Origin of the sequence: Serratia oryzae (assembly GCF_001976145.1) — a bacterium.
Classification (GTDB): domain Bacteria; phylum Pseudomonadota; class Gammaproteobacteria; order Enterobacterales; family Enterobacteriaceae; genus Chania; species Chania oryzae.
In genome coordinates this window covers 173,496-231,166 of record NZ_MOXD01000004.1, presented here as the reverse complement: position 1 = coordinate 231,166, position 57,671 = coordinate 173,496, and the positions used below count along the sequence as shown (strand labels likewise).

Genomic DNA, 57,671 nt, shown 5'->3' with positions numbered 1-57,671 from the left:
TGATGCAAAAAACCATTCATAAAACAGATGATAAGAACCATGCTCGAAGACTCACTGCTATGCTGATGCTTCACCGTGGTGACTCGCTCAGTGATGTTGCCAAAACGCTTTGCTGCGCGCGCTCATCGTTGGGACGCTGGGTTAATTGGTTCACGCTTTACGGTCTGGAAGGACTGCAATCTTTATCTCCAGGGCGTGGACGACGCTGGCCATTTGAGCATATCTGTGTGCTGTTACGTCAACTGACTAAGCATTCACCCAGCGATTTCGGTTATCAGCGTTCTCGTTGAAGCACTGAGCTGCTAACAATAAAAACCAATGAGATAACAGGCTGCAGCTTGCATGCTTCGACAGTACGTCGCTGGCTTCCCTCTGCGGGATTGGTCTGGCGAAGAGCGGCACCAACACTGCGTATTCGCGATCCACATAAAGAAGAAAAAATGGCCGTTATCGCCAAGGCTCTTGCCCAGTGTAGCGCTGAACATCCCGTATTTTACGAGGATGAAGTGGATATCAGCATGAGAAAAGCGTTAAGAACCAAAATTATCCAGGTCTGCGATGAAAAAATCAGCGTGAAGGGAGATAACGTCGGGCTCTCTTTCTACGCTTTTTTTGCCAACAAAAATGACGACCCTGAACTGCTGATGGAGGCCGCCAGTTGGTGGATCAAAGAAATGAAGCTGGATCATTTTGAAAAGGCGGTGAAAATAAAGGTACTGGTCGAATCGATGGGGGAATAACGTCAGGAAAGATAAGCCGCCCTACTCTGCGGCTTATCGCTTATTGAGCTATTACATCAGCCCCAGATCGCGCGCGGTGCGATCCACTGCACGTTTGGTTTTCTCCAGTAATTCATCGATCTCACTGTGCTTCGCCACCAGCGCTGGCGCCATAATCATCCGCCCCACGGTGGAGCGGATAATGACGCCCTCTTCAAAACCATAAGTTCGGCAACGCCAGGTAATATCGCTTTCGTTGCTAAAACGCTGGCGGCGGGCTTTATCTTCGGCAAACTGTAACGCGGCCACCATGCCGGTGCCTTGGATCTCGCCGATCAGCGGGTGATGGGTAAAGATCTCACGCAGCCCTTTTTGCAGGTATGGCCCGCTATCCTTTTTCACCTGGCTGACGATCCCTTCATCGCGCAACGCCTTAAGGTTCGCCAGCGCGACCGCGGCCGCAACCGGGTGGCCGGAGTAGGTCAACCCATGCGCAAACACCCCGCCTTTTTCCACCAAGGCTTCGGCAATGGTGCGGGAAAGCACCAGCCCACCCATCGGGATATATCCCGAGGTCAGCCCTTTGGCGATCGACAGCGTGTCGGGTTCGAAGCCGAAATGCTGATGGGCAAACCATTCTCCGGTGCGGCCAAAACCGCCAATCACTTCATCGGCACAAAGAAGCACATGATATTGACGGCAGATACGCTGAATCTCTGGCCAGTAGCTCTCTGGCGGGAAGATCATCCCGCCCGCGCCCTGGAAAGGCTCGGCGATAAACCCGGCGACATTTTCAGCCCCCAGTTCGAGAATTTTCTCCTCCAACTGTAAGGCACAGCGGCGGCCAAACTCCTCGGGGGTCATAGTGCCGCCATGGGCATACCAATAAGGCTCGTCAATATGAGCGATCTCCGGCAGCATGCCGCCCATTTCATGCATAAACTTCATCCCGCCCATCGCAGAGCTGGCCAGCGTAGAGCCGTGATAACCGTTCCAGCGGCCAATCATGACGCGCTTTTTCGGCTGCCCGACCACCTGCCAGTAACGGCGTACCGTGCGGATCAGCACTTCGTTGGCTTCAGAACCTGAATTGGTATAAATAGCGTGGCTGTAATGGCGCGGCAGCAGGCTGAACAGCATTTCTGACAACTCCACCACCGCTGGATGCGTAGTGTGGAAGAACATGTTGTAGTACGGCAGTTGCTGCATCTGCTGAGTCGCGGCAGCCACCAAATCCTCACGCCCATAACCGAGATTGGTGCACCACAGGCCCGACATGCCATCCAGGTAGCGATTGCCATCGTTGTCCCACAGGTAGAGCCCCTCACCTTTCACGATCACCCGCGGGCCTTCCGCATTCAGTACTTTTTGATCCAGAAACGCGTGGATATGATGGCTCGCATCCAGTTCCTGGTAGTCACGGGTTTCACGCTTGTGATGATTTTGCATATTCATTGGCGATTATCCTTTCACATAGTATGAGTATCGACGTTAGGCTGCGGCGTATGTGCCAGCGGCTCTGGCTTGAACAAGGGTTTACGCATCACAAATTTGATCCACACCAGCGCAATCAGTGAAACCAATCCCAGTACCACCCCCGCCACCTTATAAATCTGTATCGCTTGCTCGGTTGAAGGTGAAATATTCGCGATGGCATACAGCATGCCGACGATGCCGATCGCCTGCGGCAGCGGGTAAAAAGGGGTACGGAAAGGCCGGTGCTGATTGGGATAACGCCTGCGCAGCACCAGCACATTGATATGAGTGATGATGTAAGCCAGCAGCCAGGCCAGTGCGGCGGCGCTCAACAGCAGGTTGATCGAATCGTTTTCCATCAACAGCAGCGGCAGCCCGGTGATGCTGGCAACAAACAGTACCGAAACCCATGGGGAGCCCGTTTTGGCGCTATGGCGTTTAAAGCAGGGGAACGCCTGGCCGTTTTGCGCCATCCCGCTCAGCATGCGGGGAATGGTGGCCAGCGAGGAGTTAAGCGTGCTGCAGGTGGCGGTAACCACTGCGGTCACCAGGAATATCTGGCCCGTTTCACCAAATACCGCCGTGGCAAACAGGTAGTGTGGTAAACCGTTGGTGGCCAGTTCCTCGGGTGGGATCATCAACAGGGCGCCGAGGCAATAAATCATAATGGTGCCAAAAATCACGCTCAGGCCGACGATCATCGAACGCGGGATATCGCGTTCCGGGCGCTGAGCCTCTTCCACCAGCGGGCAGACAAACTCCGCCCCAACGAAACCCCAGATCGCCATAGCGACCAGCGTCAGCACACCCCAGCCGAGCGGATTCCCCGAGCTATTGGCAAACAGGCTGGTCAAGGGCTGCGCCTGTTCATGGCTGATGGCGCTCAGGCCTAACAGCAGCAATACCACCAGCATCACTACGGCCAACAGGGACTGCAGGCGGGCGAAAATATCGATGTTCATCAGGTTGAGTACGGTGAACAGGCCCAAGATGCCGAAGGCAACCGTCAGCGGTGGCAATGACGACGAAGGGAAAACTTTGCCGATGATCAGATCGAGCAACAGCAGTTCGGCAGAAAGCGCAAACATCGCCACCACGATATAGCCGGAGAACGTCGCCAGGATCGCCGGGAACTGGCCGATAGCCACCTCGGTATAGCTGCTCAGGCTGCCCGCGCGCGGGATCATCAGCGACAGCTCAGAAAACGAAAACGCATAGCTGAGCGCCAGCAGATAAGCCAGCCCCAGCGGGATGATAAAACCAAATCCTGCAATGCCGACGGCCTGCAGCATCAACACCATCACGCCTTGCGATACCACTAACCCGATCGCAACCGACAGTAATGCCCCCAGGCCCAGCGTTTTATGCCGGGCCCCTACGATATCACTGGCTTTGGGGAACGCATCCAATAATAGATTGGCTTTTTGAGTCATTGTCTCACCCTCGTAATGGTCAGGGAACCCATTGACACGCTAGCGCAGCTGAATCCAGGTCGTTTTCAATTGGGTGTATTTGTCGAAAGAGTGCAAAGAGAGGTCACGCCCAAAGCCAGACTGCTTGCCGCCGCCAAAGGGCACCGTCACATCCAGCGCATCGACCGTATTGATCGATACCGTTCCGGCGTTCAGGCGTTGTGCAACCCGGTGGGCACGATTGAGATCGTCACTCCACACCGAGGCGGCCAGGCCATAGATACTGCCGTTCGCCATCGCGATCGCCTCGTCTTCCGTATCAAACGGGGAAATCGCCAGCACCGGGCCAAAAACCTCTTCCTGGACCAGGCGCATATCAGCACTAACCTGAGTGAACAGCGTCGGTTGCACGAAGTTGCTGGAGCCGTTGCAGCTCAGGCGCTGGCCGCCATAAACCAGACGCGCGCCGTCCTGGCGGGCTTGTTCAATAAAGCCCATCACCCGTTGGGTATGGCGGGCATCCACCAATGCCCCGGCACGGCTGAGCGGATCGAGAGGATCGCCGGGCTGCCAGCAAGCCGCCTGAGCGATCAGGCGTTCGACAAACTCATCATGAATGGCGCGCTGCACCAGCAAGCGGGAGTTGGCCGAGCAGACTTCGCCCTGGTTATAGAAGATGGCAAAAGCGGCTTTTTGCGCCGCCAGGTCCAGATCCTGGCAATCAGCAAAGATCAGATTCGGGCTTTTACCACCGCATTCCAGCCACACCTGCTTGAGGTTGGATTGCGCCGAATACTGCATGAAAGCCTTACCCACCTGGGTTGAGCCGGTAAACACCAGGCAGTCGACATCCCTGTGCAGCCCCAGCACTTTACCGGCCCGCTCGCCCAATCCAGGCACCACATTCAGCACCCCGGCGGGCAGCCCCGCCTCCAGCGCCAGCTCCGCCAGGCGCAAGGCGGAAAACGGCGACTGTTCGGCAGGCTTCAGCACCACGCTGTTGCCTGCTGCCAGCGCCGGGGCCAGTTTCCAGGCCGCCATATCCAGCGGGAAATTCCACGGCACCACGGCGGCGATCACCCCCAATGGCACCCGGGTCACGCTCGCCAATACGTTCTGCGCCGTCGGCGCAACCTGGCCGTACAGTTTATCCAGGCTTTCGGCATACCAAGAGAACACCTGGGCAGCGCCGGGAACATCCACATTCCAGGCGTCCATCACCGGTTTGCCCATACTCAGTGAATCAAGCAAGGCAAGTTCTTCACGATGTGCCAGCATCAGTTCAGCCAAGTGCAGCAGGACCTTTTTACGCTCGGCGGGGGGCCGATGCGCCCATACGCCTTGCTCGAAACTGCGGCGCGCAGCACCTACCGCCAGATCGACATCCGATTCATCGCAAGCGGCAACTTTCGCCAGGATCTGGTTGTTGGCCGGGTTGATCACATCAAGCGTCATGCCCGATCGCGCTGCAATCTGTTGACCATCGATGATGGCGTTATTGATGAAGCGTTGATGCGCCGCTCGCTCTTGCCAGCCGCTGAGAGTAAACATACCTACGCCCTCATTATGTAATTAATGTGTTTATTAAATGTTAAATATAGAGTTTGATGCTATCGAGCTTCTGCTCTGGGGAAAAGCAGTAAAAATATGGTGAGTGGTGATAAAAAAACTTAGCAACAGGAATGGCGTTAGAAATAGCTGGGAAAGGTATGGCAGATAAATATATCGCGCAATCAGGCCGCCAGGATCGCTCCGCATTCTTTGAGCTACCTCACTGTTAAGTGACAGCGGTTACTCTATGCTGCAAAGCTTATTTTTACATTTAATTAACATTTAATTAAATTATCAGGCTTGATTTTTGAACATTGATCGCTAAATTCACCTGGGAGATGGTTAACCGTCAGTTACGTTTATCCCGATACGAAATCAAGGAGTCAACGATGGCTAACTACACTTTACGCCAGCTTAAATACTTCGTTACCGCCGCCAAATGCCGGAGCGTGGCAGAAGCGTCACGTAAGCTGTATATCGCGCAACCCTCGATCTCCACCGCGATAAAAGGCCTGGAAGACAGCTTTGGCGTGCAACTTTTTATTCGTCACCATGCGCAAGGCGTTTCACTGACCCCTTCAGGCGAGCGCTTTTACAACAAAGCACAGAAACTATTAAGAATGGCTCATTTGTTTGAGCAAAACGCGTTAGCCGATAATGATATGGTTTCCGGGCAAATCACTATTGGCTGCTTTGAAACGGTCGCCCCATTAATTTTACCGAAACTGATTAGAGGTTTTAAAACGCTTTATCCCGGCGTAGAAACCATTATTCGCGATGGCGAACAGCATGAATTAGTGCAAAGCCTGACGGCGGGGAATCTTGATGTCGCGCTGTTATATCATCATGAACTGAACCATCATATCTCAACGGACATTCTGGCCAAGCCAAGAAAGCCTTATGTATTATTGCCAGCCGACCACCGCTTCGCGCAGCACGCCCAGGTGTCTTTAGCTGAGCTAGCCACTGAACCGATGATCCTGCTGGACGTTCTGCCAAGCCGTCACTACTTCGTCAATTTATTCACCCAGGCGGGGATAACCCCCAATATCGTCTTTAGCTCACCGTCTATAGAGATGGTGCGCGGCATGGTTGGCCAAGGGCTGGGTTTTGCCATTCTGGTCACGCGGCCTTATGGCCAATACAGTTATGACGGCCAGCCGCTGGTGACCATCGAACTCCAGGACGAGGTCGAAGGCTCTGGGCTGGTCGTGGCTTGGCTCACCCGCAACCAGCTCACCAAGCCAGCCCAGCTCTTCGTCGAGTTTTGCAAGACAGAACTGGCAGACATGCTGTGAACCTGTGGCTAAGCCAGCATCCAGGTGCGCAAATTCGCCAGCATTTTCATGCAGCGCTCGAGTTGCTCAACGCTCACGTATTCATCAGGTTTGTGGCCCTGATCCATGCTCCCCGGCCCGCAAATCAGCGTGGCCACGCCGGCTTCATCAAACAGGCCGCCTTCGGTGCCAAAGGCCACCGTGGTGAATTCATCACTGCTGCACCACTGCGCCAGCCAGCGGGCAAAATCGGATTGCGGATCGGTGAATAGCCCTGGGTACTGGCTGAGCGGCTGAAAGCGGATATCGCTGCTGGCCGCAACCCGCCGCATTGCGGGTAACAGCTCCTCTTCAGCATACTGCTCCAGTTCGCTGATGACGGCATCAACCGCGACGCCGGGCAAATGGCGAATCTCAAAATCGAACTGGCAATCCTGCGGCACAATGTTAAGCACCGTGCCGCCGTTAATGGTGCCCACCTGCAGCGTGCTGTAGGGCGGATCAAAACACCGGTTTTGCGTGGCCGTCAGTTGGGTGCCGAGCGAGGTTAATTTATTAATCAGTTTGGCTGCATACTCAATGGCATTCACCCCCTGCGGCGTATAGGCCGAGTGGCAAGCGTGACCATAAACCTGGCAGCGCATCGCCAGTTTGCCTTTATGGCCATAAACCGGCTTCATTGCCGTAGGTTCCCCCACGATGCACATTGCCGGTTTATCCTGCGAGGCCTTTAGATGGGCTACCAGGCTGCGAACCCCCAGGCAGCCGACCTCCTCATCATAAGAAAACGCCAGGTGCAGCGGCATACGCAGCGGCTGAGCAACAAACTCAGGCACAGAGACCAACACGCACGCCAGAAAGCCCTTCATGTCGGCGCTGCCACGGCCATAGTAACGGCCATGCTGATGCGTCAGCGCAAACGGCGGCACGCTCCATTGCTGCCCATCGGCCGGTACAACGTCGGTATGGCCAGACAGCATCACCCCACCATGGCCCACCGGGCCGGTACGGGCATAAAGATTGGCCTTTCTGGCGCTGGCGTCGAGGAATAGCTGCGTTTCTACCCCTAACCCCGTCAGATAATTTTGAATAAAATGAATCAGTTCAAGATTAGATTCGCGGCTGGTGGTATCAAAAGCCAGCAGCCGCGCCAGCATGTCGCGCACGGCATCACTCATCGCCCGGCACCCCGTAGCTTGGTGCCTCACGCGGATCTATCGCCCGCGTGAGATAGGCTTGCATCTGTGGTTTATACGCCTGCCACAGCGTCTCCAGTTCGCCAATCGGGTCGTTCTCTGCCCAATCGACCCGCAGATCAACGATTGGCCAGGAGTAGTTCCCCACCACCTTAAGCGCAGCAGAATGCACCGGCCCGGCCTCACCGCCCCCTTCTATTGCCGCCTGCAGCGCCGCCATCAGGCGATCGCTCAGTTGCCCCGCAGCGCACTCAAATGCGTGCACCATGGCATTAATCACCTCAATATCTGCCAGCATATTGCCCGCGGCAACGCAGTCTGCGCCCTGCGCCGTATGGTAGAGGCCTAGCGACTTTGCTCCACTGAACACCGCCGTTGCCCCAGAGCCGTCAATCGCGATGACCTGGCGATATTCGCTAAACACGTGATCGGCCAGCACGCCTTGTAACGCATGTTCGGGTTTTGCCCCCTGGGCCAGCTGTTCCAGCACCTGCGGGCCGAGCATCGGCAGCGTAATGTTCTGGCTGGAAACCGCGCCAACCCCCGCCAGCAGCCAAGGGCAGCGTGCCCCAACCGCAATACTGGAAGAGCTCAGCGCAATACCAAGCTGCCCGGTCTCGGCACAACGTGCAGCAATAGAAAAGGTCATAACGCCTCCTCCGCGACCCAACCTTCGGGGATCACGGCGATAATATCGATTTCCATCAACCACTGCGGCTGGGCCAATGCCGCCACCACAATCCCGGTCGAGATCGGAAATACGCCTTTCAGCCATTTACCTACTTCCTGATAGACAGGCTCACGATACCTTGGGTCAATAATATAGGTGGTGGTTTTGACAATATGTGACAGATCGCTGCCCGCTTCCGCCAGCAGTTGTTTCACGTTTTTCATCGCCTGCTCGGCTTGGGCGCGTGGATCGCCTAATCCCACCAGATTACCGGCAAAATCAGTTCCCACCTGGCCACGAACATAAACAGTATTTCCCGCCCGCACCGCCTGGCAGAGATCGTTATCCAAGGATTGATTCGGATAGGTTTCTTTCGTATTAAACATGCGAATGCGTGTATGGGTGATATGACTCATGTCTAGCTCCTATTAACCAAAAATATATCCTAAATAATTCGCGTGGCTGACAGAGGGTGCTGGGCGTTATCACGCTTTGCCAGCCAGTAATACAGCGGTGAGGTCACTACTAACCCCACCAGCCAGGAAAGATCGGCACCGTTAATATGAGCTGAAATAGGCCCTACGTATAATGGCGTATTCATAAACGGGATCTGTACCAGAATACCAATGGCATAAGCCCATAATGCCTGGGGATTGAAATAACCGTAGATGCCGCCATTCGCCTGGAAGATCGAGCTAATATCGTATTGACCTTTATGAATGGCATAAAAATCGATTAAATTGATGGCGGTCCAGGGGACCAATACCACCAATAGCGCCAACACCAAATCCACAAAATGGCCGATAAAATCTGCCGATGAGTAAATGGCGGCAACGCAGCAGCACACCAAAACCATAATGGATAACACCGCGCGGCTGTTAGCGGTAGGGATCCAACGCCAGGAAAAGGTCTGAACTAAGGTAATCAACGATATCACCGCGCCATACAGGTTCAGTGCATTGTGGCTAATCACGCTCAGCAGGAATAACACTAACATTAAAGAGCCAAGCGCACCGGTCGCCAGCTTCACCGCATCCATGGTGTCCATACCGATAGGCGTAGCCAGTACCGCGACCGCCCCAAAGATAAACGACAGGCTCGAACCCAATACCGAACCGAGATAGGTGGCCCAGAAGGTGGCCGACACGGAAACCTCTGCCGGTAGATAACGTGAATAATCAGAAACGTAAGGCGCAAAAGCAATTTGCCACAGCGCCGCCAGCGACACCGTGGCCAGCCAGCCGGAAATAGTAAAGCCGCCGCGCGTCAGAAAATCGGTGGTATGTATATGGGTAAAGATATAGCCAAACCCCAGCACAATGCCGATCCCCAGTACCCAGGTTCCAATCCGGTTAAGCACATGAATAAAGCGATAACCGATAATGCCAATCACGCAGGAACCTGCCGCACCCACGATAATCCCTACCGGCACCGATATGCTGTTCACCACGCCATGCAGGGACTTGCCCGCCAGAACAATATTGGAGGTAAAGAAACCGACATACATCACCCCGGCGATCGCCACCACCAGCAAAGAGCCTAACGAACCGAATTGAGCACGGCTCTGGATCATCTGGGGAATGCCCATTTGTGGCCCCTGGGCCGAGTGCAGGGCCATAAAGATCCCGCCGATAAAGTGCCCTACCAGAATGGCGATCGCTCCCCACAGCAGATTCAAATGAAATAACTGTATGCCCAGTGCCCCAGTCACAATAGGTAAAGGGGCAATATTGCCGCCGAACCAAAGCGTGAATAAATCCCGCACTTTCCCATGGCGCTCTTCCGGGGGAATATAACCTATCGTGTGTTTTTCAATCAGCGGTGGCGATGACTCAGCGATGGACATGGTGAACTCCAGGTTAAGAAAATTATTATTGTGATAGGACGGTAGCCGTTATTATCGGCCGCATTTTCTTATTGGAGTGATAATGGACATTGATGGAGTGATAGATAAAATATTAATTTTGTTATCTGAGAGAATAAAAAAGCTGCCTTATCAGGTTCCCGCTTGCATCATTAATTTATATTCAACCCTTAGTTTAATAATATTTTACCCATTCATCTCCATTCCATAGTCTTGCCCATCTATGCCCAAGCTATCCCCAAGTTACTTCAAGATACAGGTAGGCGGCAATCGAACGAAATCCCGATGAGCTTACATTAGTAAGTGATTCGGGTGAGTGAGAGCAGCCAACACCCCTGCATCTTGAAGGGCGACGGGGATATTTCTCATAACCGAATAACCAGGCTAAGGATGCAGATATGACATCAGACAAAATCAACATTGATACGCTAGTGGTAGGGGCCGGTCAGGCTGGGGTAGCGATGAGCGAACACCTGACCAAACTGGGTATTCCACATTTAGTGCTGGAAAAGAATCGGATAGCCGAAGCCTGGCGTACCGGGCGCTGGGACTCTCTGGTGGCGAACGGCCCAGCCTGGCACGATCGCTTCCCAGGGATGGCATTTACCGGTGTCGATCCCGATGGCTTCGTGCCGAAAGAGCAGATTGCCGATTATTTTGCTGCCTATGCGGATAAATTCAACGCCCCGATTCGCACTGGCGTAGAGGTGAAACGGGTACAGCGCAACCTTGGCCGCCCCGGTTTTAGCATTGAAACCAGCGAGGGCATCATCGAGGCAAACCATGTGGTGGCCGCCACCGGCCCGTTTCAGCGCCCGGTGATCCCGGCTATCGCCCCCCAGGATCCGAGGATCACTCAGCTTCACTCGGCGCATTACCGTAACCCGCAACAGTTGCCCACAGGAGCGGTGCTGGTTGTCGGTGCCGGCTCATCCGGGGTACAGATTGCCGACGAACTGAGGCGGGCCGGAAAGCAGGTCTACCTCTCCGTTGGCGCTCACGATCGCCCGCCCCGTTCTTATCGCAACCGCGACTTCTGCTGGTGGTTAGGCGTGCTGGGGTTGTGGGATGCGGCAGTGAGCCAACCGGGTAAAGAGCATGTGACGATTGCCGTCACGGGGGCTCACGGCGGCTATACGGTAGATTTCCGCGAACTGGCGCATGAAGGGGTGACGCTGGTTGGCCTGACTCGCTCTTTCCAGGATGGCAGCGTCACTTTCGCCGCCGACCTCAAAGAAAATATTGCCCGTGGCGATGAAAATTACCTGGAACTCTTGGATGCCGCAGATGCTTATATCGCCCGCAATGGGTTGGATCTGCCTGAAGAGCCGACGGCCCGCCACATTTTACCCGACCCGGAATGCATCACTGACCCGATTCTGCAGCTTAATTTATCCGCGGCGGGCATCACCTCGATTATCTGGGCCACGGGATACACGGTTGACTATGGCTGGCTCAAGGTAGACGCCTTTGATGATCGGGGCAAACCCCAGCACCAGCGCGGAGTTTCCAGCGAGCCCGGCGTCTATTTCTTAGGCCTGCCTTGGCTGTCGCGGCGCGGCTCAACCTTTATTTGGGGCGTCTGGCATGACGCTAAGTACATTGCCGACCATATCGCTACGCAACGCAGCTATTGGCAATATCGCGATGCCGGGCAGCGTTAAGCGTATTTGTGGGGGTATCCTCGTGGGCTATTCCTTATGCATATGTTGGACGAGTATTTATTTCGGTCGCTAAGCATGTTGTGTTCACTTGGCAATGTAGTGAACACGCCCGAGCAGGGGGTTCAAGAGGCCAGCCCCCTGCACCCCGGCCCTTGCCATATCAGGTGGTCGCTGTGCGCCCTACCTATCCCCGGCTCGAATAGCTGAATTTTTTTACCAACGTCAGTTCACCGGGATTACGCATTGGCACAATCACGGTTTCCTGCTTCTCATTCGGGGTGCCTTCCTCGGTCACAATAGTGAGCTGCGCCGTCGTCAGGATCTCTTCCCCTCTGCCGCCATAATAGTTGACATACACCAGATACTGGCCGCTTTCAGGTGCTGGTGAAGAGAAGATCTCAGGGCCATAACCGGTAGTCACGTCCACATCCAATGCCCCGCCATTCGCTAACTGCCTGCCACCATACCAGGCATGCCCACCGTCAGGAGTCACCACATGCAGATCGAGATCGGTATTATCCGTATCCCATGAGAGCACCAGACGTAAACGAGCCGGGATCGCCCCGTTGCCTCTTTGCGCATAAAACTGGGTACGGTGTTTCGCAACACGATCGGGGCTACGGACTTCAACGCCGTTGCTGCCTTGCGGGAAGATATAAGGGCGGTTAAAACTGCCATCCTCCTGAACTTTCAGCGGCATACTGACACCGTTCACGATCAAGCGCCCCGGCTCCTGTTTAGCCTTGCTGTCTGGCTTGGGGAAGTCTTTAATCTTCCCCTTGATCAGCGCCTGTGCTGACTGGCTCGTCGGTGAATTCACCGATGATGCCGGATAATTTACCTGTTGGGAGAAATCGGCCCCTTCACCCGAAGTGTCATGCCACCCGGCAAGCGGGGTATCGATATCAACGCGCTGTTCGGCCAATGCCGAGGTGGCCACTACCATTAACAGTAACGAACCTATGCCACACAACCGACGAATAATCATAGTGTTATCCTAAATCCTTTAGTGATGCCCTATTCCAGCAAGAGATGGCGGGCAAGCTGCTCGACAAACTCTTCATCCTGACCACTAGGGTGGGCCGCAAAGGCCAAATGTAAATATTCATGGGCCAAATCCAGCCGGTCCTGCAATGAGTAGAGATCCCGAACGTAGATACGGCTGTACATGCGATCAACATGGGGCTTGCCAGAGAGTAAACGGCATACGGTGAACTGCCCCACGGGTGTATAACCCGGCTGAATGTCCAAGGCTTCACGCCAGCGTTTCTGTTGAGTGACTAACCAGGCTTCGGCTTCCGGTATCGCCTGGCACAACGCTTCTGGCCGATCCCAGCGCCCCAGGTTAGCCCGTGGGTAGGCATGCGCTAAAATCGCGTCATAGCGCATTCCCTGTTGGGCTTGAGACACCGCCTGCTGCCAGGACAAACGGTTACTGCCAGCCTGATCGAGATGGTAAGTCACTGGCGCACCGGCCAGTACCAGATCGGCACTCCAGGCAGCAATCGCACGCGCCGCCGCCGTTGCAGGCTCGGGAGCGACACGCTGGCTGGCACTGCTGTCGGCGATCAGTAAGCACTCCCCTGCACGCGCGGCGTTCTGCAGCAGATAAGTGCGGATCGCCACCGCCAACGCCTTTGCCGCTTCAGCAGGCTGGGCTGCGGCTTCACGCTGTAATACCCGAGCAACGTACTCTTCTCGATCAAGACGGGCCGTCAGGGTCAATCGCCCCGAATCCATACGCAGGAAAAGCTCACCCAGGCTCTCGATCGCCTGAAAGTTGCCATTGCTGAACTCAACCTGATAGCGCCCGCGTAATGCCCCCGGTTCGACCGGCGTTGGCTCACCGCTGCGGCGTACGGCAACGATCGGGTAACGATCAAACATGTTCACCACCACGCAACCCAGAGGATCCACCGGTTGCGCCTGCGGTAACACGTTGTTCAGCACGCTGGCATAGTTTTGCAGGACCGTTTTACTGGTCCCTGGGGCTTGCCCCCATAGCGGCGTGCCGTCCATCAGCCATCCCGCAAAGCCACCTTGGCGCTGTTCAGGATCCTGCTCGTCGTGCCAGCTCCAGGTTTTTATCCGTAACCGGCTGCCTAATGCCCCCACCAACTTACCGTCAGGGGGTAATAACACCTCCAGCAACAGGTTACGCGCCTGTTGCTGGCCCGGCAGCGTAGCCAACACCGCCAGCAGTTCGGCAACCGACACCCGCTTTGCGGGCTGCAACTGGGCCAGATCCTGCAACCAGGCCGGGCTCTGCTGGCGTTGCCAATAGCTGGCCCACTGTTGCGGATCCAGCTGCAGACGCTGAGGGCTGAAGTAGAGGCCGCACGATTGCACCAAGGCCCGATCGCGCCCAATCTTTTGCCCCGGCTCGCAGCAATAAACCTCTTCCTGCGGCTGACTGCCGTTGCAGGTGTACTCTGGCTCATGCTGTTGCGTGTCTACCAGGTAGGCATACACCAGCAGCTTCCAGATACTGCCCAGCGGCGTGGTGAGCGTGGCTGGCAGCGGTTGCTGGGCAAGCTGCTGGTTCTGGCTCAGAATGAGCAGCTGATTTTCCTGCCCCTGCGGCAACGCCAGCTGCAGCCGCGGTTCCGCACTCAGCGCAACCGCAGGCAACATCAGCAGCCACCACAACCAGCGCCACATCGATTATTTCACCGTCACGGTTTTCAGGCCGCGGCTGTTTTCCGTTGCCGCTTCCTGCGGCGCATACATGCGCGAATAACGGATCGGCGGCAGCAGGAACTCTCCTTTCTGTGAGAAGCGGATCAGATGACGGTAGACCTTGCTTTCCACCAGTTCATCCACCGGCACCACATAGGAGAGCTGGCCCATCTCATTGCGGGCTTTCTCCAGCGGTATCCCACCCTTGCCACTCAGCCCCGACACCGTAATGCCCCAGGTCGTGCGCTCAACGTCCGCCCCCGGCGGCAATGGCACCTCGAGCAGCATATAGCGCTGCGGCACATCGCTTTTATTGGTTAATGTCACTTCATCCAGATAGAGCGCATCGCTGGCAAGCGCTTCATTTGGCCCGACAGGAAGTACCGAAAACTCAAAGGCTTTATCCCCGGGAACCAGCTTCAGTAAGCGATGGCTGATATCCACCGGCAGCGGTTGTTTTGCCCGATCAACACCCGCGGCGCCCAGCGGCAGGCTAAAGTTAACTGAAACATCCATGGATTGTGCTAAATCAGCTGGCAGTTCAAGCGGCGGGACCGGCTCCTTACCTGTCCACTGCCAGTAACGTTCCCCCAGGGTTCCCTGTAATGCCGCCCAGCCCGCTCCCGGGTTAAATTCCACCTGCGATGTGGCGGTGCCTAGCGAATTGTACAGCCAAGCCAAAGCCAACGCGCGCTCCGGGCCCGGCTGTGACGGTAGCAGTTGCGGCAACAGCCAGGCGACCTGCTCGGCATCTGCCCCGCTGGTGCGCCAGATCGCCGCATAGGCAAACGGATGCTGGCTATAGGCAATAAACTGCTGGCTTTGTTTTAACGCCTGCAATTCCTGCTCCTGCAGCCGGTAACCTGGCGTTTGCTGTAACAGCGAGTAGGTCAGCACCCGTGCCACGGCCAGCCCCAGCTTAGAATTGGGGGCCGCCATCACCAGGCTGTCGGTTTCTGCCAGCGCATTGCCTTCCACCGCAGTGGCATTTGGCAATGACTCCGCCAACCCTTGCAACATGCTGGTCACCGGTAAATGCATCTCCTGCGCAAAGGACAGCAGCAGCGCACGGTGCAGCATTGGCATTTCGTCCGCCTGCTGTGCATACACGTCCAGCAAGCGCTGCCAGTGTTCTGCCGGGATCGCCACACCTAACGCCTGGCTGGCATACCAATCCGCGTAATAGGCGTAGGCGGTCAGGAAGGCATCAGGATCCCCCTCCTCACCCCACCAGGTGAACTTGGCCCCAGGCCCGGCCATCTGCATCAGGCGCTGACGGTTATTCTGCATGATCTGCCGCAGGGCATCCCCCCGCTGCGTGTCTTCTTTCGCCAGCATGTTATAGGCCAGGCTCAAAGGCAACAGGCGGCTGGCAGTGTTAATCACGCCGCCGAAAGGCTCATTCAGCAAGTCATCCAAACTACTGCGGAACAGTGATTGCGCATCACCATTGATGCGCAGCCGAACGTCATAAGCGCCGGTCGGCAAGTTCAGATTATTGCTGCCGCCATGCAGGCGGATATCCCGCTGCTGCGGCACCGACCAGTTATCTTCGAGCACTTTCAGGTCAACGCTCAGGGTATCCAGCACCTGGCCGTTTCTCACCACCTCGGAGATCCAGCGCCCGGAATGCATCGCTTCCACCGGCTGGCTGACATAGTTCACCCCTTCATGCAGGGTGAGCGGCTGAGTCAGAGTCTGATCGCCATAGCGCGTGCGCAGCTCTACCGCTGCTGGTTGCTTGTCCTGACTGAAGATAAACAGCCCAGGCTGCGGGCGATCGCCCTGGCGGAACTGCGTTGCCCCGCTCCATTTCAGGTAGAGCGGCTTCTCTGAGCGGGTAAAGCCCTGTTTCTGCCCCACCTGCCCCTGCGGATTCTGTGCGCGTACCGTGATCCGCCAGCGGGTCAATGAATCCGGCATCCGGAAGCTGAAGGTGGCCTTACCGTTGGCGTCAGTAACCAAATCCGGCTGCCAGGCCGCCGTATCCACATCCTCACGGCGCGGGCGCTCCAGCACCTTGACGCTGCGATCGCTGCGGTTGGCGCGCCCTGGCGCGGTGAGCGAGCCCGGTAGTGCCAGATCGTAGGCAATAAACGACAGGCTGGCGCTGGTGCGCACATTGTTTCGGCGTGGATGATAGAAGAACTGCTCGATAGCCGGGGCGATCTCCGGCTGCAGGGCATAAATCATCTCATCCACCACGCTCACGGTCAGATGAGCGGCGACGGGTTTACCGGCAAACTGGGTATCCAGCGCCACCTTCACCGTTTCACCCGGTTGGTAAACGGCTTTATCGGTTTTGATAGCAATATCAATGCTCGGCATCGAGACTTTGATCCCGGCATTCTGGAAGCTGTACTGCCCGCCTTTACTGTACAACACCGAAAAAGTGAGGTTGGGCGCAAAATTCTCCTGCACGGCGATATGAGCAAGATACTGCGTATCGCTCAGGCGCTGCATTTTGATCCACTCGGCCCCGCTGGCCAGCAACGCGATCTTCTCTACCTTGTCGCGCTCCAGCGTCAGCAATGCGTGATCAACCGGCTCCGGGAAAGTGATCAACGCCTGGGCAATTTCACCCACCTGGTATTGCCCTTTATCCATCACGATCTCAACGCTGCCCGGCACGGATTTCTCTCCTGGGCCGCTGACCGTATGGCTGGTTGCCCCCAGGATCATGCCCTGCTCGCTTCTCAGGGTCACCGTGTAAGTACCGGGTTTCTCGAAGGCAATGGTGAAGGCATGTTCCGCCGCCGGTAACGGCGCCGTGGTGAGTTGACGATCTTCCAGCCGCAACCACTCATAAGTGGCCGGAGCAGTACCGTTACCCTGTAAATTGCGGAAACTGAAGGCCACCGCTTCGCCAGCCTGGCTAAAACGCTTTGGCGCAGCGATCTCATAGCGCGATGCCCCGCGCTCAATCAGGATCTCGCGGGTGGTTTTGACCCGGTAGGCCGCCCCGTCGCTGGCAAAGATGGTTAACAGATAGCGGCTCGGTTTATCCACCGCGGGCAGATCCAGCTTGGCATGGCCTTTGTCATCGGTCGTCAACTGTGCCGTTTTCAGGGCAACTGGGAATTTGCCCTGGTACTGCAGATCGTTGCTGACCATCGAAAGCTGCTGGCTGTAAAGGCTAAGATCCAGGCGCGCATTAGCCACCGGCTTGCCGTCGGGGTAGAGCAGCACGATGTCACCGGTCACCGGCTCATTGGTGCGAAAATCGGTTTTCGCCATCGCCAGTGAGATTTCGAAGTGCGGTTTAAGGTAGCTGGCCACACGGAATGAGCTGCTATAGACCTGATTATTGTAGGTAGTACGGAGTTCATATCCCCCCGCCACAGCGTTTTCTGGCAGTTGGAAACGGCCATGAGCCCCCGACTTGCCATCGATCTGCAGGTTTAGGGTTTGCAATTCCGCACCGTTGGCATCCAACACGGTTAAGGCCACGGCCGCAGGTTTGATCGCCACAGAATCCAGCGCATTCTTGAATTCACGCCCCAGCAGTTTGATCTCGACCCAATCACCAGGACGATACAGCGGGCGATCGGTAAAGGCATACAGCTTGGTATCGTAAATCTCGCTGTCGTAATAAAAGTTCTCTGAAACGAACACCCCACCTTCGCGATCTTCGCCCAGCAGATAGGAGCGCTCTGGCGCAATATGGCGCAGGTTCAGCAGGCCGTTGCTGTCCGTCTGACCACTGCTCAGGATGCCCAGCCCGTCGCTCCACAGGATCTGGCTGCCCCCCACCGCCTGGCCATCATGGCGGTTAGCCGTCCACACCAGCAGTTCGTTGCCGGAAATCTTGCTCAACGCAACGGTATTGGCCACAAACACCACTGTGGTAGCGCGGTGGTTGCCAATCAGAGCTTCCACCAGATACAAACCCGGTTTCAACTTGCCCAGCGGAATGTAGACATTCCCCGGCAACGGCTCAATAAACCGGCTGGATGACCCTTCCATTTTTACCTGTTCCGGCGGCTGGATCGGCTGGGCGTCCCACAGCGGGTAGCGGAACTGGCTAATCAGCGGCAGGTTTTTCAGCGGCGCAAACTGGGGCTGAATCACAAACTTGCTCGGTGCCGCCAGGGCCTCACCGATTTTCAACTCTGGCAATGCGTTGGTCACTTCCTGCCGAGCATCAAAGGAAAAGGTCCGTTGCATTACGCGGCGCGATTTGCCGTACCAGTTATCCCACAGGTACGACAGGGTGTTGGATAAACCTTCCCCCTGATATTGCCCTTCCAGCATGATGCGATGCAGGTTTTTCTGTTTTTTCAGGAATTCCATCGGCCGATCGATCCGATACAACCGGATATCCACCCCGCCGTACTGCTCGACCTCAAAGCGACGATAGTCACGCCCTGGCGCCTCCAGGCGCACTTTGGCCACTTCATCACTGGCAAAGCTGCTGTCAGAAAGCAGGAAAAAGGATTGTTTGGGGATCGAATAATCACTCGCTGGCAGGCTGCCTTCGGCCTGCACATGAGCTATCGGCAGTAACAGCGCGACTCCGATCAGCAGTTTGCGGCACTGGCGTAGAAATCTATTCATCGTGACAGGAAGCCCAAACGATAAATGCCAATGAAGTTGGGGTTCGATTCGTCGGGTATCCATCGGGTATCCTTCCATTTCATCAATTGTTGCATACTCACCGCACGCATTCCGTTATCCGTCGGGGTGGTTGTTCCGGTGTGATAGGCGATATAGCGGCCCATCCAGATCATCAGGTGCTGTTCATCGCCCTGATCAAAAAACAGCAGATCGCCGGGCTGTGCCTGGTTCAGGTTACGGCCCAGCAGTTGGCTATTGAATTGAATCAGCTTGATGGCATCCACATAGGGGCCCTGCTGGCCACCGCCTTGCTGCCAGCGCTGGGCAAACTGCCGCTGCTGTGGGCTGATGACCAGCTCTGGCGGCAGGTAACGATTGGATAAACCGTTCGCCCGCAGCCATTTGCTGTCATGAACCTTCAGCGACTCATTGGCGGCAAACCGCACCAGCCCGGCACAATCCTGTTGATACCAGCGCGCACTCGGCCCCTGATTCAACTGCTCTTCAGCAATGCGCACAAACCAGGCACGAAAGCGGGTTGATTGTTCAGGGTCGAGCGATGCCACCGGGGTTTCAGCCTGAGCTTGCCAGGTAAAAAACAGCGCCGCACTGAGCAGGCATAGCGCTATTGACCTCATAGCCCCTGCCATTTCAGCGGTATCCACTGCCAAGGTTCTTTCACCTCAATATTGGCCGGCAGGACCAGGGCATAACTCTGCTGCCCGGCCAAGGCGGCCAGCTTGGGTAGCAACAGCGTCTGCGCCGCGTTATGGAAGATGGGTTCCAGGTTCTTCGGCAGGCTGGCGAACACTTCCTGTTTAAACAGCCCCGACAAAGCCTCCGGGGCCATATAAACCGGCACCACCACCTGCGGTGGTAACACATCGGCGATCGGCGGGAAGTTTTTATCCAACGTCTGCAAGGCTTTGTTCACCAGTTTGTCATCCAGCGAAAACAGTAAGGTCCGATCGTGGCGCGCCAGGCTGACGCGGAAGAACTGGCTGCCCAACAGGCTTTCCTGCACCCTGGACTCGCTGAGCGGATACTGGCCGTAACGGGAGCTGACTTCACGCTGCCACAGATGAGCCTGGTTTTTGTTACTTGTTACCACCGGCACCGGCTGTTTCTCTCTGGCGCCGATCGCCGTGTCAAACAGGGCCGCCAGTTTGCTGTCAACTCGCGCATCTGCTGCGCTCTCCAAATGGCCGACAAACAGCGGCGTATAAAGATGTGAGTCAGGGTACCAGCACAAACCGCTGATCCCGTTCATCGCCAACGATGAGGCATCGGCATGTTCAGTGGAATCGGCGTTATCACTGATGGCATCCACCCGTTGCAACAGGTATTCCGGCACGCTTTGCGACACCGGCAACGCCAGGCAGAAACTGGCACCCATCGGCATGGTTTTCCAGACGGGGCTGAAATCAAAAGCGGCATCGCCCGCCGTTGATGGATCGTTCAGCGCCAGATAGCTCGCCCACCCTTGCGCTTGCATCTCAAACCGGACACCGGCAAACGCCGGGACAAAGCGCTGATAGCCAAACCCAAGATAGTTGGCGCTGACTGAAATGCGGTGAGCCGTTTTATCGGCGGCGGAGGCGTTATCGCTGGCGGCATTGCGCGCTTTCAGGCCAAAACTTTCTGGCCAAGGGGTGCCGCCGCTCAACAAAGCGCTGGCAACCTGCGAGGAATCTTGCGAGGGTGCCTGCTGGTCATACAACATAGCGATATCGGAAAACAGCAGCAGATTGTCGCCGTGGCTGGCAAACAGCAGTGATTTATTAGCGCTGTAGCGCAATTGATACACCGAAACCGTTTCATTGCCGATCTTGAAAGGGGCGAAATCCATCCGTTCCAGTTGAGTATCATCCGCCGCCACCTTGGCTAACGGCTCCAGCAGGCGCGCCAAACCACCGAGTTTGATCACCGCCATAAAGTGATCGAGCCTGCCGCGCTCGTCATGCCAGAGCGCAATATTCGCCGGTTGGTCGAGGAGCGTCTCCAGCAGGTTATCGCGCAACGTTAACTCATGTTCGAAGATAATACGCCGCAGACTACCGGCAATGCCCAGACGATCGGCATTGTTCTGGTAATAGAAAACCAGATCTTCCGTCAGGGTATCGCGCAGAAATGGGATCGCCAGCAGATCTTTAGGCAACCGGCTCAGGGATTCGCTTTCGATCAACACATCGGGGTGATGGAGATCTATCTGCAGATCATTGTGCCAGACCAATTCTTTGGGAGGTGAAATTTGGTGAGGCAACATTAAAAAATGCTGAATACCCCATACAGCGGCAGAAATCACTAAAATAATACCGACTGCCCAAAATCCATATTTACTGCGGCTTTGTTTTGCCACAGATGTAACATTCTTGTTATCAACAGTCATTATGGCCGTTCCACACCAGGCATGAGATATAACGCGACGCTTGAATGACCATGCGCCAAGAGATGAGCTCAACAAAAAACCAGCAATCATTGCTTTAATAATACTTTGCAGACCATATTATTATGATTGTAAATATGAAATAACCTTAAGTCTGCAAGCCCTGATTATCGCGGCAGTATACCCATCCACATAGCGTGAGTCGAATGACAAATAATCTTATTTTTCAAGGTTTGCGATCTGTCTAGCAGTACCGGACATAGCTATCTTTTATCGATGATTTTTCAAGCGAAAAGAGGTCGGTGATTCGTGTTTCCCGCGCCCCTTGCGTTTCAATTTAATATCATGATGCTGCATGCCTCCTCAAGAAAAATAAGATATATCTTAATCAAGAGATATATCCCAGGAACCATCTTAACAAAGAGTTAACATTAAGTTTTTCCAGCTTAGCTTTCAGATAATTTTTAACTCCTTTTCAACCCATTAACAATTGGAGCATCGCGCATGCTGGGTGAAAATCAAGCAACTGACAGTGACTTTATCCTGCCCTCAAATATCAATCCAGTCACAATCTGGAATAATCGGCTGCGACGATGGCATCCACGCAGTAAACAATAATGCAATTTTCAATACGAAATCTTCTTGGGCAGATTAAAATTCCTTCAAAGTCAAGCATAAGGATTTCGCCGTTTATTGTTAGACACAATCTCCATCTTTGAAGAGTTTGTATCATGTTGATTTGCGCGGGCGTTGATATAAAGGAGGATGTAGAAGGGAAGAGGGTAGGCGCTACGACAAACGACGTTTAAGTTACCGCTTATCACTTGACGTGCAACGTCAGATTGCCGTGATCGAATCCTACTTATGGCGAGGATAAGAATAAGCGCCTACGTTCTTAGCTGATGAAGCCCAGGGTGGCTGAGATCAGAAAGGAGAGACAATTGCGCCAATCCGCTTGCATAAGTCAGAGTAAGCCGCGTCCAGTTTGTCAAAAAATTTAGAGATGGTCAGTATGATTTTCATGATCGTTTCCTCAAAGGGATGGGTTGTCTTTTATGTGACGTGCGTCACATAAAACAATCTACTCTTTTCAAAACGGTATTTCAATATTTTTGTGACTTAAATCACAAAAAATACAATTTTGTCCATTCAACTCACTGACTACAGCGCTTACCGAACAGCACAAAAAATCGCAACTAATTAATATTAAATAATTTTTTATTTTAAGCTGTCTTCATCCCCCACAGAAATATCCCGCTGAGAATTTTCTGTACAAAACATTGTTGTGTGATCTCCGTCTCGTTTCCCACTCAACAACAGTAATATAAAGAACGTCGTGTCAAATAAATTGAAACGATGTTTTATATATGGCGGATACATGGAAAAGCAGATAACAGTCAGGCATACGATCGCATACGGGAGTGCGAACTTACTGGGTAGTGGTGCGCTCGCGATCAGCGGCGCCTGGTTGATGTACTTCTATACGACTTTTTGTGGCCTTTCTGTCGTAGAAGCCGCAGCGATCTTCTCACTCGCCAGCATTCTTGATGCCATCAGCAACCCAATCATGGGTTACATCACGGATAACTTTTACAATACGCGCCTTGGCCGGCTATTTGGCCGCCGTCGCTTCTTTATCCTGATCGGGATCCCCCTGGTACTGTTCTATCCGCTGCTGTGGATGAGCGGTTTTGGATTTTGGTATTACCTACTCACCTACGCCCTGTTTGAACTGATTTACACCTCAATCATGGTGCCGTACGAAACCTTAGCGACAGAAATGACCACCGATTTTGCCAAACGCTCCAAGCTCACCGGCTCGAAAGCGATCTTTGGTAAAATTGCGAACTTTATGGCCGCTTTTATTCCCGGCCAGTTTATCGCCATCTATGGCAAAGATTCCCCTACCCCGTTTCTTTATACCGGGATCGCCTACGGTGCCATCATGTGTCTCGCCATGATTTCCCTGTACGTCTCCTCATGGGAACGCCCGGCCAGCGAAGTGGTGAAGGAAACCACCACCAGCCTGGGGCAGGCGCTGAAGAAGCTCTGTATCGATATGATCTCAACCTTCCGCTTACGTATTTTCCGCAAGCATTTGGGCATGTATCTGTTTGGCTTCGGTGCGGAATGGCTGTTCGCTTCGTCGTTCACCTATTTCATCATCTTCGGCTTACGCCAAAGCGCGGTGCTGGTTTCACAACTCAACAGCTTCAGCTCGGTGATGCAGCTTATCTCAACCGCATTCTTCATTGGTATTTGCGTGAAAATGGGCTTTGCCCGGCCGTTCCGCATTGCCTTGCAGGTGGTGATTGTTAGCGTGATTGCCTACGCCGCCCTTTACTTCACCGGTTGGTCTGATACCGCCACCGTGATCGTCTTGTTTGCCATTACCGCCGTTTTTGGCCTCAGCACCGGGGGGATCTATTACATCCCCTGGACCGTGTATACCTTCCTGGCTGATGTGGATGAGGTGCTGACCGGGCGTCGGCGTGAAGGGCTGTATGCCGGTGCCATGACCTTCGCCGGGAAAATGGTGCGTTCTATCATTGTCTTCGCCATGGGCTGGACGCTCAGTAAATTTGGCTTTGTCTCTGGGCAATCAGCGCAACCGGAAATGGCAGTACAGGCGATTGTCGGCGTCTTCGCGATTGGTGTCATAGCGCTGGCACTGGTGGCTATTTTCTACACCACGCAAATGAAGCTGGATAGAAAGAGCCATATGATCCTGTTAGAAGAGATTGCGCGGATCAAAGCAGGCGGAGCCATGGCCGATATCTCCCCGGCTCACCGGGCCATTATCGAAGAGCTGACGGGGTGGAAATATGAGCAATGCTGGGGCAACAACCCGTTAGGGCAAAAAACACCGCAGGATAAACTGACCAAGTTAGCGCCGCAGGAGTAATCACATTTTCGGGAAGCGATAGGTTGCTTCCCGAAAGCTTTTCCCTCATTGAAGCCCGGTCAAGAGGCTGGGGAACCACCCTAACGTCTATTTTCAACCATAATGGTTCTTTTTTTACGGTATTTGCCATGACTGATATCGATAATAAAAACAGGGAATTAGCCCACTTCGCCTTTTGTGCGCAGGTCGCCATGAAGCTGGCCGAACAGGATGGGAAGGTGACATCTTTATTAGACGGCCATGTGTTTTTGCTGCGTTGGCTGGTGACCGCACAAAAACAGAAACGCTTTACCAAGCAAGTCGCGCCAGAAATAGCCTGGCTGATCGCACGCGGGCGTCAATTAGGCATGCAAAGCAGGCTTTATGAGCGGGTACAATATCTCTATTTTTCCTGGGTAGATCCTATCGAGCAGCAGCCAGATTTACATCGGCTGACCTATATTATCGAGGCATTGAAAAATGCAGGCTGGCGTTACTACGTGCTGACGCCAGAAGAATGGAAAACGGAAGAAGTCCCTGCCCGCGTGAATGGCATTAATGCGCTGATGATCGAGATGAACCATCTTAATAGCGTCTTTTGCAAACAGGGGGCGCAATTAGCCCCGTTGGAAATCAGAGTATTAGGCGATTTACAGGTGTTTGGCATCCTACTGCTGGAGCAAAAGTTCCACGTTTTTCAGGTGCTCGGCGAAACTGCTTATGCGCGCCTGTTTGTCAGCATCGACGAAAAAATCCCCGAGGTGGCGTAAATGGGCTCAATGCAGGCGCTGTTCACCTGCATTGCTTATTCAACCTGATCGACCTCCGCTGGCAGGTTTCTCTTGACGCGCGGATACTTCCACAGCCAGCGCCCGCTGGCCATACGCCAATAGAAGAATGCCCCGCGCACCGCCCAATCACTGAACATCCCCAGCCAGACCCCGACTACGCCCATGCCGAGCAGCACGCCCAAGGTATAACCGGCCACCACGCGGCAGCCCCACATACCCAGCATGGCAACCCACATGGTGAAGCGAGCGTCGCGCGCACCTTTCAGCCCGGCGGGTAATACCCAGGAAGCCGCCCAGATCGGCATAAACGCCGCGTTCAGCCAGATCAAAATTTTCACCACCTCTTTCACGTCTTCTTCTTGGGTATAGAAAGAGGCAAACAGCCCGGCAAAGGGGGCGGTGCCCCAAGCCAACACCGTCAAACCAATGGTTGCCAACCAGAAGATGTAACGCAATTGCTGCTCGGCCTGGGCGATCTGCCCTTTGCCCAAACGCTTGCCGACAATAATGGTCGACGCCGAACCCAAGGCACTGCCAGGCAGGTTAATCAGCCCAGCAATGGAAAAGGCAATAAAGTTACCGGCGATCACGTTGGTGCCCATACCGGCAACAAACATCTGCGTCAGTAATTTTCCGCAGTTGAACAGCACCGACTCGATACTGGCAGGAATGCCAATTCCCAGCACGTCACGCAGAATATTGCTGTCGAGCGGAGTGAAATAGCTCCTCAACGTGATACGCAGCGCTGGGTTCAGGCCGATCATCAGCACATAAATAATACCAGCAGCGCCAATATAGCGGGAAATGGTCAACCCCAGGCCAGCGCCAACAAAGCCCAGCCCATCCCAGCTAAACAGACCATAGATCAGCGTGCTGCTGATCAGAATATTGAGGATATTCATGCCGACATTGATCAGCAGCGGGATCTTGGTATTCCCCGCGCCACGCAGTGCCCCGCTGCCAATCAGCGCAATCGCCGCCGCCGGGTAACTCCACACCGTGGTTTGCAGATAAGACAGCGCCAGCGCCTTCACCTCGGGCGTAGCCTCACCGGCAATCACGTTGATAATCGCTTCACCAGCCAGGTGGATCGCCAGCGCCAGCAAAAACGCCAACGCAGTCATCAGCACCAGCGACTGGCGCGCCGCTGCCCTAGCCCGCTTGCGATCCCGCGTGCCGAGGCTAAAGGCCACTACCACCGTAGTCCCCAGATCGACCGCGGCGAAAAAGGCCATAACCACCATGTTGAAGCTGTCTGCCAGGCCAACACCCGCCATCGCCTCTTTACCGAGCCAGCTCACCAGGAACGTGCTCAGCACCCCCATTAGCAATACGCAGGTATTTTCTAGAAAGATTGGCAGCGCCAACGGGGTAATCTCGCGCCAGAAGAGCACCCGATAGCTTTTTCGTTTGGCATACCAATGCGTTTTGGTCACGCTCTGGCACAGTGCCGCAGGTAAGTTCAAAATTAGCCTGAAGAGTGGAAGTGAAACAACGTTTCAATAATGATTTATAGGCGCTTATTCTGCAAGGCCTTTTTCAGCTTATTGCTGGGGAATAACTCTCTTCTGCACTATTCCATCAATATATCGTTCCCGGAAAGTCCCTAAACGGTGTGAAATATTATTTTTGCTAATGAGTTGGCCAGAGAAACCTGGCCAATCCTCGATTAATGGTAGCTTTCAGCAGTAGATATAATATGCTCGGCATGCGAGTAAATATCATCTACTGTATCTATCGGATGACGGGTTTCTTTCTTGTCGGCATCAAACAGGCCAATATACATTTGATTGCGATTGAAATGTAATCGGCAAATCGGCTTTCTATTATTATCATCAAGCAATATGCCAAAATAGCTCTTGGTATCTCGATGAGAAATTCTGCAAGGCTCAACGACGGTGCGAATGATAGATTTCACGATATGAAACCCTTCAATCTCATCTTCAGTCGTGACAATGCTGTCAGGCTCTGGGAGCGGCACGGCTACCGGCTCAGCGCTCTCCTCCTTCGGCTCATTATTCAAGGTGGATTGCGGATGAGAGCCACCGCTGATCGCCGACTTCAGGCGTTCGTTGACTTGGTCGTTCAGCCATTGACTGGCCGCTTTCTTCGTTAAGGTGGCAAATAACTCACGCACCTTCAGTGTCAGCATGCCATCATAAACCCTGGAGGCAAAAAACTTTACGAAGTCCTCTTCTGGATTCGTAAACTGCGTGGAGAATATTTTCTTGATCTGGCTGACGTACTTTAATTCTCCAGCGGCGTTAACTATTGATTCTACATCAAATGCTGACTTCGTAAGCTTCACGATCTCAGGAACCACGTTTTCATCGATGTCCAACAGGTCTAACTCCAAGAACGGCTTTTCATCCATCTTGTTTGGCGCATCAAGATCGGTGAAAAATTTATAGATCTGCCCATTGGTTAAAATAGATATTCTTGCGTTGGTAACATGGAAATATCTAAATAACTGTGACGCATGATTGACATTCAGCGGTTCACCGATTTTTTTACATTCAACCAGGATTTGTATCTCACCATTTTTTAAAATAGCGTAATCTATTTTCTCGCCTTTCTTGGTTCCGACATCACAAATAAACTCAGGTGTCACCTCCGTGGGGTCAAACACATCATAACCTAGCACTCTATTGATGAAAGGCATAACAAAAGCACTTTTTGTCGCTTCTTCTGTCTGAATAACCGCAGCCTGCTGTTTGATCTTGGCTGAAAGACTATACAACTCGTCTAAAAGCGCCATAAAGTGCCTCCATGTCAAATGGTTAGAGTTTTCTACTTAACCAATTTATATAAAAAACACTTACCTTGCTCTTTTTTTTACCAGAATAAGATCGCGATCACTTAATTTTACCACTGAAAATAACGATTAAATAATCCAAGAAAGAATATAGAAAGAGAATGCTATAGAAATACGCATGGCATGAGTAAAAAATTTATAGTTTAGTTTGTAATAATAAAGCAATCTCACTAATCCAAATAATACCATTCCATACGATATTCTTATTGAATATAAAATCCCGCCCACTTTGAACCGTCTGATAGGGATTTCCATTAGCTGTTATCTCAGGTATTATCCTAAAAACTGTATAAAAAAACAGGTAATCAGATGCAACCCATAGTCTTGCAATCCACGCGGATCGAGCGCGATCGCTTTCGTGGTGAAACCATCACTAACGGCAAGTTCCTTAACTGTGATTTTTCGGGGGCCGATCTGACCGATAGCCAGTTTATCGGCTGCCTGTTCTATGATGACGCCACGCAGATCGGCTGTTGTTTCAATCGTGCAGTGCTGAAAGATGCCAGCTTCAAAAGCTGCGATCTGTCTCTGGCGGATTTCAGGAATACCAGCGCATTAGGCTTGGAGATCCGCGAATGTAAGGTGCAAGGGGCCGATTTCCGCGGTGCCAACTTTATGAACATGATTTCGCAGCGCAGCTACTTTTGCAGCGCCTTTATCACCAAAAGCAACCTGAGCTATGCCAATTTCGCCAAGGTGGTGCTGGAAAAATGCGAGCTGTGGGAAAATCGCTGGAACGGTGCCAACGTGCTCGGCGCCAGCTTTATCGGCTCCGATCTTTCCAGCGGTGAATTCAACCATTTCGACTGGCGTGCCGCCACGTTCAATCACTGCGATCTTACCGGTTCAGAGCTGGGTGATTTAGATATCCGCCAGGTTGACCTGGAAGGCGTGCAACTGGATAGCCAACAGATCGTTGGTTTGATCGATCGGCTGGGCATTGTGTTAGTCAGTGATGCGTAGTTATTCCATTAATCGGCCTAATGCCGTATTACTTTTTATCATCAGCGCAGTGCCTTGATTTGGGTTTATTTTTCACCAATGATTGAGTTCCTCGTCAATCACCAGGAGCAGCAATGAATCCATCGGCCGCGGTACTTTATACAGACGCACACTTTTTCAGCCCTTACGCTATGTCGGCCTTTGTCACCCTGACCGAGAAGGGGATCCCCTTTACGCTTAAGCCGGTGGACTTATCGCAGGGCGAAAACCAGAGCCGAGCCTACGGCGCGCTGTCGCTGACCCAGCGCGTGCCCACGCTGGAGATAGGTCGTTTTCACCTTTCCGAATCTTCCGCCATTGATGAATATCTGGAAGAGACACACCCTGCTCATCCGGTCTATCCGCGTGATGTCAAACAGCGCGCCAAAGCACGCGAGATACAGGCCTGGCTGCGTAGCGATCTGCTGCCGCTGCGCGCAGAACGCCCGACAGAGGTGATTTTCAGCCAGGGTAAATTTGCCCCGCTGAGTGCGGCGGCCCAGCAGGCAGCGCAGAAACTGATCGCCGCAGCGGAAAAACTGCTGAGCCACGGTCACGATCATCTGTTTGGCGAGTGGTGCATTGCGGATACCGATCTGGCCTTGATGCTCAACCGGCTGGTGATACATGGTGACGACGTGCCGGAGAGCCTGCGTCGTTACGCGCAACAGCAGTGGCAACGCCCTTCGGTGCAGGCCTGGCTGGCGCTGCCGGAAAAAATGCGGAGTTAGCGCCCCATGCTTGGCTAGCTGACAAATTCCCCTTTGATGAAGGTATCTGCACTGGCCCAGAGTATTTGCTGCTTTCTGGGTCAGATGAGAATACTCCCCGTTTAAAAGGGGGAGCTATTTAGACAATACATAATAATGCTCTCTATCTGGAGACTCATACTTTGTAAACCCAAGTTCTAACAGAGAGTTTATCCTTACTTCAGCTACTGGAATAGCTTTGGTAACTATTTCTTCAACACTGAACGTATCAAAAAAATGCTTAGAACACACAGCAAAAACTTCTGTTAAATACATTTCCGTCTCATATTCTGATGATATATCTAACCTCAAAATACCTGAGCTAACTTTATAATCATTAACCGTTGCAAACATTTCTATTGTACCAACTGCAAGACCGGTATCTCTATTCACAATTGAATACCTTATGAACTCCTCACGCTCATAGCAACCCAACCAGCCTATGATTGCATCTTTCATTTCCTCTATCGTATTAAAATTGAAACCGCCCATGCACCTATCTGAATTAAACAATGATCTGGAAGTCACATCCGAATAACATTTCAACAAACCTTCCGCATCATTCTCTGAGATAAGACGTATTATAAAATTTGATGTTTCATACGTTGGACATTCTTTGTATGGATTACTCATCTTTTAACTCCCTGTTAGTGTTGAATTTATAATAATTAATTTAACACTTGAGTCTTTCATAATTAAAAACCAATGGCGCACTTAAAAAGCGACAATCATATACATTGAAAATGGCTCGATAACTCATCATTGTCAAATCGAACGATTCGTATCTATTTTAAACCACCTGTTCAGCACTCAGCAGTGATTCCGCCCTTAAAACATAAATCAGAGATAATCACAACCTTGAGCACTATTGGCCGTATGCTAGTAAAGCTTTCGCTCAACTGACTGACATTACGGCCACAGCACCGCCTTTCTCAACGCAGAGAGACACAGCATCGCTATTGGGAAAACATCACCACCCGGCAGGCAGGTAACCCAATAACGAGGCAATGGCGTACACCGCACCGCCCATATAGAGCAGAACGATGCTCACTTGCAGAATGGGATGGGTGATCCAGCTACACTGCCAGAGCGGCTGTTGATCGCCAGATGCACGCGCTCCACGCAGGATCAGCATCGGCATAATCGACAGGATCACGCCGCTGAAAACTCCAGCGAAATACAGCGCATTAACGAAGGAAACCAGGCCGCTGTAGGCTAGAGCAAACGGCGGTACCACCACCAGCAACAGCACGCTGAAGCGGCGGAAAGGCTGCTCATCATCCCCCAGGCGGAACTTATCGAAAATATTGGTCAGGAAACTGCCGCCCAATCCCCAATAGGAGGTCAGCATCGCGCACAGCGCAAAGATGTTGGCCGAAAAGAAAGCCCATTGCCCGAGCGCCTGGCCCCAGGAAATGGTGGCAACGTCGGAAATATTATCCAACCCGCTAAGGGCTATCACCGACAACGGCACCGCCGCCAGCAACACGAAAGTGATTGCCATACCGACGATAATCGCTTTTGGCAGTTGCGCTGGCTTGTCCGCAAAGCCACGCGCCATTTCCGGCACGATGTACTGCGCGGAAAAACAGAACACCACCACGCTGAACACCGGCACCATAAAGCGCCAGTCGCCGTCCAGCAGATTACGCATCTGAGTGGTTTCTTTCAGCAGCGTCGCGGCCACGAGGGTGGCAATCATCACCACCATGCCGATGCTGATAAATTTCTCACCGCGGCCAATGGCTTTCAGGCCGAGATACAGCACCAGTGCTGCCGGGATAAAGAACAACAGGCTACCGAGGGCGGGGGAAATACCGAGCAGGGATTGCAGCAGTTTGCCGCTGCCGGTCATATAGGCGGTGAGTGCGCCTACGCTGTTAACGCAGACGGAAGCGAACATCAGCCAGGAGCCAAAGCCGCCGACATAGCGCCGGGCCAGCCCGCTCAGTTGCAGGTGCGCTCGGGTGCGCAGAGTCGATTCAGCCACGTAAAGCATGGTAATGGTGGTCAGGCAACCGACCAGCACCAGCCAGAACAACAGGGGTAAATAGCCCGCCTTGCTGGAGGCGTAGGCGATAGAGAGAACGCCAGCGCCGATGTTGGTGCCAACGATCATCGCCACACCTTCGAGGAAACTCAGTGATTTGGCGGGTGCAGATGCCCGCTCCCCGGCGGCAATCGCCGGAGAAATAGAGATGTTTTCGGAAGACATGGTTTATCCTTTGTATCCCGGTGGCGCTGGCCACCGGGAAGTGTTGAAGTCCTGGGGGTTAACAGCTCACATCGATACACAGGTATTTCAGCTCCAGATATTCTTCAATGCCATAACGCGACCCTTCACGCCCGAGCCCTGACTGTTTGATACCGCCAAACGGCCCGACTTCGTTGGAAATCAGCCCGGTGTTAATGCCGACCATGCCGTATTCCAAGGCTTCCGGCACCCGCCACTGGCGTGCCGCATTCTGGGTGAACAGATAGGCTGCCAGGCCGAATTCGGTATCGTTAGCCATCGCGATGGCTTCTGCTTCGTCATGAAAACGGAACAGTGGCGCAACCGGGCCGAAGGTCTCTTCTTTGGCAAAGCGCATTTGCTGCGTCACGCCGGTCACCACCGTCGGCTGGAAGAAGGTACGGCCTAGCGCATGCGGCTGCCCGCCGGTAGCAATCTGTGCCCCTTTGATCAGCGCATCATCAATGTGGCTCTGCACTTTTTCCACGGCACCTTGGTCGATCAGCGGCCCCTGAGTGGTGCCTTCCTGCGCGCCGTCGCCCACTTTCAGTTGCTCGACGGCGGCCACCAGCTTATCCACCAGGCGATCGTAAATGCCGTCCTGTACGTAGATCCGGTTGGCGCATACGCAGGTCTGGCCGCTGTTGCGGAATTTTGACGCCATAATGCCCGCCACCGCGGCATCCAGATTGGCATCATCAAAGACAATCACCGGCGCGTTACCACCCAGTTCAAGTGAAAGCTTTTTAATCGTCGGCGCGCACTGCGCCATCAGAATGCGCCCCACTTCGGTCGAACCGGTAAAGCTCAGCTTGCGTACCACCGGGCTGTCGCACAGCACTTTGCCAACCTGAGCCGGCTCGCCGGTCACCACCTGCAATACGCCCGCCGGAATACCGGCATCCTGTGCCAGCTTGGCCAACGCCAAGGCGGTCAGCGGGGTCTGTTCAGCCGGTTTGACGATCATGGTGCAACCCGCCGCCAACGCCGGGGCGGCCTTGCGGGTAATCATCGCCGCCGGGAAGTTCCACGGGGTAATCGCCGCGCAGACGCCGATCGGCTGCTTCACCACCACCAGCCGCTGTGACGCCAACGGCGCCTGTAATACTGCGCCGTCGACGCGCTTGGCCTCTTCGGCAAACCAGGTAATAAACGAGGCGGCATAAGCCACCTCACCGCGCGCTTCGGCCAACGATTTGCCCTGCTCGGCGGTCATCAGCTGCGCCAGATCTTCCTGCGCCGCCATCACTTTATCGGCCCAGGCCAGCAGTAACGCTGAACGCTGTTTGGCCGTCAGTTGCTTCCAGCCGATTTGTGCCTGCTGCGCGGCGGCAATCGCCTGCTGGGTTTCTTCCGCGCTCACCAGTGGAACCGTGGTCAGTTCTGCACCGGTGGCCGGGTTGATCACCGCTTCACGCTTGCCGCTGCGCGCATCGCACCATTCACCGTTAATCAGGCACTGACTGCGCAGCAGTTCGGGGTTGTGTAGTTTCATCGTTCTTGCTCCTTATTGGACCAATGCGCGGGAAAGGATCGCCAGCGCCTGGTTAAACTGGGCATCAGGAATGGTCAATGGATACAGGAAACGGATCACGTTGCCATACACACCACAGCTGAGCAGCAGCAGCCCTGCTTCCTGGGCCTTTTGCTGCACTTCACGGGTAAATTCCGGCGATGGTTTGCCCGTGGCCGGATCGTTGAACTCCACCGCCACCATTGAGCCCTTGGCACGGATATCGGCAATTGCCGGGCACTGTTTACGCGCCTGCTGCAGCACTTCCACCAAATGTTGACCCAAACGCTGCGAGCGCTGGCACAGCTGTTCTTCTTCGATCACCTCCAGCACGGCCAGCGCCGCAGCCACCGCCAGCGGGTTACCGGCATAGGTGCCACCCAGCCCACCTGGAGCCGGAGCGTCCATCACCTCGGCGCGGCCCGCCACCGCCGACAGCGGCATCCCCCCCGCCAGGCTTTTTGCCATGGTGATCAGATCGGGTTTCACCGCGTAGTGCTCCATCGCGAACAGCTTGCCGGTGCGGGCAAAACCGCTCTGCACTTCATCGGCAATCAGCAGAATGCCGTGCTGATCGCACAGCGTGCGCAACGCCTGCATAAATTCCGGCGGTGCGATATTGAAACCGCCCTCACCCTGCACCGGCTCCAGCACAATCGCTGCCACCTGCTTAGGATCGATGTCGGCTTTAAAAATGCGCTCCAGGCTGTTCATCGCGTCTTCGGTACTGACGCCGTGTAACGCATTCGGATACTGGCCGTGGAACACCGAGCCAGGGAACGGGCCAAAACCCAGTTTGTAAGGGGCCACTTTGCCGGTCAGCGCCATGGTCATATAAGTACGGCCATGGAAACCGCCGCCGAAGGTGATCAGCCCCGGGCGGCCGGTATAGGCGCGGGCAATTTTCACCGCGTTTTCCACCGCTTCCGCCCCGGTGGTGAAGAAGGCGGTTTTACAGGCCCCGTCGATCGGCGCACGCTGGTTGATACGCTCCGCCAGCGCGATATAGCTTTCATAGGGGACGATCTGGTAAGCGGTATGAGTGAAGGCCTTGAGCTGTTTTTCAATGGCGGCAACCACTTTCGGATGGCGGTGGCCGGTATTGAGCACAGCAATGCCCGAAGCGAAATCGATAACCTCATTACCTTCCACGTCCCACAGCGTGGCATTCTCAGCACGCTCTGCGTAATAACCACACATCACGCCGATGCCACGCGGGGTAGCCGCCAAGCGGCGTTGATTCAGTTCTGCGTTTTTCATCTTGTTCTCTCCGGGCTGTGCCTGTTATCAACTTTGTTCACAAGTGTGAAACAATGATGTTTATTTACACAGGATGTGGCCCTATAATCTAGTGCCAGTTACGTTTAATTGAGGGATCCAATTGCGCTCATTGAGTGGTGACCTGTTGCTGCAGCGCCTTGGCGATCAGCCCGCTGATAAGCTGCATAAGCGGCTGTATAACGCGATCCGCACCAGCATTCTGGACGGCAGCCTGCCGCCTTCCAGCCGCTTACCAGCGTCGCGCGATCTGGCTCAGGAACTCAGTGTGTCACGCAACACGGTATTAACCGTTTACGAACAACTTCTGGCCGAAGGATATGTGCTTTCGCGCCAAGGAAGTGGAACCTTCGTCGCAGAAACGGTGCCCGACAGTTATTTATCCACCACCAGCCAGCCGATGAGCGAGCGTGGTGAGCAACGGCGCGTTGAGCTGTCGAAACGCGGGGCCACGTTGCTGCACCACGCCAGCGCCAGCCCAAAGCAATGGGGCGCCTTTATTCCCGGCGTGCCCGACGTTAACGCCTTCCCACACCAGATCTTCAGCAAGATCCAGGCGCGCATCAGCCGCCGCCCCGCGCCGCAGCGTTTGACCTACAGCAATCAGGGCGGTAGCCCGGAACTGCAACATGCGCTGGTGGACTATCTGCGCGTAGCCCGCTCGGTGCGCTGCTCGCCGGAACAGATCCTGATTACTGAAGGTATTCATCAGGCGATCGATCTGGTGACGCGGATGCTGTGCAATCCAGGCGATAATGCCTGGATCGAGGAACCGGGCTATTGGGGGATACGCAACATTCTGCGCATCAACGATGTCAATATTTGCCCGTGCGAAGTGGATGAGGCGGGCATGGTGCCAGCGGAACAAAACGCGGGGGCGCCACGGGTGATTTTCGTTACTCCTTCGCATCAGTATCCGCTGGGTTCAGTAATGAGTTTGGCACGGCGCCAGCGGCTGCTGGCACTGGCGCGCCATGCCGGTAGCTGGATTGTGGAAGATGATTATGACAGCGAGTTTCGCTTCTCAGGCCAGCCGATCCCGGCGCTGCAAGGGTTAGAAGCCGATGCACCGGTCATTTATATCGGCACCTTCAGCAAGACGCTGTATCCCGCACTGCGTCTGGGCTATATGGTGTTGCCGAAACCACTGATGAATGAATTCAAGATTGCCCACGCCGAGTTGTATCGCGGCGGGCACTTGTTGATCCAGGCGGCGCTGGCGCAGTTTATTCAGGAAGGCCACTACACGGCCCATATCCGCCGCATGCGTTTGCTGTATGCCAAACGCCGCGCGTTTCTTACCGCGCTGATTGAGCAACACTTGGGTAAACAGGCCTTGAGTGAGTTCAACAGCAATGCCGGGCTGCACCTGATCCTCAACCTGCCGAACGATACCGACGACGTTGCCATTGCCAGCGCCGCCAGCGCACGTGGGGTACTGGTGCGCGCGCTGTCACGCTATTACATGCAACCTAGCGCCCGGCGCGGCCTGCTGATGGGGTTTGCCTGTGTGCCGGAAGAGCAGATGGCAGCAGCGTTCAGCGTGTTGCTGGAGTGTATTCATTCTCAGAAAAGTTAAAAAGACAAAGGCGATCCGATAGATTAATGCGAGTCAGCTAAGCGCAAAACGGCATAATCATGCATCAATGGCTCAAAGAGTCGCCCCCTGTGGGAGAGGGCCGGGGTAAGGGGCTCTTAGTGCGGTGCTCATCCCCTCACCCTAACCCTCTCCCCCAAGGAGAGGGAACTGGTTAGCCTTGACTGACCCGCATTAACCCGATGGATCGCCTTTCAAGAACATGGGCTGATTAATCCATCAGATGAGAAATATCATCATGGGCAACCGCTGGCGGATCCTGGCGCATCCCTTTGGTCAGCCACAGCAGATAAAGAAAACCGGCAAACAGCCAGATAAAGCCGACCTTCAGCGCTTCCGGATCCAGGTTGAACCACAGCCAGATGCACATGGCAAAACCGATCAGCGGCAGCAGGCCGTATTTGAACATCGCCCTCAGCCCACGGCGTTTTTCATTCACCAAAAAGTGTTTGATTACGCTGAGGTTCACGAAGGTGAATGCCCCCAAAGCGCCAAAGCTGATCATCGACACCACCATGCTGAGATCCATCCACAGCGCCAGCAGAGAGATGATGGCCACGAACACAATCGCGCGCCACGGCGTGTGGAAACGGGCATGGAGATGGAAGAACACTCTGCGCGGCAGCACCCCTTCTCGCCCCATGGCGTAAAAGATACGCGATACGCCGGTTTGCGCCGTCATTGACGAAGCGTAAACCCCGGTGAGATAGGTGGCCATAAAGAAGTTATACATCCACTTCCCACCCACGTGCTCGGAGATAATCAGGCTGGACGTATCCTGATAAGGGATCAGCGCCTGCCAATTGGGATACGCCAGATGGGCGGCGTAAGAGACGGCGACAAAAATCGCCCCGGCGCTGATCACGGTGATCAATATGGCACGCGGCAGTGTGCGTTTGGCATCGTCAGCTTCCTCAGCCATGGTGGCAATGGCATCAAAGCCCAGAAACGCCAGGCACAGCACTGCCGCACCGGCGATCAGGCCAGAAAAATTACCGGCATCCACCAACAGCGGCTTCATCAGCGCCTCTGGGCTGAGATCGGCTCCGCTGAATGCCAGCGCAATAAACAGCACGATAAACACCATCTGCAGGGCGATCAGCGTGAAATTGACGGAGCTCAGCAAGCGCACCCCAAGAATATTCAACAGGCTGACGCTGCCGATGGAGGCCAGAATAAACACGTAAGCAGGGATCGACGGAAATGCCTCGTGCAAGAAAATCCCTAAAACCAAATAGTTAAGCATAGGCAGGAACAGATAATCGAGGATCTGCGCCCAGCCGACCAAGAAACCGGTTTTACCACCAAAGCTGCGTTGGACATAAGAGTAGGCCGATCCGGCCAACGGCATGGCGTTGGTCATCCGGCAATAGCTCAAAGCGGTAAACAGAATGGTGACGATGGTCACCAGATAAGCGACGGGCAAATGGCCCTGACTCAAAACGGTAACCTGACCATAGGTGGTGAATACGCCCAGCGGCACCATATAGGCGAGGCCAAATGCAACCAAGGCAGGGGTTTTAAGAACTCGTTGCAACCGAATATTTTGCGGCATTACCGTATCATCTCCTGACACAAAACTGCATCGTTAATCAGCGTTTTTTGGCCGTATAAAAATTAAGGAAACGAATACTGGCACAAGACAAGGCGCCGGGGAAGTTAACAATCAGCTTTCTATCTTTTAATCGGGCGGGAATGGCTGGCGTTACCGTTCCCGCCCGCGACACGTCTGGCTGTTATGCCTGGTAAACGACCTGTCCCCCCACGAGGGTGCGTTCAATGCGGGTTTGGTAAATCGCCTCGGCCGGCTGCTCGAACAGGTTTTGCTGCAGCACGATCGCATCGGCAAACTTGCCCACTTCCAGCGAACCGATGTATTGCTCTTTGGCAATCATATAGGCTGCATCAATGGTCGCGGCGCGCAGCGTTTCGATCAGCGTCAGGTTGCGATCGTTGTCCAAACGCGGCCCGGCAGGTTGGCCTTCACTGTCCCAGGCGCGGCGCGTCATCCCCACCTGCAGGTTGTACCATTCGTCCAACCGATCGATCGGCCAGTCGCTGCCGTACGCCACGCGGGCACCGGCATCCAGAAAACGTGCCGCCGGTTCCAAGTGCGGGAAACGCTCTTCACCCAGCATTTCGCGCTCTTCGTCAATCAGCACGCCCGGCAAACCGGCCCACTGGAATGACAGCACCGCAGTGGCACCCAGTTCGGCAAAACGCGCGTACTGATGCGCAGCCACCAATTCATTGTGCGCCAGCCCGGGGCGGATATCCTTGCCAGGGCAAGCGGCACGCATCAGTTCCACCGCGTCCAGCACCTGCTCGATCGCCCCATCGCCCACCGTGTGAGTATGCGGATGCAGGCCAGCGCGGCCGCATTCCACCACCAGCGCGTTCAACACCGGCGTAGTGAAGTAGAGATCGCCATAGCGTTCACTTTGCGCCTCACCCTGATGTTCACGATACGGCTGCAACAGCGCAGCGGTCATGGTCGGCGGCTGCAAAACGCCGTCGACGAACAGTTTCAGATGGTCAACCGCAATACCGGCCTGCGGTGTCCACTCTTTATCCCCCCACTGCTTAGCGAAGGCGAGCACGTCCTGCACCGCACGGGCGGCGTCTTCCGGCCCTTGCACGCTGTCTGGCGTCACCTCTTTGGCACCGAGGACCCGCAGCGTCAGTTCGCCACGATCGCGCAGTGCGGCAAAGGCCGCCAGCTGTTCGGCAAATACGCGGGTATCCATCACGGTGGTGACACCTTGGAAATGCAACACCTGCTGCACGTGAGCCGCGATCTGTACGTTCTGCTCCGCGCTGCCGGAAGGAATGCTGTCAAAGGCGCGCATCGCGGGCGCATCTTCCAGGATCCCCGTCAATCGGCCGTTGGCGTCGCGGGCAATCTTGCCATCTGGCGGCACCGGGGTATTTTCATCGATCCCCAGCATTTCCAGCGCACGGCTGTTGGCCGCCAGGGTGTGGCAGTCGTTGGAGAACAGCGCCACCGGGCGGCGGGTGTTCAGGGTATCCAACACGGCGCGGCTCATGTCCGCGCCAACTGGGATCATCGCCTGACGCTGCCAGGCACGCACCGTCAGCCATTCGTTATCATCGTGCGCCGGGTATTTGTCCAGGTGTGCCTGAATGTGCTGCAACGTCTGTTCCACCGTCAGCGCCGCATAGTGCAGGCTGCAGCCCTTAAGCTGTTTGCCGCCCCAGAACGGATGCATATGGCTGTCGATCAGGCCCGGCATCATCATTTTACCCTGCAGATCGATACGCTCGGTCGCTGCTGTTGCAAGCGACAGCACTTGCTCGTTGTCCCCAACCGCCAGCACGTATCCCTGCCCGATCGCCAGCGCGCTGCAAACCCGGTTTGCCGCATCCGCTGTAAAGATAGTGCCGTTGTAATAAATTACCTCGGCAGCGTTAACCACTGGTGTCATATCAAAAGTCTCAAAATCACACAAAACGATCCTAAGTATAGATCTGAGTCAGGCGAAAACTGAAATCCTTGGCCCGATAGCCGCATGACGCGCAATTCGCAAATAACAGCAAAGATTCATGATATCTATCACATTCAACGCATCCTTAGTTCCCAACGCTGTCGACAACGGCTAGATTTATCTCATCCGACCACTCGATAACCATCTATAACTATAACGATATCTACCCTATGGAGACTGCAATGAGCGCATACCCCTACCTGCTGGCGCCGCTGGATCTCGGCTTCACCACCCTGAAAAACCGGGTGCTGATGGGATCAATGCACACAGGCCTGGAAGAACTCCCCAATGGCCCGGAGCGTCTGGCGGCATTCTATGCCGAACGTGCCGCCGCGGGTGTCGCCCTGATCGTCACCGGCGGCATCGCCCCCAATGAAAAAGGGGTGGTGCAGCGCGGAGCGGCAATCTTGAATCAACCGCAGCAGATCGCGCATCACCGGACCATTACCGAGGCGGTCCATCAGGCGGGCGGCAAAATCGCGCTGCAAATTCTGCACGCCGGGCGTTACAGCTATCAGCCGCAGCCGGTAGCCCCTTCCGCACTACAGGCTCCGATTAGCCCATTCAGCCCGACGGCGCTGACGAATGAAGAAGTCGAACAAACCATTGCCGACTTCGCCCACTGCGCCGCACTGGCGCAGCAGGCGGGTTATGACGGCGTTGAGGTGATGGGTTCCGAAGGCTACCTGATTAACCAGTTTCTGGTGGCGCGCACCAACCAGCGCAGCGATCAATGGGGCGGCAGCTTCAGTAACCGCATGCGTTTCGCGGTAGAGATTGTTCGCGCCGTGCGCCAGGCGGTGGGGCCAGAATTTATCCTGATCTACCGCCTTTCCATGCTCGATCTGGTGGAAGATGGCTCAAACTGGCAGGAGATCGAGCAGCTCGCCGTGGCGATCGAACAGGCCGGTGCCACGCTGATCAATACCGGTATCGGCTGGCATGAAGCCCGTATCCCGACCATTGCCACTATGGTGCCGCGCGCCGGGTTCAGTTGGGTGACGCGCAAGCTGATGGGCAAAGTGGGCATTCCGCTGATCACCACCAACCGCATCAACGACCCGGCGGTGGCCGAACAGGTGTTGGCGGAAGGCTGTGCCGATATGGTTTCCATGGCGCGCCCATTCCTGGCCGATGCGGCTTTTGTGCAAAAAGCCGCCGAAGGCCGTGCCGACGAGATCAACACCTGTATCGGCTGCAATCAGGCCTGCCTGGACCAGATTTTCGAAGGCAAACTCACCTCCTGCCTGGTGAACCCGCGCGCCTGCCGCGAAACCGAAATGCCGCTGATTGCGGCGGAGAAAGCCAAACGGCTGGCCGTGGTCGGCGCGGGCCCCGCCGGGCTGGCGTTTGCCACGACAGCCGCCAGCCGCGGGCATCAGGTCACGCTGTTTGACGCTGCCGATGAGATCGGCGGGCAGTTCAATATTGCCAAGCAGATCCCCGGTAAAGAAGAATTCCACGAAACCCTGCGCTATTTCCACCGTCAGTTAGCACTGCTGGAGGTGACGCTGAAACTGGGGCAAAAAGTGCAAGCGCAGGATTTAGGCGAGTTTGACGAGGTGATCCTCGCCTGCGGCATTGTGCCGCGCATGCCGGAGATTCCCGGTATTGAACGCGCAAACGTGCTGAGTTATCTCGAGGTACTACGTGACAAAAAACCGGTCGGCCAGCGGGTGGCGATCATTGGTGCCGGTGGGATCGGTTTTGATACCGCCGAATACCTCAGCCAGCACGATCTCTCCAGCAGCCTGGATCAGCAGGCATTTAACCGCGAGTGGGGGATTGATACGCAGCTCAGCCAACGCGGAGGGTTAAGTGCCCAAGGGCCGCAGGTGCCCGCCAACCCACGCCAGATCTTCCTGCTACAGCGTAAAAGCAGCAAAGTGGGTGAAGGCCTGGGTAAAACTACCGGTTGGATCCATCGCACCAGCCTGTTGCTGCGCGGTGTGAAGATGCTGAACGGCGTCAACTATCAGCGCATTGATGAACAGGGGTTGCACATCGTGCGGGCCGAGCAGAAAAGTTGCCTGGCGGTAGATACCATTGTGGTCTGCGCCGGGCAGGAACCGCGTCGTGAATTACAGCAGCCGCTGTTGGCGATGGGGAAAACCGTGCATCTGATTGGTGGTGCCGACGTGGCCGCTGAGTTGGATGCGCGCCGCGCTATCGATCAGGGAACCCGCTTGGCGATGGCGCTGTAAAAGAGTGGGCGCAGTAAAAAGCTGCGCCCCTGCGGCTTAACGCCGTGCGCCAGACTTGACCGCTTTGAGGATCACAAACTTCTGGTTCGACGCCAAGGTGGTACAGTTGCCAAACAGGCGTTTCAGCTTCTGGTAATAATCCAGATGACGGTTGCCGACGATGCGCAACTCTCCCCCCACTTGCAGGCAGCGCTTGGCGTCGCAGAACATCTGCCAGGCGGTGTGATCGGTAATTGCATGCTGCTGGTGGAACGGTGGGTTGCACAACACCGCCCGCAAACTTTCACGCTCAATGCCCGCCAGCGAGTTGTTCACTTCAAACTGACAGCGATCCATTTCTTGTGGCAGGTTATGCGCCACATTCAGCTCGCTGGATGCTACCGCCATGTAAGACTCATCGACAAAGGTCATCTGCGCGTCTGGATTCTGTACCAGCGCTTTCATGCCAATAATGCCGTTGCCACAGCCAAGATCGACGATATGGCCGCTCAGATCCTGCGGTAAATGCTCCAGGAACAGGCGTGCGCCGATATCCAGGCTGCCGCGTGAAAACACGTTGGCATGGTTGTGGATCAGCCAATCCGTGCCGTCGAGCAGCCAGTTGGTGGTTTCCGGAGCGGGTGGTGGCACGATGTCGGTCACCTGGCAATAGATCAGGCGCGCCTTTTTCCAGGCCAGGCTGGTGCGGGTCGGGCCAAGTATGCGTTCAAACACCTGCATGGTCGAGGTATGCACGTCGCGTGCTTTGGCGCCGGCGATAATCAGCGTATCGGCAGATACCACTTTGCGCAGCGCGCGCAGTTGCTGCTCCAGCAAGGCCAACGCTTTCGGCACCCGCATCAGCACCACCGCCGGGTTAGCAGGCAGATCTGCCAGGCTGTCCAGCAGCGTCACCTGTTCAACATCCAGTTCATTCAGCCTCAGATTATGGCGCGTCGCCAGTTGATTCATGTAGGAATCACTGATGCTGTAAGGCTTATGGGCGTGCAAGGCGCAGGCCAGCGTGCCGAAATGATCGTTGAAAATCAGCACCGGGCGTTCGCCCACGGCAGTATTTTCAAGCTGTTGCAGCAGATATTCATCCGCCGCTTCCCACGCCTGCAGTTGGGTGGATTCTTCTTGTTGGGGATAACGCTCCAGCTCAAGTTGCTGTGTTCCCAGATCGAGTTGGCTCATTGCCCCTCCTGACTGATAAAATTTGAGCTGTTTATCCCTTAAAAACGCGCATCAGTAAAATGTTTTTTGGCATTAATTACCGTTTGCGGGATTTGCGCGAAAAAACGTCATACAATAACCGCCCCGTTTGGCCATTGAATCCTGAACAGCATGCCTGAGTTGACCTACCTGCAAGGCTACCCCGAACATCTGCAAACGCAGGTGCAGCAGCTTATCCAGCAGCAGCGGCTGGGCAAGGCGTTATTAGAGCGCTACCCACAGGTGCACGACCGCACCACCGATAAATCGCTGTATCAATTCACACTCGATCTGAAAAACCAGTATCTGCGCAATGCGCAACCGCTGAGCAAGGTGGCTTACGACAGCAAAATCCAGGTGATGAAACATGCGCTGGGTATGCATACCGCTATTTCTCGCGTGCAGGGCGGTAAACTGAAGGCCAAAGCGGAGATCCGGGTGGCGACGGTGTTCAAAAACGCACCGGAACCTTTTCTGCGCATGATCGTGGTGCATGAGCTGGCGCACCTGAAAGAGAAAGATCATAACAAAGCCTTCTACAGCCTGTGCTGCCATATGGAACCCCGCTATCACCAGTTGGAGTTTGACACCCGGCTGTATCTGACGCATCTGTCAATTTTCGGTGAACTGTATGAATAAATAGGGATTTTAAGCACATTCGCCAGCGTTATAATCTGCTTTACTAAGCCATCTGTTTGCGGGAACCGGAGTTATCTATGATTCGCTTTGCTGTCATCGGCACCAACTGGATTACGGAACGCTTTATTGATGCGGCTCATGAGAGCGGCAAAATGAAGCTCACCGCCATTTACTCGCGTAACCTTGAGCAGGCGCGAACATTTGGTGCCAATTACCCGATCGAACATTTTTTCGATTCTCTTGAGGCGCTGGCCCAGTCCGATGCGATCGACGCCGTGTATATCGCCAGCCCCAACTCCCTGCATTACCCACAGGCGCTGCTGTTTCTCAGCCATAGAAAGCATGTGATCTGCGAAAAACCACTCGCTTCCAACCTACAACAAGTGGAAAAGCTGATCGCCTGCGCGCGCCAAAACCAGGTGGTGCTGTTTGAAGCGTTCAAAAGCGCCTATTTACCGAACTTTCTGTTGCTGCAACAGGCCTTGCCGAAAATCGGCCGGCTGCGTAAAGCGCTGCTCAACTTTTGCCAATACTCCTCCCGCTATCCGCGCTATCTGGCCGGTGAAAATCCCAATACCTTTAATCCACAGTTCTCCAACGGTTCGATCATGGATATTGGCTACTACTGCGTTGCCAACGCGGTGGCCCTGTTCGGCGCGCCGCAATCGGTGCTCGCCTGCGCGTCACTGTTGGATACCGGGGTGGATGCGCACGGCACCGTCTGCCTGAACTACGGTGACTTCGGCGTGACTATCACCCATTCCAAAGTCAGCAACTCGGATATCCCCAGCGAGATCCAGGGGGAAGACGGCACGCTGGTGATCGAGAAAATCTCCGAATATCAAAAAGTGGTGCTGACGCCGCGCGGAGCCAGCCAGCAGGATCTGACTCAACCGCAGCACATCAATACCATGCTGTACGAGGCGGAAGCCTTTGCCGAGTTGGTGGAACAGCGGCAGATCGAGCACCCTGGTTTGGAACGCTCATTGGTCGTCGCCGGCCTGCTGACCGAAATCCGTCGCCAGACCGGTGTGATATTCCCGGCAGACGGAGAATAAGATGAAGCCGCTGCTGTTAATGCAAACTGGCGACGCACCGCAAGCCATTCAGCGTGAATTGGCCAACTTTGACCAGATGTTCTTGCAACAGGGGAATATCGCCGCCGATCGCGTGCAGATTGTGCATCTTCCTGCCGGTGACCCCTTGTTGCCACCAGAAAATTACTGCGGCGTGGTGATCACCGGTTCACCGGCGATGGTGACAGAACAACTGCCATGGAGCGAACAGGCAGCCGCGTGGCTGCGCCAGGCGATGCAGATCAGGCTGCCAATTTTTGGCGTGTGCTACGGCCACCAGCTTCTGGCCTATGCGCTGGGAGGAGAAGTGGGTTATCACCCCCAAGGGATGGAAGTGGGCACCTTGGAGATCGAATTACTCCCCGCAGCCAGCCATGACAAACGCCTGATGGCGCTGCCGCCGCGTTTCAAAGCCAATCTGATTCACTCTCAATCAGTGTTGACGCCGCCGCCCGCTGCCGAAGTGCTGGCGCGCTCGCGGCAGGATGCGTGCCAGATCCTGCGTTACGGGGACAACGCCTTAACCACCCAATTCCACCCGGAATTTGATGGGGCAGCCATGCAGCGCTATCTAAGTTGGCTCAGCGAGCGGGAGCCAGAAAATCAGCAGGCCTACCAGGTAAAACAACAACAGGTCAGCAATACCCCGTTCAGCCAGATGCTATTGCAAGGTTTTGTCGTCAGCCTCGGTGCACAACGCTCAAACGCCGGGTAATTATTTTAAGCATTGACCAAACGCATATTTTACACTATTTTTTCTCGGGCAAAGGGGAGTAACTTCATTGCCGGTCAATCGTCATTACGATGCGCAAGCATCCGGTTACCGGGCAACCTGGTGTCTAAGGTGTCATTACCTTCATCAACGTTGTAAGTGAGACCTTGCCGGAAGGCGAGGTTTGCTTGCAGCGTTCACAGAGCGGCTAGCGTCTTCCGACGTTGGCCGTTTTTGTTTTTGAAGGATACCTCTGATGTTGAATACCGTTGGCACTCCCTGGCTCTGGGCCAGTTTCGCCGCCATCATCGTCGTGATGCTGGCCGTCGACTTATTACTGCAAGGCCGCAAGGGCGCACAAACCATGACCCTGAAGCAGGCGGCCTGCTGGTCCCTGGTGTGGGTGAGTTTGGCGCTGCTGTTTAACGCCGGTTTTTGGTATTACCTGAATGCTACTGCCGGGCGCGCCGTAGCAGATACACAGGCTCTGGCCTTCCTAACCGGTTATCTGATAGAGAAAGCGCTGGCGGTCGATAACGTGTTCGTCTGGCTGATGCTGTTCAGCTATTTCGCCATCCCCGCCCACTTGCAGCGCCGCGTACTGATATTGGGCGTTCTTGGCGCGATCGTGCTGCGCACAATCATGATCTTCGCGGGCAGTTGGCTGATCTCGCAATTCTCCTGGTTGCTGTATCTGTTTGGCGCTTTCCTGCTTTTTACCGGTATCAAGATGGCGCTGGCGAAGGAAGATGGGGCTGCTATCGGCGACAAACCGCTGGTGAAGTGGCTGCGTAGTCACCTGCGCATGACCGATAACCTGGAAGGTGAACGTTTCTTCGTGCGCCGCAACGGTGTGCTGTTTGCCACCCCGCTGTTGTTGGTACTGATCCTGGTGGAACTGAGCGACGTGATTTTCGCCGTCGACAGTATTCCCGCGATCTTCGCCGTCACCACCGATCCCTTTATCGTGCTGACCTCTAACCTGTTCGCCATCATGGGGCTACGTGCCATGTATTTCCTGTTGGCAAACGTAGCAGAGCGTTTCTCGATGCTGAAATATGGCCTCTCGGTGATCCTGGTATTTATCGGTATCAAAATGCTGATCGTCGATTTCTACCATATCCCGATCGCTATTTCTTTGGGCGTGGTTGCCGGTATCCTGCTGCTGACGCTGCTGATCAACGCCTGGGTTAATCACCGTAATGATGTGAAATCCAGAAACACACCATAATCTGTTCTCCGGGGCGCTAGCCGCCCCGTGATTGTTTGGCAATAATCCTTAAATACCAAATGTTATTGCGATCACACAAATGTAAATAGAATGTTATAAACAATTACTCCGCGCACGTAATTTCAGCTTCGCCTCTTTTCAACCACCCGCATTTACTGAATACTGGTCAAGCAAACACACTTAGTTACAGATACAAATAACATTTGCCCGGCAGCGTTCCTGCCGAGGCGCAATCATCTGTACGCCACTTTTCAGGGGAGCGGAAACGCAACAGTATCATGAATAAACTATTAGTACGCATCACTCAGGGCAGCCTGGTTAAACAAATCATGATCGGCCTCGCGGCCGGGATCGTAGTAGCGCTGGTTTCTCCAGCCGCTGCCAGCGCCGTTGGCCTGCTCGGGGCGTTGTTCGTCGGCGCGCTGAAGGCCGTTGCGCCAGTATTAGTACTGGTGCTGGTGATGGCTTCCATCGCCAACCACAAACAGGGGCAGAAAACCAATATCCGCCCGATTCTGTTTCTCTATCTGCTGGGCACCTTTGCGGCAGCGCTGACCGCCGTTATCATCAGCTTTATCTTCCCTTCAACGCTGGCTCTGGCCGTGGGCAATACCGATATCAATCCGCCAGGCGGCATCGTTGAAGTGCTGAAAAACCTGCTGATGAGCGTAGTCGCCAACCCGTTCAACGCCCTGATCAACGCCAACTACATTGGCATTCTGGCTTGGGCGGTCGGTCTGGGGCTGGCATTACGCCATGCTTCTGAGACGACCAAATCCCTGATCAACGACATGTCACATGCCATCACCCTGGTCGTACGTGCGGTGATCCGCTGTGCACCGCTGGGGATCTTTGGCTTGGTGGCTTCCACGCTGGCCGAAACCGGCTTTAGCGCGCTGTGGGGCTACGCTCAACTGCTGGTGGTGTTGATCGGCTGTATGCTGCTGGTGGCACTGGTGCTTAACCCGCTGATCGTCTACTGGAAAATCCGCCGTAACCCGTATCCACTGGTATTCACTTGCCTGCGCGAAAGTGGCGTAACCGCCTTCTTTACCCGTAGCTCCGCCGCCAATATCCCGGTGAACATGGAGCTCAGCAAGAAGCTAAACCTGAACGAAGATACCTACTCGGTTTCTATCCCGCTGGGTGCCACCATCAACATGGCCGGTGCGGCGATCACCATCACCGTGCTGACACTGGCAGCGGTGCATACCTTGGGTGTCCCAGTGGATGTGCCAACCGCGCTGCTGTTGAGCGTGGTAGCAGCCATCTGTGCCTGCGGTGCTTCCGGCGTAGCCGGGGGATCACTGCTGCTGATTCCGCTGGCGTGTAACATGTTCGGCATTCCGAACGACGTCGCAATGCAAGTGGTGGCCGTAGGCTTTATCATCGGCGTATTGCAGGACTCGGCAGAAACCGCGCTGAACTCCTCCACCGACGTGCTGTTTACCGCAGCGGCCTGTCAGGCAGAAGATCAGCGGCTGGCAGATAAAGATCCGCTGAAGATGCGTTAAGTATTTACGATTGTCAGCCAGCGCTAATGTTACCAGTTCCCTCTCCCACAGGGAGAGGGGGCGACACCTTTAGCAAATGATGCATAATTATGTCGCTTTGCGCTTAACTGATCAGCATTACCCAACGGGCGCCTTTTTTTCTACTGCAAAAGGATCGATACCCCGTAACTGCAAACGGCGGAAACGGATGATATTGAAACCGTTCATCAGCAGGAAACTGCCCTCAATCAGCGAACCGCCGATCGATCCCAACCAGATATTATGCGTCACCCAACAGGCGGTTGAGCACCACATCACGCAACGCGTTGTCAGGCCACGGGTGCGAAACAGTGCCCAGGTGCTCGCCGTAGTGCCCAAAATAGGCAGCAGCTCCACCCAGTGCTTGAAGTGAGATAAACCAACGATCGGCGTTAGGATGATGAAGAGCCACATCATCCAGAGGCTGCGGGTGCGCATAGAGATCAGGTTGCGGCAGGCACCTAACAGCGCGCTGCTGCCAGCAGCACTGGCTCCCATCAGGAAGAAATGAATGCCGATAATCAGGCTGTAAACCGATAACTGTAATTTGAAGCGCTGATCGTTGCGATTAAAGAAGCTGGTGATACCCACCAAAAAGGCCAACACGCCAACGGCCTGAGCAAACCAATAAAACGTCATTAGAGGATCCTGGGGCGGTAATAACAAACGCTGGAATTGAAACGCCGTTTTATGCTACTCCCGCCCGCCAGGCTTTACAACGTTACCCCGCTTTTAAAGATTGCCAGTTCGCGGAAGTCATTGGCTTCGTTACGTGCCGGTTTGCCATTGGCAATATCGACAATCAGCTCAACAAACTGCTCCAGCATTTCATCCATCGGCACACCGTGGATCAGTTGCCCGGCATCGAAATCGATCCAGTGCGGTTTTTTCGCCGCCAGCTCCGAGTTGGTCGCCAATTTCACCGTTGGCACAAACCCACCGTACGGCGTGCCTCGCCCGGTGCTGAACAGCACCATATGACAACCGGCACCGGCCAAAGCGCTGGTAGCCACGGCGTCGTTACCCGGCGCACTCAGCAGGTTCAACCCTGGCCGACGCAGGCGCTCGCCGTATTTAAGCACGTCCACCACCTGGCTCTGCCCGGCTTTTTGCGTACAACCGAGGGATTTTTCTTCCAGAGTGGTGATGCCACCCGCTTTGTTACCCGGCGACGGATTCTCGTAGATCGGCTGATCGTGGGCGATAAAATACTGCTTGAAATCGTTAACCATGCTGACGGTTTTTTCGAACGTGCTTTCATCACGGCAGCGGCTCATCAGAATACGTTCGGCACCAAACATTTCCGGCACCTCCGTCAGTACCGTCGTACCGCCATTGGCGATCACATAATCCGAGAAGCATCCCAGCAACGGGTTAGCGGTGATGCCGGACAGGCCATCCGAACCGCCGCATTCCAGGCCAAACTTCAGTTCGCTGAGCTTACCCGGCTGACGACGATCGTCGCGCATAGCCTGGTATAGCTGATGTAAATGCTCCAGCCCGGCCTCAACTTCATCATCCTGCTGCTGGCAAACCATAAAATGCACGCGCTGTTCGTCAAACTCACCGAGCGTGGTGCGGAATGCGTCAACCTGGTTGTTCTCACACCCTAGCCCGATCACCAACACCGCACCCGCGTTAGGGTGACGCACCATATTTTGCAGCATGGTGCGGGTGTTTTCATGATCCTGGCCGAGCTGCGAACAGCCAAACGGGTGGCTGAACAGGTGAACGCCGTCGATCCCCTGCGCATCATCGGTTTCTTTAAGAAAACGCTGCTGGATCTGGCGGGCAATGCCGTTAACACAGCCCACGGTGGGGATGATCCACAACTCATTGCGGATCCCCACTTCACCCTGGTTGCGCCGGTAGATCTGCACTTCACGATCCGCCGCCTGCGCCGGTAAGGTCTGAAATTCCGGTTGATACTGGTAGCTGTCGAGATCGCTCAGGTTGGTTTTGGCATTTTGCGAATGAATGTGCTCGCCTGGCGCAATCGCCACTAACGCATGGCCAATGGGCAAACCGTATTTGACGATCATGTCACCCGCAGCAATCGGCTCAAGAGCAAATTTATGCCCGCGCGCCACCGCTTGCGCCAGCGTAATCGTCTGTTCGCCTAGCGCTTGCGTCTCTCCGGCGACCAAATCACGCAGTGCCACCGCCACATTGTCTTTCGAGTGAATTTTTATGATGCTTTGCATAAACCTACCTACGCCAATTCGATAGCGAAATACTGTTTAGCATTGTCGAAGCTGATGTTTTTCACCATCTCGCCCAGCAACGCGATATCCGCCGGAGCCTCTCCATCCTCTACCCAACGGCCAATCATCTGGCACAGGATGCGGCGGAAGTATTCGTGGCGCGTGTAAGACAGGAAACTGCGGCTGTCGGTCAGCATGCCGACAAAGCGGCTGAGCAGCCCAAGCTGGGCCAACTGCGTCATCTGGCGCTGCATGCCGTCTTTTTGATCGTTGAACCACCAGCCAGAACCGAACTGCATCTTGCCCGGCGTACCTTCCCCTTGGAAGTTACCGACCATGGTGCCCAGCACTTCGTTATCACGTGGATTGAGGCAGTAAAGGATGGTTTTTGGCAGATTGCCTTGCTTCGCCTGCGCATCCAGCAAGCGTGACAAAGGCTCGGCCAAAGGCTGATCGTTAATCGAGTCAAAGCCGATATCCGGGCCAATGGTTTCAAACATCCGGCTGTTGTTATTACGCAGCGCACCGATGTGATATTGCTGCACCCATTCGCGGCGCTGGTATTCGCTAGCCAGGAACAGCAGCACGGCGGTCTTGAACTGCGCGCTCTGCTGCGGCGTTGGCATCTTGCCGCTCAGCCGCTGTGCCAGAATGGTGTCCAGCGTGGCTTCATCGGCTTCACCGTAAACCACCACATCCAACGCGTGATCGGACACCTTGCAGCCGTGCGCCGCAAAGTGGTCCATGCGCTTTTTCAGCGCGTCGCGCAGATCGCTGAAACGCGCGATCACCGTATCCGCCGCGGCTTCCAACTGTTGCAGGTAGTCGTTGAATCCTGGCGCTTCAATGTTGAAGGCTTTATCCGGCCGCCAGCTTGGTAATACCTTGATGTCGAAACTGCCGTCGGCAGCAATCGTCTTATGATGGCGCAGATCGTCGATCGGATCGTCGGTCGTCCCGACCATCTTCACTTTCATCTGCTTCATGATGCCGCGCGCGCTGAACGAGTCTTGCGCCAGCAGTTGGTTACCGCGCTGCCAGATTTCATCTGCCGTCGTTGGTGACAACAGTTTGCCGGTGATACCAAACGGGCGGCGCAGTTCCAGGTGCGTCCAGTGATACAGTGGGTTACCAATAGTATGCGGCACCGTCGCGGCCCAGGCATCAAACTTTTCACGATCGGAAGCATCGCCGGTACACAGACGCTCTGCCACCCCATTGGTGCGCATCGCCCGCCATTTATAGTGATCGCCCTTCAGCCAAATATCATACATGTTTTTGAAACGGGTGTTTTCGGCAATCTGCTGCGGCGGCAGATGGCAGTGATAGTCGAAAATTGGCTGATCCGCAGCATAATCATGATAAAGGCGGCGGGCAAATTCACTGTCCAACAAAAAATCATCGCTCAAAAACGTGGCCATATCGGGTTCCTCACCTTGTCTCTTGGCTAGCCTTGCAGTTAATTCGTGAAGTTATCACACCAATTTAATTGACCGTCCAGCAATATTTCACCCAGTTCCTCAGTCAATACGTGGCTTAAAGCGGCTGAAAAGCTATTTTTAGGGCGAAAAGGCAGCAAAATGGCGTAACAATTTGCAACTTATTATTGCCTAATTGATGCACGCCTTTTGTGATATCACTCAACTTTTAAACCTGTATGACAAGTTATCGTCTCGCCGCCTTGCACCCTTTTTCAGCAACTCACTATGATAATGTGCAAGCAAAGCGCCAGTAGGAGGAATACTGGCAAAGATAAAAGAAAGGGAATCTCGACATGAAGCGCCACGGGTTTGTCGGTGGCAAAAATTTCAAGATTGGGAGAGGTTTTGGATGCGTAAAATTAAAGGGTTACGCTGGTATATGATCGGCTTGGTTACTATTGGTACCATGCTCGGTTACCTGACCCACAATGCAATGGCGGTCGCAGCTCCAACTCTGGAAGGCACGTTACATATCACCACGCAGCAATATTCCTATATTGTTGCCGCCTATTCCGCCTGTTATACCGTCATGCAACCCGTTGCAGGCTACATACTGGACGTGCTGGGTACCAAGATCGGTTATGCCATGTTTGCCATTCTGTAGGCCCTGTTTTGTATGGGCACCGCGCTGGCCAATAGCTGGGGCGGCCTGGCCCTGGCCCGCGGTGCGGCCGGGATGGCCGAAGTCGCCATGACCCCAGCCGGGCTAAAGGCTACCAGTGAGTGGTATCCTGCCAAAGAGCGTTCTATCGCCGTAGGGTATTTCAACGTGGGTTCCTCTATCGGCGGCATGTTGGCCCCACCTCTGGTGGTGTGGGCCATCGTAGCCCACACTTGGAAACTGGCGTTTATCATCGTCGGGATTCTGAGCCTAATCTGGACCATCTGCTGGCTATTTTCTATAAACACCCGAAAGACCAGAAAAAACTCAGCAGTGAAGAACGTACCTACATCCTCGAAGGGCAAGAGGCGCAGCACCGGACCAGTAATGCCAAAAAGATGTCTGCCTGGCAGATCGTGCGTAACCGGCAGTTCTGGGGCATCGCACTGCCACGTTTTCTGGCTGAACCGGTTTGGGGGACATTCAACGCCTGGATCCCACTGTTCATGTTTAAAGCTTATGGCTTTAACCTGAAAGAAATCGCTATGTTTGCCTGGATGCCGATGCTGTTTGCCGATCTCGGCTGCATCATGCGGGGCTATCTGCCGCCATTCTTCCAGAAACACTTTAAAGTGAACCTGATCGTGTCACGCAAACTGGTTGTCACCGTGGGGCACTGCTGATGATTGGCCCAGGAATGATCGGTTTATTTACCAGCCCTTATGCCGCCATAGCCTTGCTGTGCGTCGGCGGTTTTGCCCACCAGTCACTGTCTGGGGCACTGATCACCCTCTCCTCAGACGTGTTTGGCCGCAACGAAGTCGCCACGGCCAACGGCCTGACGGGTATGGCCGCCTGGACAGCCAGCACCCTGTTTGCCCTGGTGGTGGGTGCACTGGCTGATACGCTGGGCTTCAGCCCGCTGTTCGCGGCTCTGTCGGTGTTCGACATCCTGGGGGCAATTGTGATCTGGACCGTGCTGCAAAATCGCCCGGCGGCAGAACCCCCACCAGAATCTCTGCAGACAGCAAACGCCTGCAGTTAACGTCACGCCGCCCGGCCCCTGTGCCGGGCTTTCCAAACTGGCGCTACTGGCAGCCGTAGCGGATAAGTGGTATAACAACTGCCATGGCATCAAGCCTTCCTACCACAGAGTATTCACTATGGAATTCACTGAAACCAGACGCCTTTATCAGCAGTTGGCCGCCAAACTCAAACATCGCATTGAAAGCGGCGTTTATCCGGTGGGTGATAAGCTGCCGGCTGAGCGCTACATTGCTGAAGAAATGAACGTAAGCCGCACCGTGGTACGCGAAGCGATCATCATGCTGGAAGTCGAAGGCTATGTTGAAGTGCGCAAAGGCTCAGGTATCCACGTGATCTCCAACCAGCAGAAAAACCTGGTGATACCGGGCGATAGCCTTGAATTTGCCACCTCAGGCCCTTTTGAGCTGCTGCAGGCACGCCAGTTAATCGAAAGCAACATCGCCGAATTCGCCGCTACTCAGGTGACCAAACAGGATATTGTTAACCTGATGGAGATCCAGGAACAGGCGCGCAAGGAAGATCGTTTCCGTGACTCCGAGTGGGATCTCAAGTTCCACGTTCAGGTGGCTCTGGCTACCCAAAACACCGCTTTGGCTACGATTGTCGAGAAAATGTGGGCACAGAGGGTGAACAACCCGTACTGGATCAAACTGCATGAACACATTGACGATCGTTCGATCGCCAGTTGGTGTGACGATCACGATGAGATCCTCAAGGCGTTGATCCGCAAAGATCCCCATGCCGCCAAACTGGCGATGTGGCAGCACCTGGAAAACACCAAGCAAATGCTGTTCAATGCCACCACCGACGATTTCGAATACAACGCCGATCGTTATCTGTTTGCCGAAAATCCGGTAGTGCATTTGGAAAGCGTGGCAATAGGAAATAAGTAGCGTTTTGCAGTCAAAAGAGGTCGGCTTGTGTCAGGTAATGTAAAAACGGCTGAATCGATACCAGCGATGGTGCCCATCAGAGAATATTTCGCCCGTGGCGATGCAGATTTCCCTGTTGCCAATCATGCTATTTTGGTAGAGTTAGAGCACTTTTTTACCTACTGGCTTGGGGGCGGAACGCGAATACATGCGCTGGTTGTTTGCCATGCTTATTGCTCTTTTCTGCTGGGCCAGTTCGGTTTCCGGCCAAGAGTTATGCGCAGCCCAAACCAAAACCGCAGTATTAAACTCTCTGGCATCGCCTGATCTGCCGATGCTCACCCCTAACGACCAGGCTCACCGCCCATTTGCGGAGCTTCGTCGTAATGCCCCTGGCAAATTGCTGTTGTTACTGCCGCGATTACAGTCCTTTCCCAGTTCGTTGCTTTCTCCCGCACAACAGGTTCCGACCTATACTTTAGCAACAGACCCGGACAGTAATGCCAAGACTCAGCGGCAGGCAGACTCCCCAGCCCCCAACCGGCTTACGCAAATCAACTGGGCTCTGCACTCTTCCCAGCAGCAGAGCAAAATCGGTGGCTGGAAAGACAGCAATATTCTTTACCGTGGTTCATTGACTTATCACTCATGACCCGGTGTCGCACCCATTAGAACGACGAATAAAGCAACACCGTTTCATCACTATCAGCAGTTTGGGCCTTGCGCGAGTTTTTCGCTCACCACGTCCAGCGCTGAATAAAGCAAACAATGACGTTTTAGGAACACCGGATGGATATTATTAAGCAATTGTTGGATGCCTTATGGCAGCAAGACTTCGAAACACTGGCGAACCCTTCGCTGATCTGGACGCTCTATATCCTGTTGTTCATGATTTTATTTCTGGAAAACGGCCTGCTGCCAGCAGCATTTCTGCCGGGTGACAGCCTGCTGATCCTGGTGGGCGTATTGGTCGCCAAAGACGCCATGAACTTCCCGTTGACCATACTGATCCTGACCACCGCCGCCAGCCTGGGTTGCTGGCTCAGTTATATCCAAGGCCGATGGTTGGGGAATACGCGAACGGTGCAGAGTTGGCTTTCACACTTGCCTGCTCATTATCATCAACGAGCGCACCAACTGTTCCACCGCCACGGGCTGTCGGCCCTGTTGGTCGGGCGTTTCCTGGCTTTCGTGCGTACCCTGCTGCCAACCATTGCCGGCCTGTCTGGCCTGAGCAATGCGCGCTTCCAGTTTTTCAACTGGATCAGTGGCCTGCTGTGGGTTTTGATCCTAGTCTCCGTCGGCTTCGCTTTGGGTAAAACCCCAATGTTCCGTAAGTATGAAGATCAACTGATGTTCGGTCTGATGATGCTGCCGCTGGTATTGTTGGTCATCGGCTTGGTCGGTTCACTGGTCGTGCTGTGGCGTAAGAAACGCTCAGGCAATCACGATCAGGGGAAAGGTGTGTGAGCACCCAACGCCCACGCTGGCAATACGTGCTGGTTACCACACTAGCACTGTTGGCCCTGGCTGCAGTGTTCGTGCCACAGATGTTACGTACCGAAAGTGAACTGCGCATTCATGCCCCGCATCAAGGCCTGTCATTGCCAGATGGTTTTTATGTCTACCAGCGCCTGGATGAGCGTGGCATTCGTATCAAGAGCATTACCCCTGAAGGTGATGGCCTGGTGATCCGCCTGGACTCCCCTGAGCAGCAACTCTTGGCACGCGAAGCATTACAACCCCTTCTGCCCCCTGGCTACACCATCGCCCTGAGCGAATCCCCGGCAGCGAGCCAGTGGGTTCGCGAGTTTGCCCGCACGCCATTCAATCTGGGATGATTTCTTTTGCTCAACTGCATTTTATCGGGCGAACTCTCAGCCACTCGTTGGAGTTATCGGTTATTGATGACTAAGCTGAATGTCAGCCAGACCGCACGATAATAAGGAAGTGAATATCATGAAATTACGCCACACGCTTTTACTGGCCGTTCCACTGCTGGCCTATTCTGCTTACTCTTCAGCCACCAGCGCTAGCGGCTGTGCCAAAAAAGCGCAAGCGATTCAAGCACAAATCGATAACGCCAAACAGTATGGCAACCGCCAACGTGTGGAAGGCTTGGAAAAGGCTCTGGGCGAGGTGCAAAATCACTGTACCGAAGCAGGTTTAGAAGCCGAGCGCCAACAGAAAATCGCGGAGAAGCAAAACAAAGTTGCCGAACGCCAACAGGAACTGCAGGATGCACGGCAAGCAGGTAAAGCGGACAAAGTTGCCGCTAAACAGCGCAAGCTGGCCGAAGCGCAGGCTGAGCTGAAAGCAGCTGAAGCGAAATAATTTTTTGTACTAGCGGATTTATCGATGAGAGTCATGCCTGGCGGAATTTTAGTAACCAATTGCGTCGTTGTTCAGTGAGATGAACCAGGTACAAGCCCTTTGCTCCGCCGAATAAATCCGCTATGGTGAAAGTCTGTCGACGTTAAGGAGTTATCGAAATGGCACAAGATTCAAATGCAGAAAACTTACGCGCTGAACTGAAGTCTCTGGCCGATACATTGGAAGAAGTGCTCAATTCTTCTACCGATAAATCTAAGGCTGAGCTGGAAAAACTCCGCGCCAAAGCAGAAGACCGGTTGAAAGATACCCGGGAGCGCCTGAGTAATGCAGGTGATAAGCTGGCCCATCAAACCAAGCAGATGGCCTGCCAGGCGGACGATTATGTACGTGAAAACCCGTGGACCGGTATCGGCATCGGCGCTGCGGTCGGCATCGTGTTAGGCGTTCTGCTTGCGCGCCGCTGATGATGAGCGACAAACCGCAAACTCGCGCTCAGGGCCCCGCTAAAGGGGTCCTGGATATTGGTCAGCGCATCCTCGCCATTTTGGTCAATATGGTGGAAACACGGGTGCGATTGGCCGTTATTGAGCTGGAAGAAGAGAAAACCAACCTCGTTCAACTGCTGTTAATGGCTGGAATAACTCTGCTGTTCACCGCTTTTGGCCTGATGAGCCTGCTGTTGCTGATATTCTGGGCGGTCGAGCCTGCCAATCGGCTGTTCGCACTAGGCGCCACCACCGCCGTAT

Annotated in this window: 47 protein-coding genes and 2 pseudogenes (2 of these 49 cut by a window edge); 25 read left to right on the top strand and 24 right to left on the bottom strand. The window is 54.5% G+C overall.

Going from position 1 to position 57,671, the window contains the following annotated elements; translation table 11 throughout:
* Window positions 1–521 (top strand): annotated as a pseudogene (locus BMI79_RS23070) (helix-turn-helix domain-containing protein); its annotated part reaches 40 nt to the left of the window's first position; the annotation flags it as partial.
* Window positions 519–740, top strand: a complete 222-nt coding sequence (locus BMI79_RS24110; RefSeq protein WP_208611201.1) for a DUF6500 family protein — start codon at window positions 519–521, stop codon at window positions 738–740. The pseudogene BMI79_RS23070 and the gene BMI79_RS24110, both read left to right, overlap by 3 nt.
* Before the next feature lie 51 nt (window positions 741–791).
* On the opposite strand, the gene BMI79_RS09420 is transcribed toward BMI79_RS24110, so the two are convergent.
* From BMI79_RS09420 to BMI79_RS09410, 3 genes are read right to left on the bottom strand one after another with little or no spacing between them, the layout of a single operon-like run.
* Window positions 792–2,174, bottom strand: a complete 1,383-nt coding sequence (locus BMI79_RS09420) for an aspartate aminotransferase family protein (RefSeq protein ID WP_076941883.1) — start codon at window positions 2,172–2,174, stop codon at window positions 792–794.
* A 14-nt stretch (window positions 2,175–2,188) separates the two neighbouring features.
* Window positions 2,189–3,628, bottom strand: coding sequence for an APC family permease (locus BMI79_RS09415; RefSeq protein WP_076941882.1), 1,440 nt, complete (start codon window positions 3,626–3,628; stop codon window positions 2,189–2,191).
* A gap of 39 nt (window positions 3,629–3,667) precedes the next feature.
* A complete protein-coding gene (locus tag BMI79_RS09410) occupies window positions 3,668–5,158 on the bottom strand; it encodes an aldehyde dehydrogenase (RefSeq protein WP_076941881.1) in 1,491 nt (496 codons plus the stop codon).
* 389 nt (window positions 5,159–5,547) lie between these two features.
* Here BMI79_RS09410 and BMI79_RS09405 point away from each other — a divergent pair, with 389 nt between their 5' ends.
* On the top strand, window positions 5,548–6,456 hold the full coding sequence (locus BMI79_RS09405; protein ID WP_076941880.1) for a LysR family transcriptional regulator: 909 nt from the start codon (window positions 5,548–5,550) through the stop codon (window positions 6,454–6,456).
* 8 nt (window positions 6,457–6,464) lie between these two features.
* On the opposite strand, the gene argE is transcribed toward BMI79_RS09405, so the two are convergent.
* From argE to BMI79_RS09385, 4 genes are read right to left on the bottom strand one after another with little or no spacing between them, the layout of a single operon-like run.
* On the bottom strand, window positions 6,465–7,613 hold the full coding sequence (gene argE / locus BMI79_RS09400; RefSeq protein ID WP_076941879.1) for an acetylornithine deacetylase: 1,149 nt from the start codon (window positions 7,611–7,613) through the stop codon (window positions 6,465–6,467).
* Window positions 7,606–8,280, bottom strand: coding sequence for a DUF1028 domain-containing protein (locus tag BMI79_RS09395; RefSeq protein WP_076941878.1), 675 nt, complete (start codon window positions 8,278–8,280; stop codon window positions 7,606–7,608). The genes argE and BMI79_RS09395 overlap by 8 nt, the downstream gene beginning before the upstream one ends.
* Entirely contained in the window at window positions 8,277–8,717 is a 441-nt protein-coding gene (locus tag BMI79_RS09390; RefSeq protein WP_076941877.1) for a RidA family protein, read from the bottom strand. Before BMI79_RS09390 ends, BMI79_RS09395 begins: the two co-directional genes overlap by 4 nt.
* 29 nt (window positions 8,718–8,746) lie before the next feature.
* Window positions 8,747–10,147 (bottom strand): purine-cytosine permease family protein, encoded by a 1,401-nt coding sequence (locus BMI79_RS09385; protein ID WP_076941876.1) that lies wholly within the window; start codon window positions 10,145–10,147, stop codon window positions 8,747–8,749.
* Window positions 10,148–10,563: 416 nt separating this feature from the next.
* Between BMI79_RS09385 and BMI79_RS09380 the strand changes: the two genes are divergently transcribed.
* The gene (locus BMI79_RS09380) at window positions 10,564–11,829 is read left to right on the top strand and encodes a flavin-containing monooxygenase (RefSeq protein ID WP_076941875.1); all 1,266 of its coding nucleotides are present in this window, start codon (window positions 10,564–10,566) and stop codon (window positions 11,827–11,829) included.
* 184 nt (window positions 11,830–12,013) lie between these two features.
* Here the strand turns inward: BMI79_RS09380 and BMI79_RS09375 are convergent, their stop codons facing one another.
* The 5 genes from BMI79_RS09375 to BMI79_RS09355 are packed head-to-tail and all read right to left on the bottom strand — an operon-like array spanning window position 12,014 to window position 21,454.
* Window positions 12,014–12,817 (bottom strand): YfaP family protein, encoded by an 804-nt coding sequence (locus BMI79_RS09375; protein WP_083704400.1) that lies wholly within the window; start codon window positions 12,815–12,817, stop codon window positions 12,014–12,016.
* A gap of 29 nt (window positions 12,818–12,846) precedes the next feature.
* Window positions 12,847–14,490: a DUF2300 domain-containing protein gene (locus tag BMI79_RS09370; protein WP_076941874.1), complete on the bottom strand. Its 1,644-nt coding sequence runs from the start codon at window positions 14,488–14,490 to the stop codon at window positions 12,847–12,849.
* A gap of 3 nt (window positions 14,491–14,493) precedes the next feature.
* The gene (locus BMI79_RS09365; RefSeq protein ID WP_083704399.1) at window positions 14,494–19,128 is read right to left on the bottom strand and encodes an alpha-2-macroglobulin family protein; all 4,635 of its coding nucleotides are present in this window, start codon (window positions 19,126–19,128) and stop codon (window positions 14,494–14,496) included.
* Window positions 19,062–19,703, bottom strand: coding sequence for a DUF1175 family protein (locus BMI79_RS09360; protein ID WP_095996114.1), 642 nt, complete (start codon window positions 19,701–19,703; stop codon window positions 19,062–19,064). Before BMI79_RS09360 ends, BMI79_RS09365 begins: the two co-directional genes overlap by 67 nt.
* Window positions 19,700–21,454 (bottom strand): DUF2138 domain-containing protein, encoded by a 1,755-nt coding sequence (locus tag BMI79_RS09355; RefSeq protein WP_095996113.1) that lies wholly within the window; start codon window positions 21,452–21,454, stop codon window positions 19,700–19,702. Before BMI79_RS09355 ends, BMI79_RS09360 begins: the two co-directional genes overlap by 4 nt.
* A 1,375-nt stretch (window positions 21,455–22,829) precedes the next feature.
* Here BMI79_RS09355 and BMI79_RS09350 point away from each other — a divergent pair.
* Complete coding sequence (locus BMI79_RS09350) at window positions 22,830–24,356, top strand: MFS transporter (protein WP_076941871.1); 1,527 nt, start codon at window positions 22,830–22,832, stop codon at window positions 24,354–24,356.
* A 128-nt stretch (window positions 24,357–24,484) separates the two neighbouring features.
* Window positions 24,485–25,105, top strand: coding sequence for a DUF2913 family protein (locus tag BMI79_RS09345; protein ID WP_076941870.1), 621 nt, complete (start codon window positions 24,485–24,487; stop codon window positions 25,103–25,105).
* A gap of 35 nt (window positions 25,106–25,140) precedes the next feature.
* Here BMI79_RS09345 and BMI79_RS09340 read toward each other — a convergent pair whose 3' ends face one another.
* Both BMI79_RS09340 and BMI79_RS09335 read right to left on the bottom strand, forming a co-directional pair.
* Window positions 25,141–26,592, bottom strand: coding sequence for an EmmdR/YeeO family multidrug/toxin efflux MATE transporter (locus tag BMI79_RS09340; RefSeq protein WP_076941869.1), 1,452 nt, complete (start codon window positions 26,590–26,592; stop codon window positions 25,141–25,143).
* A gap of 203 nt (window positions 26,593–26,795) precedes the next feature.
* The gene (locus tag BMI79_RS09335; RefSeq protein WP_076941868.1) at window positions 26,796–27,884 is read right to left on the bottom strand and encodes a type I restriction endonuclease; all 1,089 of its coding nucleotides are present in this window, start codon (window positions 27,882–27,884) and stop codon (window positions 26,796–26,798) included.
* 366 nt (window positions 27,885–28,250) lie between these two features.
* Here BMI79_RS09335 and BMI79_RS09330 point away from each other — a divergent pair, with 366 nt between their 5' ends.
* Both BMI79_RS09330 and yfcF read left to right on the top strand, forming a co-directional pair.
* Window positions 28,251–28,904 carry a Qnr family pentapeptide repeat protein gene (locus tag BMI79_RS09330; protein ID WP_076941867.1) on the top strand — a complete coding sequence of 218 codons (654 nt, stop codon included), beginning with the start codon at window positions 28,251–28,253 and terminating at the stop codon, window positions 28,902–28,904.
* A gap of 113 nt (window positions 28,905–29,017) precedes the next feature.
* Window positions 29,018–29,653 carry a glutathione transferase gene (gene yfcF, locus BMI79_RS09325; RefSeq protein WP_076941866.1) on the top strand — a complete coding sequence of 212 codons (636 nt, stop codon included), beginning with the start codon at window positions 29,018–29,020 and terminating at the stop codon, window positions 29,651–29,653.
* Window positions 29,654–29,767: 114 nt separating this feature from the next.
* On the opposite strand, the gene BMI79_RS09320 is transcribed toward yfcF, so the two are convergent.
* The 4 genes from BMI79_RS09320 to BMI79_RS09305 form a co-directional block, all read right to left on the bottom strand.
* Window positions 29,768–30,304, bottom strand: coding sequence for a GNAT family N-acetyltransferase (locus tag BMI79_RS09320; protein ID WP_076941865.1), 537 nt, complete (start codon window positions 30,302–30,304; stop codon window positions 29,768–29,770).
* A 337-nt stretch (window positions 30,305–30,641) separates the two neighbouring features.
* Window positions 30,642–31,886 carry an aromatic amino acid transport family protein gene (locus tag BMI79_RS09315; RefSeq protein WP_076941864.1) on the bottom strand — a complete coding sequence of 415 codons (1,245 nt, stop codon included), beginning with the start codon at window positions 31,884–31,886 and terminating at the stop codon, window positions 30,642–30,644.
* A 58-nt stretch (window positions 31,887–31,944) separates the two neighbouring features.
* The gene (locus BMI79_RS09310; protein WP_076941863.1) at window positions 31,945–33,399 is read right to left on the bottom strand and encodes an NAD-dependent succinate-semialdehyde dehydrogenase; all 1,455 of its coding nucleotides are present in this window, start codon (window positions 33,397–33,399) and stop codon (window positions 31,945–31,947) included.
* A 12-nt stretch (window positions 33,400–33,411) separates the two neighbouring features.
* Window positions 33,412–34,677 (bottom strand): 4-aminobutyrate--2-oxoglutarate transaminase, encoded by a 1,266-nt coding sequence (locus tag BMI79_RS09305; protein ID WP_076941862.1) that lies wholly within the window; start codon window positions 34,675–34,677, stop codon window positions 33,412–33,414.
* Window positions 34,678–34,798: 121 nt separating this feature from the next.
* On the opposite strand from BMI79_RS09305, the gene pdxR reads away from it, so the two are divergent.
* On the top strand, window positions 34,799–36,274 hold the full coding sequence (gene pdxR, locus BMI79_RS09300; protein ID WP_076941861.1) for a MocR-like pyridoxine biosynthesis transcription factor PdxR: 1,476 nt from the start codon (window positions 34,799–34,801) through the stop codon (window positions 36,272–36,274).
* 229 nt (window positions 36,275–36,503) lie between these two features.
* Here pdxR and BMI79_RS09295 read toward each other — a convergent pair whose 3' ends face one another.
* Window positions 36,504–37,847: an APC family permease gene (locus BMI79_RS09295; protein WP_076941860.1), complete on the bottom strand. Its 1,344-nt coding sequence runs from the start codon at window positions 37,845–37,847 to the stop codon at window positions 36,504–36,506.
* Between the two features lie 181 nt (window positions 37,848–38,028).
* Window positions 38,029–39,738, bottom strand: a complete 1,710-nt coding sequence (locus BMI79_RS09290) for an amidohydrolase (RefSeq protein ID WP_076941859.1) — start codon at window positions 39,736–39,738, stop codon at window positions 38,029–38,031.
* Window positions 39,739–39,980: 242 nt separating this feature from the next.
* Between BMI79_RS09290 and BMI79_RS09285 the strand changes: the two genes are divergently transcribed.
* A complete protein-coding gene (locus BMI79_RS09285) occupies window positions 39,981–42,002 on the top strand; it encodes an NADPH-dependent 2,4-dienoyl-CoA reductase (protein ID WP_076941858.1) in 2,022 nt (673 codons plus the stop codon).
* A 36-nt stretch (window positions 42,003–42,038) separates the two neighbouring features.
* On the opposite strand, the gene rlmG is transcribed toward BMI79_RS09285, so the two are convergent.
* Window positions 42,039–43,178, bottom strand: a complete 1,140-nt coding sequence (gene rlmG, locus BMI79_RS09280; RefSeq protein WP_076941857.1) for a 23S rRNA (guanine(1835)-N(2))-methyltransferase RlmG — start codon at window positions 43,176–43,178, stop codon at window positions 42,039–42,041.
* Between the two features lie 150 nt (window positions 43,179–43,328).
* Between rlmG and BMI79_RS09275 the strand changes: the two genes are divergently transcribed.
* From BMI79_RS09275 to sstT, 5 genes are all read left to right on the top strand, one after another.
* The gene (locus tag BMI79_RS09275) at window positions 43,329–43,835 is read left to right on the top strand and encodes a M48 metallopeptidase family protein (protein WP_076941856.1); all 507 of its coding nucleotides are present in this window, start codon (window positions 43,329–43,331) and stop codon (window positions 43,833–43,835) included.
* A 77-nt stretch (window positions 43,836–43,912) separates the two neighbouring features.
* A complete protein-coding gene (locus BMI79_RS09270) occupies window positions 43,913–44,893 on the top strand; it encodes a Gfo/Idh/MocA family protein (protein WP_076941855.1) in 981 nt (326 codons plus the stop codon).
* 1 nt (window position 44,894) lies between these two features.
* Window positions 44,895–45,626, top strand: coding sequence for a glutamine amidotransferase (locus BMI79_RS09265; RefSeq protein ID WP_076941854.1), 732 nt, complete (start codon window positions 44,895–44,897; stop codon window positions 45,624–45,626).
* Window positions 45,627–45,879: 253 nt separating this feature from the next.
* Entirely contained in the window at window positions 45,880–46,854 is a 975-nt protein-coding gene (locus BMI79_RS09260) for a TerC family protein (RefSeq protein WP_076941853.1), read from the top strand.
* A gap of 278 nt (window positions 46,855–47,132) precedes the next feature.
* Window positions 47,133–48,368 (top strand): serine/threonine transporter SstT, encoded by a 1,236-nt coding sequence (sstT, locus tag BMI79_RS09255; protein ID WP_076941852.1) that lies wholly within the window; start codon window positions 47,133–47,135, stop codon window positions 48,366–48,368.
* A gap of 117 nt (window positions 48,369–48,485) precedes the next feature.
* Here sstT and BMI79_RS09250 read toward each other — a convergent pair whose 3' ends face one another.
* The 3 genes from BMI79_RS09250 to uxaC form a co-directional block, all read right to left on the bottom strand.
* Window positions 48,486–49,025, bottom strand: coding sequence for a YgjV family protein (locus BMI79_RS09250; RefSeq protein ID WP_076941851.1), 540 nt, complete (start codon window positions 49,023–49,025; stop codon window positions 48,486–48,488).
* A 74-nt stretch (window positions 49,026–49,099) separates the two neighbouring features.
* Window positions 49,100–50,590 (bottom strand): UxaA family hydrolase, encoded by a 1,491-nt coding sequence (locus BMI79_RS09245; protein ID WP_076941850.1) that lies wholly within the window; start codon window positions 50,588–50,590, stop codon window positions 49,100–49,102.
* An 8-nt stretch (window positions 50,591–50,598) separates the two neighbouring features.
* Window positions 50,599–52,011, bottom strand: coding sequence for a glucuronate isomerase (gene uxaC / locus BMI79_RS09240; protein WP_076941849.1), 1,413 nt, complete (start codon window positions 52,009–52,011; stop codon window positions 50,599–50,601).
* A gap of 409 nt (window positions 52,012–52,420) precedes the next feature.
* Here uxaC and BMI79_RS24485 point away from each other — a divergent pair.
* The 10 genes and pseudogenes from BMI79_RS24485 to BMI79_RS09200 form a co-directional block, all read left to right on the top strand.
* Window positions 52,421–53,206: pseudogene (locus BMI79_RS24485) on the top strand (MFS transporter).
* Complete coding sequence (locus BMI79_RS24480; RefSeq protein ID WP_338326063.1) at window positions 53,179–53,355, top strand: hypothetical protein; 177 nt, start codon at window positions 53,179–53,181, stop codon at window positions 53,353–53,355. The pseudogene BMI79_RS24485 and the gene BMI79_RS24480 overlap by 28 nt, the downstream one beginning before the upstream one ends.
* On the top strand, window positions 53,355–53,717 hold the full coding sequence (locus tag BMI79_RS24475) for an MFS transporter (RefSeq protein ID WP_341865649.1): 363 nt from the start codon (window positions 53,355–53,357) through the stop codon (window positions 53,715–53,717). Before BMI79_RS24480 ends, BMI79_RS24475 begins: the two co-directional genes overlap by 1 nt.
* A 118-nt stretch (window positions 53,718–53,835) precedes the next feature.
* Entirely contained in the window at window positions 53,836–54,612 is a 777-nt protein-coding gene (gene exuR, locus BMI79_RS09230) for a transcriptional regulator ExuR (RefSeq protein WP_076941848.1), read from the top strand.
* Window positions 54,613–54,817: 205 nt separating this feature from the next.
* Window positions 54,818–55,243, top strand: a complete 426-nt coding sequence (locus BMI79_RS09225; protein ID WP_244157323.1) for a hypothetical protein — start codon at window positions 54,818–54,820, stop codon at window positions 55,241–55,243.
* Between the two features lie 137 nt (window positions 55,244–55,380).
* Window positions 55,381–56,061, top strand: a complete 681-nt coding sequence (locus BMI79_RS09220) for a DedA family protein (protein WP_076941846.1) — start codon at window positions 55,381–55,383, stop codon at window positions 56,059–56,061.
* Window positions 56,058–56,432, top strand: coding sequence for an EnvZ/OmpR regulon moderator MzrA (mzrA, locus tag BMI79_RS09215; RefSeq protein ID WP_076941845.1), 375 nt, complete (start codon window positions 56,058–56,060; stop codon window positions 56,430–56,432). Before BMI79_RS09220 ends, mzrA begins: the two co-directional genes overlap by 4 nt.
* A 118-nt stretch (window positions 56,433–56,550) precedes the next feature.
* A complete protein-coding gene (locus tag BMI79_RS09210; protein WP_076941844.1) occupies window positions 56,551–56,925 on the top strand; it encodes a DUF1090 domain-containing protein in 375 nt (124 codons plus the stop codon).
* A 158-nt stretch (window positions 56,926–57,083) separates the two neighbouring features.
* A complete protein-coding gene (locus BMI79_RS09205) occupies window positions 57,084–57,389 on the top strand; it encodes an ElaB/YgaM/YqjD family protein (protein ID WP_076941843.1) in 306 nt (101 codons plus the stop codon).
* A gap of 2 nt (window positions 57,390–57,391) precedes the next feature.
* Window positions 57,392–57,671, top strand: the 5' portion of a protein-coding gene (locus BMI79_RS09200; RefSeq protein ID WP_076942062.1) for a phage holin family protein. It continues 140 nt past the right edge of the window; only the first 280 of its 420 coding nucleotides appear in the window; it begins with the start codon at window positions 57,392–57,394; its stop codon lies off the right edge, out of view.

Excerpts from the sequence above, each read along its gene's own strand:
- BMI79_RS09355 (WP_095996113.1), bottom strand. The coding sequence starts at position 21,454 with ATGACTGTTGATAACAAGAATGTTACATCTGTGGCAAAACAAAGCCGC.
- BMI79_RS09320 (WP_076941865.1), bottom strand. The coding sequence starts at position 30,304 with ATGAGTAATCCATACAAAGAATGTCCAACGTATGAAACATCAAATTTT.
- BMI79_RS09310 (WP_076941863.1), bottom strand. The coding sequence starts at position 33,399 with ATGAAACTACACAACCCCGAACTGCTGCGCAGTCAGTGCCTGATTAAC.
- BMI79_RS09265 (WP_076941854.1), top strand. The coding sequence starts at position 44,895 with ATGAAGCCGCTGCTGTTAATGCAAACTGGCGACGCACCGCAAGCCATT.
- BMI79_RS09275 (WP_076941856.1), top strand. The coding sequence starts at position 43,329 with ATGCCTGAGTTGACCTACCTGCAAGGCTACCCCGAACATCTGCAAACG.
- BMI79_RS09360 (WP_095996114.1), bottom strand. The coding sequence starts at position 19,703 with ATGAGGTCAATAGCGCTATGCCTGCTCAGTGCGGCGCTGTTTTTTACC.
- BMI79_RS09305 (WP_076941862.1), bottom strand. The coding sequence starts at position 34,677 with ATGAAAAACGCAGAACTGAATCAACGCCGCTTGGCGGCTACCCCGCGT.
- BMI79_RS09370 (WP_076941874.1), bottom strand. The coding sequence starts at position 14,490 with ATGTGGCGCTGGTTGTGGTGGCTGCTGATGTTGCCTGCGGTTGCGCTG.
- yfcF (WP_076941866.1), top strand. The coding sequence starts at position 29,018 with ATGAATCCATCGGCCGCGGTACTTTATACAGACGCACACTTTTTCAGC.
- BMI79_RS09295 (WP_076941860.1), bottom strand. The coding sequence starts at position 37,847 with ATGCCGCAAAATATTCGGTTGCAACGAGTTCTTAAAACCCCTGCCTTG.
- BMI79_RS09205 (WP_076941843.1), top strand. The coding sequence starts at position 57,084 with ATGGCACAAGATTCAAATGCAGAAAACTTACGCGCTGAACTGAAGTCT.
- BMI79_RS24480 (WP_338326063.1), top strand. The coding sequence starts at position 53,179 with ATGTTTAAAGCTTATGGCTTTAACCTGAAAGAAATCGCTATGTTTGCC.
- BMI79_RS09365 (WP_083704399.1), bottom strand. The coding sequence starts at position 19,128 with ATGGATACCCGACGAATCGAACCCCAACTTCATTGGCATTTATCGTTT.
- BMI79_RS09380 (WP_076941875.1), top strand. The coding sequence starts at position 10,564 with ATGACATCAGACAAAATCAACATTGATACGCTAGTGGTAGGGGCCGGT.
- argE (WP_076941879.1), bottom strand. The coding sequence starts at position 7,613 with ATGAGTGATGCCGTGCGCGACATGCTGGCGCGGCTGCTGGCTTTTGAT.
- sstT (WP_076941852.1), top strand. The coding sequence starts at position 47,133 with ATGAATAAACTATTAGTACGCATCACTCAGGGCAGCCTGGTTAAACAA.
- BMI79_RS24110 (WP_208611201.1), top strand. The coding sequence starts at position 519 with ATGAGAAAAGCGTTAAGAACCAAAATTATCCAGGTCTGCGATGAAAAA.
- BMI79_RS09390 (WP_076941877.1), bottom strand. The coding sequence starts at position 8,717 with ATGAGTCATATCACCCATACACGCATTCGCATGTTTAATACGAAAGAA.
- BMI79_RS09345 (WP_076941870.1), top strand. The coding sequence starts at position 24,485 with ATGACTGATATCGATAATAAAAACAGGGAATTAGCCCACTTCGCCTTT.
- BMI79_RS09225 (WP_244157323.1), top strand. The coding sequence starts at position 54,818 with ATGCTTATTGCTCTTTTCTGCTGGGCCAGTTCGGTTTCCGGCCAAGAG.
- BMI79_RS09405 (WP_076941880.1), top strand. The coding sequence starts at position 5,548 with ATGGCTAACTACACTTTACGCCAGCTTAAATACTTCGTTACCGCCGCC.
- exuR (WP_076941848.1), top strand. The coding sequence starts at position 53,836 with ATGGAATTCACTGAAACCAGACGCCTTTATCAGCAGTTGGCCGCCAAA.
- BMI79_RS24475 (WP_341865649.1), top strand. The coding sequence starts at position 53,355 with ATGATTGGCCCAGGAATGATCGGTTTATTTACCAGCCCTTATGCCGCC.
- BMI79_RS09415 (WP_076941882.1), bottom strand. The coding sequence starts at position 3,628 with ATGACTCAAAAAGCCAATCTATTATTGGATGCGTTCCCCAAAGCCAGT.
- BMI79_RS09220 (WP_076941846.1), top strand. The coding sequence starts at position 55,381 with ATGGATATTATTAAGCAATTGTTGGATGCCTTATGGCAGCAAGACTTC.
- uxaC (WP_076941849.1), bottom strand. The coding sequence starts at position 52,011 with ATGGCCACGTTTTTGAGCGATGATTTTTTGTTGGACAGTGAATTTGCC.
- BMI79_RS09245 (WP_076941850.1), bottom strand. The coding sequence starts at position 50,590 with ATGCAAAGCATCATAAAAATTCACTCGAAAGACAATGTGGCGGTGGCA.
- BMI79_RS09375 (WP_083704400.1), bottom strand. The coding sequence starts at position 12,817 with ATGATTATTCGTCGGTTGTGTGGCATAGGTTCGTTACTGTTAATGGTA.
- BMI79_RS09260 (WP_076941853.1), top strand. The coding sequence starts at position 45,880 with ATGTTGAATACCGTTGGCACTCCCTGGCTCTGGGCCAGTTTCGCCGCC.
- BMI79_RS09420 (WP_076941883.1), bottom strand. The coding sequence starts at position 2,174 with ATGAATATGCAAAATCATCACAAGCGTGAAACCCGTGACTACCAGGAA.
- BMI79_RS09315 (WP_076941864.1), bottom strand. The coding sequence starts at position 31,886 with ATGTCTTCCGAAAACATCTCTATTTCTCCGGCGATTGCCGCCGGGGAG.
- BMI79_RS09210 (WP_076941844.1), top strand. The coding sequence starts at position 56,551 with ATGAAATTACGCCACACGCTTTTACTGGCCGTTCCACTGCTGGCCTAT.
- BMI79_RS09250 (WP_076941851.1), bottom strand. The coding sequence starts at position 49,025 with ATGACGTTTTATTGGTTTGCTCAGGCCGTTGGCGTGTTGGCCTTTTTG.
- BMI79_RS09330 (WP_076941867.1), top strand. The coding sequence starts at position 28,251 with ATGCAACCCATAGTCTTGCAATCCACGCGGATCGAGCGCGATCGCTTT.
- rlmG (WP_076941857.1), bottom strand. The coding sequence starts at position 43,178 with ATGAGCCAACTCGATCTGGGAACACAGCAACTTGAGCTGGAGCGTTAT.
- BMI79_RS09395 (WP_076941878.1), bottom strand. The coding sequence starts at position 8,280 with ATGACCTTTTCTATTGCTGCACGTTGTGCCGAGACCGGGCAGCTTGGT.
- BMI79_RS09350 (WP_076941871.1), top strand. The coding sequence starts at position 22,830 with ATGGAAAAGCAGATAACAGTCAGGCATACGATCGCATACGGGAGTGCG.
- BMI79_RS09335 (WP_076941868.1), bottom strand. The coding sequence starts at position 27,884 with ATGGCGCTTTTAGACGAGTTGTATAGTCTTTCAGCCAAGATCAAACAG.
- BMI79_RS09410 (WP_076941881.1), bottom strand. The coding sequence starts at position 5,158 with ATGTTTACTCTCAGCGGCTGGCAAGAGCGAGCGGCGCATCAACGCTTC.
- BMI79_RS09290 (WP_076941859.1), bottom strand. The coding sequence starts at position 39,738 with ATGACACCAGTGGTTAACGCTGCCGAGGTAATTTATTACAACGGCACT.
- BMI79_RS09385 (WP_076941876.1), bottom strand. The coding sequence starts at position 10,147 with ATGTCCATCGCTGAGTCATCGCCACCGCTGATTGAAAAACACACGATA.
- BMI79_RS09285 (WP_076941858.1), top strand. The coding sequence starts at position 39,981 with ATGAGCGCATACCCCTACCTGCTGGCGCCGCTGGATCTCGGCTTCACC.
- BMI79_RS09270 (WP_076941855.1), top strand. The coding sequence starts at position 43,913 with ATGATTCGCTTTGCTGTCATCGGCACCAACTGGATTACGGAACGCTTT.